This is a genomic window from Pandoraea captiosa (assembly GCF_902459775.1).
GTDB lineage: Bacteria > Pseudomonadota > Gammaproteobacteria > Burkholderiales > Burkholderiaceae > Pandoraea > Pandoraea captiosa.
Window position 1 is genome coordinate 57,672 of the sequence record NZ_CABPSQ010000013.1, and the last position, 57,671, is coordinate 115,342.

At 63.5% G+C, this 57,671-nt stretch carries 42 protein-coding genes, 1 tRNA gene, 1 pseudogene and 2 riboswitches (1 of these 46 only partly in view); of the genes and pseudogenes, 25 read left to right on the forward strand and 19 right to left on the reverse strand.

Translation table 11 applies throughout. The features are described 5' to 3' along the window. A protein-coding gene (locus tag PCA31118_RS22995; protein ID WP_150627298.1) for a nucleobase:cation symporter-2 family protein crosses the window boundary here: on the forward strand, positions 1–1,145 show its 3' portion. The gene continues 226 nt to the left of window position 1, outside the view; only the last 1,145 of its 1,371 coding nucleotides appear in the window; the start codon falls outside the window, past its left edge; its stop codon occupies positions 1,143–1,145. On the opposite strand, the gene PCA31118_RS23000 is transcribed toward PCA31118_RS22995, so the two are convergent. From PCA31118_RS23000 to PCA31118_RS27110, 4 genes are all read right to left on the reverse strand, one after another. Continuing rightward, entirely contained in the window at positions 1,142–2,326 is a 1,185-nt protein-coding gene (locus tag PCA31118_RS23000; RefSeq protein WP_150627299.1) for a hypothetical protein, read from the reverse strand. The two genes, PCA31118_RS22995 and PCA31118_RS23000, sit on opposite strands and share 4 nt — an antisense overlap. A gap of 343 nt (positions 2,327–2,669) precedes the next feature. Beyond that, positions 2,670–6,119, reverse strand: coding sequence for an error-prone DNA polymerase (locus PCA31118_RS23005; RefSeq protein ID WP_425495394.1), 3,450 nt, complete (start codon positions 6,117–6,119; stop codon positions 2,670–2,672). A 180-nt stretch (positions 6,120–6,299) separates the two neighbouring features. Next, positions 6,300–7,910, reverse strand: a complete 1,611-nt coding sequence (locus tag PCA31118_RS23010; protein WP_174990573.1) for a Y-family DNA polymerase — start codon at positions 7,908–7,910, stop codon at positions 6,300–6,302. Further along, positions 7,867–8,772 (reverse strand): damage-inducible protein, encoded by a 906-nt coding sequence (locus tag PCA31118_RS27110; RefSeq protein WP_174990574.1) that lies wholly within the window; start codon positions 8,770–8,772, stop codon positions 7,867–7,869. Before PCA31118_RS27110 ends, PCA31118_RS23010 begins: the two co-directional genes overlap by 44 nt. 156 nt (positions 8,773–8,928) lie before the next feature. Between PCA31118_RS27110 and PCA31118_RS23015 the strand changes: the two genes are divergently transcribed. Continuing rightward, positions 8,929–10,239, forward strand: coding sequence for an Nramp family divalent metal transporter (locus tag PCA31118_RS23015; protein ID WP_150627302.1), 1,311 nt, complete (start codon positions 8,929–8,931; stop codon positions 10,237–10,239). Between the two features lie 99 nt (positions 10,240–10,338). Here the strand turns inward: PCA31118_RS23015 and PCA31118_RS23020 are convergent, their stop codons facing one another. Next, entirely contained in the window at positions 10,339–10,815 is a 477-nt protein-coding gene (locus PCA31118_RS23020) for a nuclear transport factor 2 family protein (RefSeq protein ID WP_150627303.1), read from the reverse strand. A gap of 322 nt (positions 10,816–11,137) precedes the next feature. Between PCA31118_RS23020 and PCA31118_RS23025 the strand changes: the two genes are divergently transcribed. From PCA31118_RS23025 to PCA31118_RS23035, 3 genes are all read left to right on the forward strand, one after another. Beyond that, positions 11,138–11,821, forward strand: coding sequence for a CsgG/HfaB family protein (locus tag PCA31118_RS23025; protein WP_246190394.1), 684 nt, complete (start codon positions 11,138–11,140; stop codon positions 11,819–11,821). A gap of 180 nt (positions 11,822–12,001) precedes the next feature. Continuing rightward, a complete protein-coding gene (locus PCA31118_RS23030) occupies positions 12,002–12,379 on the forward strand; it encodes a DUF4810 domain-containing protein (RefSeq protein ID WP_150627305.1) in 378 nt (125 codons plus the stop codon). Further along, positions 12,376–13,041 carry a DUF799 domain-containing protein gene (locus PCA31118_RS23035; RefSeq protein WP_174990575.1) on the forward strand — a complete coding sequence of 222 codons (666 nt, stop codon included), beginning with the start codon at positions 12,376–12,378 and terminating at the stop codon, positions 13,039–13,041. The genes PCA31118_RS23030 and PCA31118_RS23035 overlap by 4 nt, the downstream gene beginning before the upstream one ends. Before the next feature lie 404 nt (positions 13,042–13,445). On the opposite strand, the gene PCA31118_RS23040 is transcribed toward PCA31118_RS23035, so the two are convergent. From PCA31118_RS23040 to PCA31118_RS23055, 4 genes and pseudogenes are all read right to left on the reverse strand, one after another. After that, the gene (locus PCA31118_RS23040) at positions 13,446–13,586 is read right to left on the reverse strand and encodes a DUF3563 family protein (RefSeq protein ID WP_072617503.1); all 141 of its coding nucleotides are present in this window, start codon (positions 13,584–13,586) and stop codon (positions 13,446–13,448) included. A gap of 489 nt (positions 13,587–14,075) precedes the next feature. Continuing rightward, a pseudogene (gene cueR / locus PCA31118_RS23045) lies at positions 14,076–14,468 on the reverse strand (Cu(I)-responsive transcriptional regulator); the annotation flags it as partial. A 7-nt stretch (positions 14,469–14,475) separates the two neighbouring features. Then, complete coding sequence (locus PCA31118_RS23050; RefSeq protein ID WP_150627307.1) at positions 14,476–15,282, reverse strand: endonuclease/exonuclease/phosphatase family protein; 807 nt, start codon at positions 15,280–15,282, stop codon at positions 14,476–14,478. 258 nt (positions 15,283–15,540) lie between these two features. After that, entirely contained in the window at positions 15,541–18,012 is a 2,472-nt protein-coding gene (locus PCA31118_RS23055) for a heavy metal translocating P-type ATPase (RefSeq protein WP_150627308.1), read from the reverse strand. Positions 18,013–18,313: 301 nt separating this feature from the next. Between PCA31118_RS23055 and PCA31118_RS23060 the strand changes: the two genes are divergently transcribed. The 3 genes from PCA31118_RS23060 (at position 18,314) to PCA31118_RS23070 (ending at position 20,503) form a co-directional block, all read left to right on the forward strand. Next, complete coding sequence (locus tag PCA31118_RS23060; protein WP_150627309.1) at positions 18,314–18,514, forward strand: heavy-metal-associated domain-containing protein; 201 nt, start codon at positions 18,314–18,316, stop codon at positions 18,512–18,514. Positions 18,515–18,719: 205 nt separating this feature from the next. Continuing rightward, a riboswitch (FMN riboswitch) is annotated at positions 18,720–18,896 on the forward strand. 97 nt (positions 18,897–18,993) lie between these two features. Then, positions 18,994–19,710: a 3,4-dihydroxy-2-butanone-4-phosphate synthase gene (ribB, locus tag PCA31118_RS23065; protein ID WP_246190395.1), complete on the forward strand. Its 717-nt coding sequence runs from the start codon at positions 18,994–18,996 to the stop codon at positions 19,708–19,710. Positions 19,711–19,924: 214 nt separating this feature from the next. After that, on the forward strand, positions 19,925–20,503 hold the full coding sequence (locus PCA31118_RS23070; protein ID WP_150627310.1) for a PaaI family thioesterase: 579 nt from the start codon (positions 19,925–19,927) through the stop codon (positions 20,501–20,503). Positions 20,504–20,699: 196 nt separating this feature from the next. On the opposite strand, the gene PCA31118_RS23075 is transcribed toward PCA31118_RS23070, so the two are convergent. Then, positions 20,700–22,487, reverse strand: coding sequence for a cation:proton antiporter (locus tag PCA31118_RS23075; protein WP_150627311.1), 1,788 nt, complete (start codon positions 22,485–22,487; stop codon positions 20,700–20,702). Between the two features lie 590 nt (positions 22,488–23,077). On the opposite strand from PCA31118_RS23075, the gene PCA31118_RS23080 reads away from it, so the two are divergent. The 4 genes from PCA31118_RS23080 (at position 23,078) to PCA31118_RS23095 (ending at position 26,575) form a co-directional block, all read left to right on the forward strand. Beyond that, positions 23,078–23,773 (forward strand): DUF2848 domain-containing protein, encoded by a 696-nt coding sequence (locus PCA31118_RS23080; protein ID WP_150627312.1) that lies wholly within the window; start codon positions 23,078–23,080, stop codon positions 23,771–23,773. A gap of 13 nt (positions 23,774–23,786) precedes the next feature. Continuing rightward, positions 23,787–24,497 carry a GntR family transcriptional regulator gene (locus PCA31118_RS23085; RefSeq protein WP_150627313.1) on the forward strand — a complete coding sequence of 237 codons (711 nt, stop codon included), beginning with the start codon at positions 23,787–23,789 and terminating at the stop codon, positions 24,495–24,497. A gap of 2 nt (positions 24,498–24,499) precedes the next feature. Then, on the forward strand, positions 24,500–25,888 hold the full coding sequence (locus PCA31118_RS23090) for an amidase (protein WP_150627314.1): 1,389 nt from the start codon (positions 24,500–24,502) through the stop codon (positions 25,886–25,888). Between the two features lie 174 nt (positions 25,889–26,062). Next, complete coding sequence (locus tag PCA31118_RS23095) at positions 26,063–26,575, forward strand: disulfide bond formation protein B (protein ID WP_150627315.1); 513 nt, start codon at positions 26,063–26,065, stop codon at positions 26,573–26,575. A gap of 36 nt (positions 26,576–26,611) precedes the next feature. Here PCA31118_RS23095 and PCA31118_RS23100 read toward each other — a convergent pair whose 3' ends face one another. Continuing rightward, positions 26,612–27,577, reverse strand: a complete 966-nt coding sequence (locus PCA31118_RS23100; RefSeq protein ID WP_150627316.1) for a LysR substrate-binding domain-containing protein — start codon at positions 27,575–27,577, stop codon at positions 26,612–26,614. A 279-nt stretch (positions 27,578–27,856) separates the two neighbouring features. On the opposite strand from PCA31118_RS23100, the gene xdhA reads away from it, so the two are divergent. The 7 genes from xdhA to PCA31118_RS23135 all read left to right on the forward strand — a co-directional run bounded on the left by xdhA (position 27,857) and on the right by PCA31118_RS23135 (position 38,213). Further along, positions 27,857–29,329 (forward strand): xanthine dehydrogenase small subunit, encoded by a 1,473-nt coding sequence (gene xdhA / locus PCA31118_RS23105; RefSeq protein ID WP_150627317.1) that lies wholly within the window; start codon positions 27,857–27,859, stop codon positions 29,327–29,329. A 12-nt stretch (positions 29,330–29,341) separates the two neighbouring features. After that, positions 29,342–31,681 carry a xanthine dehydrogenase molybdopterin binding subunit gene (xdhB, locus tag PCA31118_RS23110; protein WP_150627318.1) on the forward strand — a complete coding sequence of 780 codons (2,340 nt, stop codon included), beginning with the start codon at positions 29,342–29,344 and terminating at the stop codon, positions 31,679–31,681. Next, the gene (xdhC, locus tag PCA31118_RS23115) at positions 31,681–32,796 is read left to right on the forward strand and encodes a xanthine dehydrogenase accessory protein XdhC (RefSeq protein WP_217431293.1); all 1,116 of its coding nucleotides are present in this window, start codon (positions 31,681–31,683) and stop codon (positions 32,794–32,796) included. The genes xdhB and xdhC overlap by 1 nt, the downstream gene beginning before the upstream one ends. A 104-nt stretch (positions 32,797–32,900) precedes the next feature. Beyond that, on the forward strand, positions 32,901–33,941 hold the full coding sequence (locus tag PCA31118_RS23120) for an adenosine deaminase (protein WP_150627319.1): 1,041 nt from the start codon (positions 32,901–32,903) through the stop codon (positions 33,939–33,941). A 386-nt stretch (positions 33,942–34,327) separates the two neighbouring features. Then, entirely contained in the window at positions 34,328–35,776 is a 1,449-nt protein-coding gene (locus PCA31118_RS23125; protein ID WP_246190396.1) for an NCS2 family permease, read from the forward strand. A gap of 15 nt (positions 35,777–35,791) precedes the next feature. Next, positions 35,792–37,132, forward strand: coding sequence for a guanine deaminase (guaD, locus tag PCA31118_RS23130; protein WP_425495393.1), 1,341 nt, complete (start codon positions 35,792–35,794; stop codon positions 37,130–37,132). 326 nt (positions 37,133–37,458) lie between these two features. Then, a riboswitch (yybP-ykoY riboswitch) is annotated at positions 37,459–37,643 on the forward strand. Positions 37,644–37,655: 12 nt separating this feature from the next. Then, positions 37,656–38,213: a TMEM165/GDT1 family protein gene (locus tag PCA31118_RS23135; protein WP_246190397.1), complete on the forward strand. Its 558-nt coding sequence runs from the start codon at positions 37,656–37,658 to the stop codon at positions 38,211–38,213. Between the two features lie 109 nt (positions 38,214–38,322). Here PCA31118_RS23135 and PCA31118_RS23140 read toward each other — a convergent pair whose 3' ends face one another. Then, positions 38,323–38,913, reverse strand: coding sequence for a DUF4136 domain-containing protein (locus PCA31118_RS23140; RefSeq protein ID WP_174990576.1), 591 nt, complete (start codon positions 38,911–38,913; stop codon positions 38,323–38,325). Between the two features lie 277 nt (positions 38,914–39,190). On the opposite strand from PCA31118_RS23140, the gene pepN reads away from it, so the two are divergent. After that, positions 39,191–41,902 (forward strand): aminopeptidase N, encoded by a 2,712-nt coding sequence (pepN, locus tag PCA31118_RS23145; RefSeq protein WP_150627321.1) that lies wholly within the window; start codon positions 39,191–39,193, stop codon positions 41,900–41,902. A 67-nt stretch (positions 41,903–41,969) separates the two neighbouring features. Here the strand turns inward: pepN and PCA31118_RS23150 are convergent, their stop codons facing one another. Together PCA31118_RS23150 and metE are read right to left on the reverse strand one after the other, a co-directional pair. Continuing rightward, positions 41,970–42,578: a hypothetical protein gene (locus PCA31118_RS23150; protein WP_150627322.1), complete on the reverse strand. Its 609-nt coding sequence runs from the start codon at positions 42,576–42,578 to the stop codon at positions 41,970–41,972. A gap of 273 nt (positions 42,579–42,851) precedes the next feature. Beyond that, positions 42,852–45,161 (reverse strand): 5-methyltetrahydropteroyltriglutamate--homocysteine S-methyltransferase, encoded by a 2,310-nt coding sequence (metE, locus tag PCA31118_RS23155; RefSeq protein WP_150627323.1) that lies wholly within the window; start codon positions 45,159–45,161, stop codon positions 42,852–42,854. 135 nt (positions 45,162–45,296) lie between these two features. Here metE and PCA31118_RS23160 point away from each other — a divergent pair, with 135 nt between their 5' ends. Beyond that, the gene (locus tag PCA31118_RS23160; protein WP_150627324.1) at positions 45,297–46,220 is read left to right on the forward strand and encodes a LysR family transcriptional regulator; all 924 of its coding nucleotides are present in this window, start codon (positions 45,297–45,299) and stop codon (positions 46,218–46,220) included. 61 nt (positions 46,221–46,281) lie between these two features. On the opposite strand, the gene PCA31118_RS23165 is transcribed toward PCA31118_RS23160, so the two are convergent. The 4 genes from PCA31118_RS23165 to PCA31118_RS23180 form a co-directional block, all read right to left on the reverse strand. Beyond that, on the reverse strand, positions 46,282–46,875 hold the full coding sequence (locus tag PCA31118_RS23165; RefSeq protein ID WP_150627325.1) for a class I SAM-dependent methyltransferase: 594 nt from the start codon (positions 46,873–46,875) through the stop codon (positions 46,282–46,284). 45 nt (positions 46,876–46,920) lie between these two features. After that, entirely contained in the window at positions 46,921–48,360 is a 1,440-nt protein-coding gene (locus PCA31118_RS23170; protein ID WP_150627326.1) for an MFS transporter, read from the reverse strand. A gap of 306 nt (positions 48,361–48,666) precedes the next feature. Beyond that, positions 48,667–50,616: an aconitase family protein gene (locus PCA31118_RS23175; RefSeq protein ID WP_150627381.1), complete on the reverse strand. Its 1,950-nt coding sequence runs from the start codon at positions 50,614–50,616 to the stop codon at positions 48,667–48,669. Between the two features lie 170 nt (positions 50,617–50,786). Further along, the gene (locus tag PCA31118_RS23180; RefSeq protein ID WP_150627327.1) at positions 50,787–51,737 is read right to left on the reverse strand and encodes a LysR family transcriptional regulator; all 951 of its coding nucleotides are present in this window, start codon (positions 51,735–51,737) and stop codon (positions 50,787–50,789) included. A gap of 136 nt (positions 51,738–51,873) precedes the next feature. On the opposite strand from PCA31118_RS23180, the gene PCA31118_RS23185 reads away from it, so the two are divergent. The 4 genes from PCA31118_RS23185 (at position 51,874) to PCA31118_RS23200 (ending at position 56,040) form a co-directional block, all read left to right on the forward strand. Further along, complete coding sequence (locus tag PCA31118_RS23185; protein WP_039402605.1) at positions 51,874–53,157, forward strand: aspartate carbamoyltransferase; 1,284 nt, start codon at positions 51,874–51,876, stop codon at positions 53,155–53,157. A 193-nt stretch (positions 53,158–53,350) separates the two neighbouring features. Beyond that, a complete protein-coding gene (locus tag PCA31118_RS23190; protein WP_150627328.1) occupies positions 53,351–54,364 on the forward strand; it encodes a class 1 fructose-bisphosphatase in 1,014 nt (337 codons plus the stop codon). A 201-nt stretch (positions 54,365–54,565) separates the two neighbouring features. Next, positions 54,566–54,641 (forward strand) — tRNA-Thr (locus PCA31118_RS23195). 184 nt (positions 54,642–54,825) lie between these two features. Next, positions 54,826–56,040: a tyrosine-type recombinase/integrase gene (locus PCA31118_RS23200; RefSeq protein ID WP_150627329.1), complete on the forward strand. Its 1,215-nt coding sequence runs from the start codon at positions 54,826–54,828 to the stop codon at positions 56,038–56,040. Between the two features lie 194 nt (positions 56,041–56,234). Here PCA31118_RS23200 and PCA31118_RS23205 read toward each other — a convergent pair whose 3' ends face one another. Continuing rightward, on the reverse strand, positions 56,235–57,518 hold the full coding sequence (locus tag PCA31118_RS23205) for a hypothetical protein (protein ID WP_150627330.1): 1,284 nt from the start codon (positions 57,516–57,518) through the stop codon (positions 56,235–56,237). Positions 57,519–57,671: the final 153 nt, after the last annotated feature.

Sequence of the window (57,671 nt, forward strand, 5' to 3'; positions counted from 1 at the left end):
TCTGGATTTTCGGCTTGCGTCTGCCGATCATGATGGGCGTGACGTTTACCGCCGTCACCCCGATGATCGCCATCGGCACCAATCCGGATCTCGGCCTGCTCGACATTTATGGAGCGACGATTGCCGCCGGCATCATCGGCATTCTGATCGCCCCCTTCATCGGCAAGCTGCTGCGGCTATTCCCGCCGGTGGTCACGGGCACCGTCATCACGGTGATCGGCATCTCGCTGATGGGCGTTGGCATCAATTGGGCGGCGGGTGGGTTCGGCAATCCCGACTACGGCAACCCGCTGTATCTGGGTGTGTCGTTTGCGGTCCTGCTGTGCATTCTGTTCATCACCAAATACGTGCGGGGATTCTTCGCCAACATTGCGGTGCTGCTGGGTATTCTGTTCGGCACGATCGTCGCGATCGTGTTGGGCAAGGTGTCCTTTGCCGGGGTATCGGAGGCGCCGTGGTTCGGCTTCGTCATGCCGTTCCATTTCGGCGTGCCGCGCTTCGACCCGATTGCCATCGCCACGATGACGCTGGTCATGCTCGTGACGTTCATCGAGTCGACCGGCATGTTCCTCGCCGTGGGCGACATCGTGGGTCGGCCGGTCGATCAGAAGACGTTGGTGCGCGGCTTGCGCGTCGATGGCCTGGGCACGTTGATCGGCGGCATTTTCAACACGTTCCCGTACACCTCGTTTTCGCAAAACGTGGGGTTGGTCGGCGTGACCGGCGTGAAGAGCCGTTGGGTCTGTGCGATGGGCGGTGTCATTCTGATCGTGCTCGGGTTGTTTCCGAAGGTCGCGCACGTCGTGGCGTCGGTGCCGCAGTTCGTACTGGGCGGTGCGGGCATCGTGATGTTCGGCATGGTGACGGCTACCGGCATCAAGATTCTCTCGACGGTGGATCTTTCGAAGAACCGTTACAACCTGTACATCATCGCGATCAGCATTGGTGTGGGGATGATTCCGGTGGCATCGGACAAGTTCTTCATGAAGCTGCCGCATGCACTGGCGCCGTTCTTCCACAGCGGCATTCTGCTGGCGTCGATCAGCGCGGTATTGCTCAACGCGCACTTCAACGGTCTGCGCAGCGAAGCGGAAGCGAGCGCGCTGGCCCAGGAAGCAGGGAAACAGGCCGACGCGGCGCATTAGACGCGCTGAGCGACGATCCCGGCATGGCCGCCCAGCGTGTCGACGACAGGCGTCTGGGCCCCATGCACCGGGCGCTCGACATGGGAGCCGCCGAGCCATTCGCGCCAAAGGCGACGCAGTACGGTTTCCGAGGCGAAGTCCCGTGGCGCCGATGCCATCGCGCCACGACCGATGGTTTTGGCGGCCGCGCGCCCCATCGCCTGAAATATGTCGCCGTCATGGGCGACCAGATTGGCGTACGCGACCTGATCGGTGGCATCAGAGAAGTCGGGGACCATCAATCGCAAATAGAACGGCAACATCTCTTCTAGCGACGACGTCGAGGCAGGAAATGCCAAAAGCGACGCGGCCCGCGCCCGCGTCTCGAATTCGGCCAGTGATTTTTCCATGCTGCCGAACGCCCTCGCCTTGAACGAATCCTGCATGCCGGCGCAGTACAACACCGCGGATTTTCTATTCCGGTCGTCGGCTCCCATCACGGCGGTTGAGACGAGCACCATCCCGGGCACCGTCAGCCGTTCAATACGTTGGGTGCCGTCGAGGCGAACCCCGATCTCCACGGTGTACGTGAAAAGCTTGTTGCCTCTGTGATCGACACGATTCTGCGTGGTGGGATGCTCGCACACGGCGCGCATGAGGTTGGCGATCAGGCGCTTGGCGGGAAGCGTCGTGTCAATCTCCTTGTCGATGCGAGAGGCAAGGACGTCGGCATTCCAGGTCGCGACCGTTTGCAGCGTGTCCGGTTGTTCGAGCACCGCTTCGGCGAGCGACGCCGCGGTTTCGCGGCCATGATCCTCCGGCAACCCGACGCGTGCCCAGGCGAGCGCCGCGTCGATCAATGGCGTCGCCGACGTGAACGTCGCCGGGTCCTGATGAGGCGTGAGGCAAATCCACGGTCTGTCGTTGCTTCTGTCGCTGTTTCTGTCATTGTCGTTCGGCCACTGCGAATGTCCGGCGCCGATCAGGATGTCGGCGACGATTTGTCCGACCGAGCCGATCACGCGGTACTGTCGCTGCGGCGGGTCCGCTTCCCGGTCCGCGCTTCCTTCATCGAGAGAGACACCGACCAGAAGGTTTCTCGGCCGCATGTCGTCCGGGAGAGCCAGAGACGAGAAGATTTCCCGTGGCAGATCGTCGAGTCTGGCGTCGATGGTGTCGACGCGTGTGGCGATGGATGCCACGTCCTCGCGTAACGCGCTAGGCGGCGTCGCCGTGGCAGGCATCGACCGAAGTCGCGTCGTCGTCGACACGTCACACCGTGTCGTTCGCGCGCTTTCCTGCGTCAATGCGGATGGCGCCGGCGGAATCGGGCAATGATGGGAGGAGACGGAGGATGGCGAGGGCGAGTGGATTGGCATGATGCGCTCCGGGTTCGTAGAGGAAACCATCGTCGGCGGCAATCGAACAGGAGACACACCGGTCCTGTCATCGCCCCGACCGATGCCCTCATCGTTCTCGCGACGCCGGACAGTCACTTTCAATAATCGGCCCGGCACAGGCAAGTCATTTCCCCCGGGGAGCCGGTTAATGAAAGTTCCGGCTTGAAATCGTGAGTTCGCCGAGCATCGACGAGAGGTCGATCAGGCGATGCGCGACCAGATGGGTGACGCGTTCCTCGCGCTGCCACACGCCCTCCACGCCCAGCAGCGACGACGCCAGCAATTCCTTGCGCTGCGCTTCGACCAGATCGGGCCAGACGATCACGTTGATCACGCCCGTCTCGTCTTCCAGCGACACGAAGACCGTGCCGTTGGCCGTCCCCGGACGCTGGCGTCCCGTCACGATACCCACCGTGCGCACGCGTCGCCCGTGCACGCCGTCGGATTGCAATTCCTTCGCCGTGCGCACACGCATCTTTGTCAACTTCTCTCGCAGCAGCAGCAACGGATGACGTCTTAACGTCAGTCCCGTACTCGCATAGTCGGCCACGATGTCCTGCCCCTCGGGCATCGGCGGCAGCGCGACCTGCTCGTCGGCACTGCCCGGCGCGGCGTCGCGCAGGACCGTTGCCCCCAGCAACGGCGTAGGCGGCTGCCAGGCCGCCACGGTCCAACGCGCCTGACGTCGTCCGCCCAGCAATGCCGATAGCGCATCCGCCGCGGCCAGTGCATCGAGATCCCGGCGCGATAACATAGCGCGCGCCGTCAGATCGTCGATATCGGTGAAGGGGCGTTGCCTGCGCGCCGCCTCGATCGCTTTCGCGCCCGCGTCCGACAACCCTTTGACCAGCGACAACCCCAGTCGCACCGCCGGCCGACGTGCATTCCCATATCGGTCGACTCTCGCCTCGGGACGCGACTCCACATCGCTCACGCACACATCCACCGCGCGCACTTCGACGCGATGCCGCCGCGCATCCTGCACCAGTTGCGAGGCCGAATAGAACCCCATCGGCAAACTGTTGAGCAATCCGCACAGGAACATCTCGGGCGCATGGCACTTGAGCCACGCACTCGCATAGGCGAGCGACGCAAAGCTCGCCGCATGACTCTCGGGAAAGCCGTACTCGCCAAACCCCTCGATCTGTCGGCAGATCGCCTCGGCAAACTCCCGCGGATAGCCGTTCCTGAGCATCCCGTCGACGATGCGCGTCTGGAATTTTTCGAGACCGCCCTTGCGTTTCCATGCGGCCATCGAGCGACGCAATTCGTCGGCATCTCCTGCGGTGAAGTCGGCCGCGATCATCGCGATCTGCATGACCTGCTCCTGAAAGATCGGCACGCCCAGTGTGCGCTCCAGCGCCGGTTTGATCGCCTCGCAAGGGTAGTCGACCAACCTCGGATGCTTTCGCCGCTTCAGATACGGATGCACCATGCCCCCCTGAATCGGCCCGGGCCGCACAATCGCCACCTGCACCACAAGGTCATAAAACTTCGTGGGCTTCAAACGCGGCAGCATGCTCATCTGCGCACGCGATTCGATCTGGAAAACGCCCACCGTATCGGCGCGGCGAATCATGCCGTAAGTCGCCGGGTCGTCACGTGGAATGTCGGCCAGCTCGATCGGCGCCCCCCGCCATTCGCCCAACAGATCGAGCGTGCGCCGCAACGCACTCAGCATGCCAAGCGCAAGTACATCGACCTTGAGCAACTTGAGCGTCTCGATATCGTCCTTGTCCCACTGAATGACATAGCGATCTTCCATCGCCGCCGGCGCAATCGGCACGAGACGTGAGAGCTTGTCGCGCGAGATCACGAAGCCGCCGACGTGCTGCGACAGATGCCGGGGAAAGCCGATCAGTCGTGCGACCAGATCGGCCCACAGACGTGTGAGCGGCGCATCCGGCGAGAGTCCCTGCGCCGCCATGCGTGCGAGCAGATTCTCTTTACCGTCCCACCACTGTTGACTCTGCGCGACCTGCTCGACGATGGACAGATCGATGCCCAATGCACGCCCGGTGTCGCGCACCGCACTGCGCATGCGGTAACTGATGACCGTTGCGGCCAGCGCCGCCCGATCGTTGCCGTACTTCCTGTAGATGTACTGGATGACGATCTCGCGTTTCTGGTGCTCGAAGTCGACGTCGATATCCGGCGGTTCCTTGCGTTCCTTCGACAGAAAACGACCGAACAGCACTTGCGCTTCATCGGGGTTCACCGCCGTGATGCCCAGGCAATAGCACACGGCCGAGTTCGCGGCTGAGCCGCGCCCCTGGCACAGGATATTTTGACTGCGGGCGAAGCTCACAATGTCGTAGACGGTCAGGAAATACGGTTCGTATTCAAGCTCCCCAATGAGCTTCAGTTCCGTTTCCAGCAGCTTCACCACTTTCTCCGGCACACCGTTCGGATAACGGCGTCGCGCCCCCTTCCAGACTTCCTGATGCAGATACGATTCCGGTGTGAACCCGGCCGGCACCAGTTCCTCCGGATACTCGTAGCGCAGCGTGCGCAAGTCGAAATGGCATCGCGACGCAATCGCGATCGTCTCGGCCAGCGCCGCTTTCGGATAAAGCCACGAAAGCCGCAGGCGGGGGCGCAAATGCTGCTCGGCATTGGCGGTGAGCGCCAGTCCGCATGCCTGCACCGGCTTACCCAGGCCGATCGCCGTGAGCGTGTCCTGCAACGGTTTGCGCGAGCGCACATGCATGAGCACGTGACCTGTGGCGACGAGCGGTACACCGCATTCGTGAGAGATTGCGCGCAGCCGCGCCAGATGGGCATCGTCATCGGCACGATGGTGACGCTCCAGTGCCAGCCAGACGCGTCCCTCGCCAAAGGTGCGCGCCGCCCACCGAGTCTGGGCCAGCGTGCGCTCGTGGCTCGCGCCGGGATCGGGCACGAGAATCATCAGACACCCTCGCAAACCGCGCAGATGGGCCTGTGCCCCGGTCGGTGCGCAGAAGTCTCTCGCATGCAGACGATAACTGCGGTTCGGCCCCCGCATACGCCCGAGCGTAATCATCTCCGACAAATTACCGTAGCCTTCACGGTGCTGGGCAAGCGCGACCAGATGCACCGTGCCCAGTGCATCGAGCGCCTCGCGATCGGTCGGATCCATGAAATCGCCGCGATCGCCATGATCGCGCTGATCGCCCTGATCACGGTAGTGGCTGTGGTTGGATGCCGTAGCGTCGACGCCGGGCAGCGGGGTGCGAGACGGCTGCTGTGGTGGAAGTGACGGATGCAGCAGCGATGGCTGAGACCGGGAAGGATGAAACTGGGGAGAATGAGACTGGGAGGAATGAGACGAAGGCGGGTTCGATGATCGACCGTCCGGGGTCACCGGTAATGGCGACGAGGTCCCTTCAGGGGTCAGACGAAACTCGCTGCCCACGATCAAAGCCATGTGCTTGTGCTCGGGTTTGGCCACTTCCGCCAGCGCGCGGACGACGCCGGCCAGCGAACACTCGTCGGTGATCGCCAACGCCGTGTATCCCAGATGAACCGCCCGCGCGACCAATTCTTCCGGGTGCGACGCCCCCCGCTGAAACGAGAAATTCGACAGGCAATGCAACTCGGCATACGCGGGCAGACTGCCGTCATCCTCACCGCGCAGGCGAGACGGATCCGCACCGGGCGTATCGATGCCGTCGTCGTTGGCGACCAGCCCTTCGGCGGGTCCTTGCCATGAGAAGAAATCGTCGAAATTCATCGGACAGCCATTCCACCGGCTTCAATCTGCTTCAATCTGCTTCATCAGCTTCTGCTGGCCTCAACCGAACAGACCATGCAGATACCACGCGGCATCGGCCCCTTTCACGGGACGCTCCCGAAACACCCACAGCAATGCCCCCGACGTATCGGCAGCTATGAAGTAGTCGCGCGTGACCGTACCCGGCTCCCACCACCCCGCCTCGATACGCTCGGGACCGCTCACCAGTTGCAACGGCCCCTGTCGCCATGGGCGCTCCTGTTGCACGCGCAATCGCTGCGGTGCATCGAGCAACCATGCCGGGCGCGGTGGCAAAGTGTTTGCAGTCTCCGGGAGATGACGGTTCATCCCCGATGCCGCCCCTTGAGTCGCATGACCTGCGCCACGTCCGCCCGCATTTCCGCCAGCATTTCCGCCCGTACTTCTTCCCGTACTTCCGTCCGAATTTCGTCCCGTATTTACCCCATATGGCACGCTAACGAACGCCGCCTCGGGGCGATGATCGCCTCGCACTTGCAACCGTCGCACGTGCTCGTCTCCCAGGCGCGCCGCTATGCGCTCCATCAACTGCACGAAATCCTGCCGCTCACGCCCCGGCTCGGGCAGCAACGAACCGCTTTGCGGGACGTAAGGCGCCGTCTGCGTCACGTCGAGTCGCAGCGTCAGCACTGGCGCGACCAGCGGGGAACGGGCGAGCCGCTCCTTGCACAACGACAGCAAATGCGCCGGTGCCGCACTCGGCTCGGACAACCGGATGTCGAAGTGCGTCGGCGCCAGGGTTTCCCGGCCGAGCGGTTCGTGTTCGAGTATCAGCGTCAGGGCACGCGTTGCCAGTTGCCCGGCGGTGAGCCATCCCGTCAATTGCGCCAGCAGACGACGCAAGCCGAAAAGCAGCACGTCGACGTCATGAGTGAGCGACGGTAACGGCAGCACCGCCTCGAAATACGGCGGCGCGCGATACCACGTCGGCGCCTCCGGCGTCTCGCCATAGGCTCGGGCAAGCGAGGCAGGCAGTTCGCTGCCACACCGGCGTCTCACGCCTGCCGAGGGCAGCGCCCGCAATTCGCCCAACGTCGCACAACCGATCTGGGCAAGCCAGTCGAGCCACGGCCCGGCCTCGGGCAACAACGCGACGGACAGCGAATCGAGTTGCTCGGGCAATGCCGCCAACGGGGGCGGCAACAAGCGCTCGGGAGAGTCAGCCGATGCGCGGGCGAGCAATGCTGCGGCACTGGCTGTGGCCGCGATGCCAAGCGAAGCCCGGTGCCCCAGCGCCTCGGCACTCTCCAGCACCTGCACCGCCAGCGAGGCCAGACCGCCGAACAATCGCAAACTCGGCGCCACATCGATCACCACACAATGCGGCGCGACGATCGCCACATCGGGGCCGAAGCGCAGCAACGCCAGCGCGAGGGCTTCCAGCGCCTGCGTCTCGGCGGCTTCGTCACGGTCATGAAACCGCGCCTGCGGCAACAGTGCCAGCACACCACCGCGGCGCATACCCGACTGCACCCCGGCTGCCTGCGCCGTCTCGCTCGCTTGCCAGACACGCGACTGCGCCAGCACCACCGTCGTGTCCGGCGAGGCCTCGGCTTGCCCGTCCGTCCGCACAGGGGGAGATGCCAACTCAAGCGCCAGAGATGGCAGATGCAGGGCGATCCAGCAGGCCATGCGAGACTCCGGAAGCAGAAATGAAAGACACCGAGGACGGCACGGGCGAAGGAGCGGGATCCGGCCGGGTATGCAACGGTGTGGCGTCATCCCGGGTTCCCGCCGCCGGGTGTGATGCGCGCGTATAGGGCGCCGGCAACGTCAACCAGAGCGGATCGAGACGAGGGGGACCGCGACGCTTGTGAAACTGCACGCCGAGCCGGCTTCCCTCGCCGACCGTCAGCCCCAATCGCAGCGGCGCTGCCGAGGCGGTCGCCACTGCCGCCGCAGGGCGCATCACCCAGGTCAGCGTTTCACTCCCCCCAGCGGCCACCTGAAGACGCCGAAGTTGCTCGGGCGTAGCGGACGGCAACCATGACAGCACCGCACCGCAGCAAGCACTCTTGAGCGCCTGCTCGGCGCACCACAGCATGTCGCGGTCTTCGACCCTTATGCCGCGCTTGCTCCCCATGCGCCCCATCCCTCCCATCTCTTCACGTCTGAAGCCCCCGGCGCCGCGCGTACTCATGCCGCGCTGGCGTCTGGACGATGCCGCAGATACCGGCCGCATCACCACGCTGAGCCAGCGCAGATCGATACCCCAGCCCGCCAGCGCCGGGGCATACGGCAACATGGGCGGGCCGATCACCATCACCGGCTTGCCCGCCTGGGTCAGCGCCCGCAGTGCCGGTGCAAGCAAACGCCACTCTCCGATTCCCGGATGCTCGCTCAGCAACTCCGTCACCGCACCATGCGGCCACCCGGCGCCGGGCAGCTCGGCGTCGAGTTCCGCAAAACCGGTGGCATGGCCCGCGCGATGGCAATGTGCCAGTTCGCTGGCACGCCATAACCCGGCAGGCAGAGAGGAAAGCGGCAGAGCCATCTGGAGAATCAAGCGCTCGAATACTGTATGAATGTACAGTATAGCAGTTCATGGCGTATTGACGGCCTTTCAATGGCCTGACGATCATGTCGATCCCGCTTGCGGGCAAACGCCTGCCCGGCTAACGTGAGCGACATTGCACGAAAGCCTCCCCTCATGCCGCTCCCGACTACCGCCACCGCCCCCTTCTGCCCCTCGGAGGTCAAGGGCAGCATCGTCATCGACGCGCGCCAATCGCGCTGGGTCAAACTCAAACGCTTCGCCGGCCCCGGCCTGCTCGTCGCCATCGGCTACATGGACCCCGGCAACTGGGCGACGGACATTCAGGCCGGTTCGCAATTCGGCTATTCGTTGCTGTGGGTCGTGGCGCTATCGAGCCTCGCGGCCATCTTTCTTCAAATGCTCGCGGCCCGGCTGGGACTGGTCGCCGGGCGCGATCTCGCCCAGGCCAGCTACGAACGCTACGGCCGCACAGGGCGTCTGGTGCAATGGATCACCGCTGAAATTTCCATCATCGCGTGCGATATCGCCGAGGTCCTCGGTTGCGCATTGGCGTTCAAGTTGCTGCTGGGCGTGCCGATCACGTGGGGGATCGTCCTCACGGCGCTCGATACGATGATCGTGCTCGGCCTGCAAGGCAAAGGTTTTCGTCAGATCGAAGCGATCGTTTTCGGACTGATCGGAACGATGGCGTTCTGCTTCGTCGCGCAAGTGGCCATGGTGCCGCCCGACTGGCATGCCGTCGCCGCCGGTCTGGTACCCGGCGCCCCCGGTCATGATCGGCGCGACGCCATCGTGCTGGCGCTGGGCATCGTGGGTGCGACGATCATGCCGCACAACCTGTATCTGCATTCGTCCGTGGTACAAACCCGGCGCGTGGTCGGCGGCAAACGGGGCGACATACGCGACACGCTCGCATTGGTGCGTATCGATACCTGGGGATCGCTGCTGATCGCCATGTGTGTGAATGCGGCAATTCTGATTCTGGCCGGTTCGGTCTTTCACGCCAGCGGGCAGACCAACGTCACCGATATCGAACAGGCATATCAGTTGATTACGCCGATTGCGGGAGGCGCCGCGGCATTCATGTTCGGCCTCGCGCTGCTCGCCTCCGGGCAAAGCTCCACACTCACCGGCACCATTGCAGGACAGGTGATCATGGACGGCTTTCTGCACACCAGGATTCCGTGCTATCAGCGCCGGCTGATCACGCGCGGCCTGGCGCTCGTGCCTGCGCTGCTCGGTGTGCTGTGGCTCGGCGATGGTGCAGTAGGCAAGCTGCTCGTGTGGAGTCAGGTATTGCTGAGCCTGCAATTGCCGTTCGCAATGTGGCCGCTCATTCATTCGGTCAGCGACTCGCGCCTGATGAAAGGCAATGCGATCGCGCGCCCGACGCAGGTGATGGCGTGGTGCCTATTCGTCCTGATCACCGGCACCAATCTGTTGCTGATCTTCGGACTGAATTGACACAATTGACACGATGGCGGCACGGCATCGTCGTGCCCCCACCGCGTTTCTTACAGTCCCTGGGTTTTGCCCTGCAAACCAGAGAACGGGCGGCACCTGTCAAAGACCGAGATCGCTCAACCCCGGGTGATCGTCCGGACGGCGTCCCTGCGGCCATCGGAACAGACGATCACTCTCGGCAATGCGCGAATCGTTGATGCTGGCATGGCGTACGGCCATCAGTCCTTGCGCGTCGAACTCCCAGTTCTCGTTGCCATACGAGCGGAACCAGTTGCCCGAATCGTCTCGCCATTCGTACGCAAACCGGACCGCGATGCGGTTTTCGGTGAACGCCCACAACTCCTTGATCAGCCGGTAATCGAGTTCGCGTTGCCATTTGCGTGTCAGGAACTCGACGATCTGATCGCGTCCACGCGGAAACTCGGCACGATTGCGCCAGCGGCTGTCGACGGTATAGGCCAGTGCAACTCGCGCAGGATCACGCGAGTTCCATCCATCTTCAGCCATGCGAACCTTCTGAATTGCCGTTTCCTTTGTGAAAGGTGGAAAGGGCGGACGTGCTTCGATATCTGCCACGGCGAGACTCCTGTCGAAAGTGTGAGAGGCATGAGGGGAACGACTCGCCGAGTGTATCGCCAAGCCGCATTCGCTGCCTGATGCGAAGGGGCGGGATGTGCGGGATGTGCCAGATGGGCGTGAAGGACGTACCGTCACAACACTGCGAAAACGCGTGCTACCATCAGCACCCCTTATCAAGTCTTACAACAACAGTCATTCACAAACGATAGGGGCATCAGATGTCCGCGCGGGCCGGTACGAACGACGAGCGACGAATGTCCAATGTCGAATGTCGCGTGCGTATCGCCTGGCGGGCCACATCACACTCAGGGGTATCACCGTGCATAAAAAGAAGTTCAGCTTTGCGCTGCTCAGCGCCGTCACGCTCTCCGTGGCCGTGCTCGGCGGTTGCGCTACCGAAAGTTCGCGTTCCGTCGAAGTCGCCAAGGTCGAGAGTGCCAGCCGTCCGTACGTCGGTGTGCGCACACCGATCGCCGTGGGCAAGTTCGATAACCGTTCCACCTACATGCGCGGCGTTTTTTCCGATAACGTCGACCGCCTCGGCAGTCAGGCCAAGACGATCCTGATTACCCATCTGCAACAAACCAATCGCTTCAATGTGCTCGACCGTGACAACATGGCCGAGATCCGTCAGGAAGCCGACATCAAGAAAACGAAGCAAACGCTCAAAGGCGCCGATTACGTGATCACCGGAGACGTCGTCGAGTTCGGCCGCAAGGAAGTGGGCGACAAACAGCTCTTCGGCATTCTTGGCCGTGGCCGCGAGCAAATCGCGTATGCAAAGGTCAACCTGAACGTGGTCGACATCGCCACGTCGGAAGTCGTTTACTCGAGCGGCGGCGCCGGCGAGTTCGCACTGTCCAACCGCGAAGTCATCGGCTTCGGCGGCACGGCGGGCTACGACTCGACACTCAACGGCAAGGTCCTCGACCTTGCGATGCGTGAAGCCGTCAACAACCTCGTCGCCGGCATCGAAAGCGGCGCCTGGAAGCCCGGCAAGTAAACCGACCAACGCCTCTTTTGCAACATGCCGCGGCGCGTGACACCTCATGCGCCCGATCTTGTACGTCAATCTCTCGCATCAGTCTCGCGCGTCAATTTCGAACATCAATGCATCATGCGCGTTCGGACGCGATGTGATCGACGCGCGAGCAGCGGCATGTCCGCCAGGATCTCTATTGTCATGAATCGCACCATGTCATTCGGCCGCCTTGTCGCGGCGGCCATCGCCTGCGGCGCCATCGTCGCACTGTCGGGCTGCGCCACGCAGCCCAAACCCCTTTACGACTGGGAAAGCTACCAACCGCAGGTCTACGAGTACTTCAAGGGGGAATCGAAGGAAGCGCAGATCATTGCCCTGGAGCGTGATCTGGAAAAGATCAAGGCGTCCAATAACGCCGCGCCCCCCGGCTATCACGCTCACCTGGGCCTGCTCTATGCATCGGTCGGCAAGTCCGACAAGATGGTCGAGCAATTCCAGATCGAAAAACAATTGTTCCCCGAGTCAGCCAACTACATCGACTTCCTGCTCAAGAACAAGACCACGGAGGCCAAGCAATGATCGCCCGACTGTGCCGATGGATGACGCTTGCCGCATTGGCTGCCGTGATGACCGGCTGCGCCGTGCATCAAGCCAAACCCTACGATTACACCGCGTTCAAGGAAAGCAAGCCGAAGTCGATTCTGGTGTTGCCGCCCCTCAATGAATCGCCGGATATCGACGCGACCTACAGCGTGTTGTCGCAGGTCACGGTGCCGCTCGGCGAAGCAGGCTACTACGTGATGCCGGTCACACTGGTCGACGAGTCGTTCCGTCAGAATGGCCTGACCGTGGCTGGCGACATTCATCAGGTAAGCCCCGCCAAGCTGCGAGAAATCTTCGGAGCGGACGCCGCGCTCTACATCAAGATTTCGCAGTACGGCACGAAGTACATGGTGCTAGACAGCGCTACGGTCGTGACTGTCTCCGCTGAGCTCATCGATCTGCGCAATGGCGCGAAGCTCTGGAGCGGTGCGGCCAGCGCGTCGAACAACGAGGGCAACAACAACAGTGGGGGCGGCCTGATCGGCATGTTGATCACTGCGGCCGTCAAGCAGATCGTCAACAGCGTGTCGAACGCTGGCTATACGGTCGCAGGCACTGCCAATGCGCGTTTGCTGTCTGCCGGACGCCCTAACGGCATGCTTTACGGCCCACGCTCGCCAAAGTACGGCACCGACTAAGTCTCTGCTCTCGCACCGGTGCGAGGCCTTCGCACGTCAACAAACATGCTCCGGCGCTGGGGACAGCGCCGGGGCGCACCATGGCTTGCGCTGACCTGCACTGATTTGCACTGATTTGCGGAAGGACGCGCACCGGGGCGTGTGGGCGCCGGAAATGAGGTGGAAATGAAGTGGAAATGAGGCGGAAATGAAACGCAAGTGAAGCCGAAAAGAAGCGTAAACGACAAAGCCCGCCAAAACGGCGGGCTTATTCGTGCCAATCCCGGAACGGCAGGACGGCATCCGGACTCACGGCTGGGCGCCGTCGCACGTCATTACATAATGACGGGAATCGCCCGATGAGACGATCGACTTGCCTGGCTGCGCCAGCGACGACCGTTCGTCCGGAAGGACTTCAGACTTGCTTAGTAACCGGCGGTTTCGAGCGCGCGGATACGTTGTTCCAGCTCAATGATGTCCTTCGACTCAGCCAGGAACGCTTCACGACGACGACGCTCAGCAGTTTCGAACCAAGTGTTCACGACTTCAAACAGGGCGGCAAACATGACGTTTCTCCAATTCAATTAGTGTGCTGCATCGCAGCAGTGCTTCGCATTATATAGGGTTTTCCCGTTAAGGGTTAGCCCCTATATGGGAAAAACCAACAGAATCTGCTAAAGCGACACTTCGAATGGAGTTGATTCCAATAATTTTACTTAAAAATCAATTACTTAATAAATTTTCAGCGCATCTGCGCACGGCTCTGCGGCATGCTGTCGCAGAAGACGATCAAAATTCGGAAGACAAAAAAAGCGCCGCTGGTGCGGCGCGTCATGGACGATACTGCGCGGTCATCATGACACGCATGGCATGTCGCGGTGTCCTCCCCATCCTTACGGGACGTGCCGCGCCACCTGCGCATCGCCCTCGCCGACCGGCCCACCGTTTGCGGTACCGGTAGCGGCCGCATCGGGCGCGGAGGTCGAATGCGCTGCAGTGCCACAAGCGGCCATCGTATTCGAGCCGCTTTCGCCTTTCACCGCGAGGTTGCCGGGCAATTCCGCGGCTGCCAGCCCTTCCAGAATCGGGCAATCCGGCCGGTCGTCGCCATGACAATGCATGGCAAGATGCGAGAGCGTGTCGCGCATGGCGACCAGTTCGCCAATGCGCTGATTGAGTTCATCGACGTGCGTTTGCGCCAACGCCTTCACCTGCGCGCTGGAGCGCCCGCGATCCTGCCACAGCGCCAATAGCTGGCGAATCTGGTCGATGCCGAAACCCAGGCGGCGGGCCTGACGAATGAAACGCAGCAGGTGGAGATCCTGTTCGCCATAACGTCGGTAACCTGCCTCGGAGCGCGGGCTCGGGGGCATCAGGCCGATACTTTCGTAGTACCGGATCATCTTGGCCGTAACGCCGCTGGCCTGTGCCGCTTGTCCGATGTTCATGGCGACCTCACTGGGGGGAACGAGGGTTGAACGACGGGAGAGAGGAACCGTTCACGGCCTTTTCGGTGTCCGACAGCACGAGTCGTGCACTGATCGGCGCGTGATCGGAAATCCGCGACCAGGGGCGCCCGTGTAAAACCTGCGCCCCCTCGATATGAAAACCGCGCGCATAGATGCGGTCAAGTCGTAAAAGCGGCAATCCGCTCGGAAAACTGCGAGCCGGACGACCAACGCTATTCTGAAACACTTCCGTCAATGCCAGCTTTTCCGCCAGCAAACGGTCCGCCTGATTGCTCCAGTCGTTGAAATCGCCCGCGATGATCAGCGGGGCGTCCGTGGGAATGGCGTCGGCGACCCGCTCCGTGAGCATTTCGAACTGACGCCGACGGCCCTGCCCGGCCAGTGACAAGTGCACGCACAGGCAATGCAGCGGCTGAGACAGTCCCGGCACGGCGATTTCGCAATGAAGCATGCCGCGCTTTTCGAAACTATAGGTCGTGATGTCGTGATTGTCCGATTTAACGATCGGATAACGACTCAAAATCGCATTTCCGTGGTGGCCGTGTTCGTAGACGACATTGCGGCCATAGGCGTGATCGCGCCACATGGCCCCCGCCAGAAACTCGTGTTGCGGTTGCACCGGCCAGTTGTTATGACGCACCGCATGCCGCTGGTGCATGCCCTGGACTTCCTGAAGGAAGACGAGATCTGGGGCAAGTCCCTCCAACCCCGCGCGCAACTCATGGACGCGCAAGCGGTTGAACGCGGAAAAGCCCTTGTGAATGTTGTAACTCGCGATATGCAGACTATTCATATTCGGCAGCAACGACTCCGTGCCGGAAGACAGACGATATCAACTAGATGATGCCGCTTTCGGCGAATTTCAAGACAGGTAAAGATTAAGGCGACGCACTCTGCGGTATCCGCAAGTGCGTCACCCCTACAATTTCATTATGCGCCGTTCACCTTGTGCCGGGGCAAACCACCCTCAAACGCCGACGCGGCGGGCCTCTTGAGCGCGTGCCGGTTATCCGACACCGCGGCGCTATCACACCATCCCGCTATGGCCCTATCACGCGCCCCCGCCCTGATCCGCAGGACGCCACCGGCGCAGCAGCAGCGCATTACTGACAACACTCACGCTGCTAAGCGCCATCGCCGCCCCGGCAATCACAGGGCTCAATAATCCGAGCGCCGCCAGCGGAATGCCGACCACGTTGTAGGCGAACGCCCAGAACAGGTTTTGACGAATCTTCGACCACGTGCGACGCGACACGTCGATGGCATCCGCCACGCGCAGCGGATCGCCACGCATCAACGTGATACCCGCCGTCTGCATCGCAACGTCCGTGCCCGACCCCATGGCAATGCCGACATCGGCCGCCGCCAGCGCCGGGGCGTCGTTAATGCCGTCTCCGACCATGGCTACGACCGCGCCGTCGCGCTTGAGTTGCGTAATGACCTCGGCCTTGTGTTCCGGCAGAACGTCGGCGTACACCTCGTCGAGGCCCAGCGCCTGCGCCACCGCCCGGGCACTACCTGCGTTGTCGCCCGTGACCATGACGCAACGCACACCCAACGCATGCAGACGATCGATGGCGGACCGTGCGCTCGCCTTGAGCGTGTCGCCAAACGCCAGCAGGCCGAGCAGGCGTGCCCCGGCGGGCTCGCCCGTCTGTTCACCGCCCGTCTCCATCAGCCAGGACACCGTCCGCCCTTCGCCAGCCAGTCTGGCGGCCTCCTGGGCCAAGCTTCCCTGCGAGACACCGACTTCATCGAGCAAGCGCGCATTTCCGAGCTGGAGCACATGCTGACGCTGCACGCCGGTCTCCGACGCGATCCGAATCGTGGCCCGCATGCCACGGCCCGGCAACGCTGCGATGTCGGACGCCACCGGGACGGCCGACGTCTGGCCGGCCTCCTCGACCGCCGTCATGACCGCTTTGGCCAACGGGTGGGAACTGCCGGACTGCACTGCGGCGGCCCACTGCAACAGTCTTTCGGCCGTTGCCCCCTCGGCCGGCAGGTAAGCGACCAGACGCGGCTTGCCTTCCGTGAGCGTTCCCGTTTTGTCGAAGGCCACGACGTTGACGCGATGCGCCAGTTCGAGCGCTTCGGCGTCCTTGATCAGAATGCCCTGCCGCGCAGCCGCGCCCGTGCCGACCATGATGGCCGCAGGCGTTGCCAGACCCAGCGCGCACGGACACGCAATCACCAGCACCGCCACGGCATTGAGCAGCGCCGCCTCAAGCCCAATGCCCAGAAGCCACCCGCCAATGACAGTGGCAATGGCGATCAGGACCACCACCGGCACGAACACCGCCGCCACGCGGTCGACGGCACGCTGGATCGGCGCCTTGCCGGCCTGCGCATCTTCGACCATACGGATGATGCGCGCCAGCGCGGTGTCTGACCCGACGGCCGTCGTCTCCACGCGAAGGGTGCCGGCACCGTTGATCGAACCGCCCACGACCTTGTCGCCATCGGCCTTATCGATGGGCAATGGCTCTCCGGTCAGCAAGGACTCGTCCAACTGGCTCGCACCCTCCCGAATCACACCGTCGACCGGCACACGCTCACCGGCGCGCACCACTACCCAGTCCCCCACGCTGACCTGCGCAAGCGGGACAGAAACCTCACTGGCGGCGCCATGCGGATCGCGTAGCACCCGTGCCGTTTCCGGACGCAACGCCGCCAGCGCCCGGATAGCCTCCACAGTGCGGCGTTTGGCCCGCGCTTCGAGCCATTTGCCCAAAAGCACCAGCGTGATGACCACCGCCGCCGCTTCGAAATACAAATGCGGCATGCCGCCGGCGGGCGCACGCCACCATTCGTAAAGGCTCAGACCATAGGCGGCCGAGGTGCCCAGCGCCACGAGCAAATCCATGTTGCCGCTGCCGGCCCGCACCGCCTTATAGCCCGCGCGATAGAACCTCGCGCCCAGCCAGAATTGCACCGGCGTGGCAAGCAGCCACTGCACCCACGGCGGCGGCATGACGTGCACACCGAACGGCTCGACGAGCATCGGCAGCAACAAGGGCAGGGACAACACCGCCGCCACGGCCACCGGCCACCATGCCGGCCCCTGTTCGCTCGCGTGGACCTGTGCCGGATCGGACACAACGGACGCCTCATACCCCGCTTTCTCAACGGCCGTCGTCAACATGGCGACGTCCACGACCCCGCGCACGCCTCGCACCGCCGCACGTTCGGTTGCCAGATTGACGCTCGCCTCGATGACGCCCGGCACGTTACGCAGCGCCTTTTCCACACGCCCCGCGCAAGACGCGCAGGTCATGCCGCCGACGGCGAGTTCGAACGATTGCTCTGCAACCTGATATCCGGCGTCGCTCACTGCCGCTTCGACAGCGCCCAGCAAGGCCGCAGGCGTGACGTCGGCACTCGCCTCGACGGCTGCCGTTTCGGTAGCGAGATTCACATTGGCGCCTGTCACGCCGGGCGCGCGCCGCAACGCCTTTTCCACCCGCGTCACACACGACGCACAGGTCATGCCTTCGATGCCGACCGACCAGTTCTGAGTCATTTATGGGCCTCCGTGAGGACTGTCATCATGCGTCACAGCATAGACCTTGCCATGACAGGAAGGTCAAGCACTGTATGGCAGCTTGTTGTGTGTCACATTGCGGACCTTTTCCTGCGCAACTCGTGAAGCGCTCATCCACCACGATAGCGCCACCGGAACCGCCTATGTTTGGGGGACGTCTGACCCGTTACCCGATTCATCCGAAAAAAAAGCGCTTGAGCTTACCGTCGTAGGAAGGTCTATGATCTGCGTCACTGATCAGTGACATTCGTGCAACCGAAACGCTTTCAAGGAGAGCAACATGCAAGTGCAAGTCGAAGGAATGAGCTGCGGTCATTGCGTCAAGGCCGTCACGCGTGCCATCACCGAGCGCGATGCGCACGCCAAGGTCAACGTGGATCTCGGTGCTGGCCGTGTCGAGGTGCAAAGCGAACTGTCACCCGCCGAAGTCAGCGCCGCCATTACGGAAGCCGGTTACACGGTCAAAGGCACGCAGGCCTGAGCGCCGGATCGGCCTCGGATCGGCCCCGGATCGGACTCGGATGGGCGCCGGATCAATCTCCGGCGTCCATCCATTCCCACGTGAGCCGCGCGGCCTTCGCTGCAAAGCCGCGACAGCTTGTGCTACGCTCTCTCTCGCCGAATACGCAATGACGCCGCGCAATGCGTCACAACGACGCACCGTCAGGCGACATTCGTTCGGTAATACACGTCTTCAGGGCGGGGTGAAAGTCCCCACCGGCGGTATGTGACGCCGCGCAGTCCGCTGCGCCGTCATGAGCCCGCGAGCGCCTGCCAGCGTTGCTTGAGCGACATCGGCAGGGTCAGCAGATCTGGTGCAAAGCCAGAGCCGACGGTCATAGTCCGGATGAGAGAAGATGCGTCGACACCCGCGTGCTATGGGATGCCGTTCCATGGTCACGTCCGTTCGCATGCCCCGAAAACGTTTTTCGCCCGATTGACTTACGCGAGGAGCGTTTCATGTCCACCAGCACCAACCGCAATCCCCAAGCTGCATCGCAAGACATCGCATCGACCGACGATCTGCACGCCTACCCGGCATTCGCCGATCTGCCGCCGGTCGAGGTCCGCCTGAACGCGGCGCTCGACGCCATGCGCGAAGGCCGCCCCGTCATCCTGATGGACGATCTCGACCGGGAGAACGAGGCCGATCTGATCGTCGCCGCAGAGAAAATCACCCCCGCCACGATGGCCATGCTGATCCGCGAATGCAGCGGCATCGTTTGTCTTTGCCTGCCTGACGAGACGCTCCGACGCCTCGATCTGCCGCCCATGGTCGAGCAGAACCAGAGCCGTTACGGCACTGCGTTCACGGTGACGATCGAAGCGCGTCAGGGCGTGAGCACCGGGGTGTCGGCCGCCGACCGCGTAACGACCATTCGCGCAGCGATTGCCGACGACGCGCAACCGTCCGACCTGTCGCGCCCGGGTCATGTCTTCCCACTGCGCGCGCAACCGGGCGGCGTGCTCACGCGTCGCGGTCATACGGAAGGCTCCGTGGATCTGGCGATTCTCGCTGGCCTGAAGCCCGCCGCCGTGCTGTGCGAATTGATGAACCCGGACGGCACGATGACGCGCGGCGCCGACATCGAGCGCTTTGCCAAACAGCACGACCTGCCGATCCTCACCATCGACGAGCTGGCGAACTACCGCCTCAGCCACGCGCAGGCGGCCTGACGACCCTACGTAGTCCGCCAATGGCGCGGCGCGACCGGCTCGTTCGATCCGACCGGTCCAGCCCATACTGCCTCAATGTCCGGCGGCAAGCGCGTCCAGCGCCCTTGCCGTCGACGCTTCCCTCTAACCCGAAATGCGCCATCGAGCGCGGGCACTCCTATAATCGCCAGACAAGCCGAATGCCTAGCATCATAAAAGTTACGAGGAAGACATCATGAGCCACAAGCCGGACAACGCCACGGATGCCGCCGCCGTACTGGCGCAATGGGAAGCCGATGAAGCCGCCGTGCGCAGCCGCATCTCGAGAGAAGGCCCTGCGCGCTACGGCGTAGCGACCCCGTCCGACGTGATCGGCCTGTCCGGTCAGGAAATTTTCGATGCGATGTTCGCGGGCAAGCTCCCGATGCCGCCGATCAGTGAAACGCTCGGCTTCATTGCCGTCGAAGTCGCCAACGGTCGGGCTGTCTTTCAGGGACGCCCGGCGCTGCCTTACTACAACCCGCTCGGATCGATTCACGGTGGCTGGTTTGCCACGCTGCTGGACTCGGCCGTCGCCTGCGCGATTCACTCGACGCTGCCCGCCGGTCGCAGCTACACCACGCTCGAACTCAAGACCAACATGGTGCGCGCCCTCACGCGCGACATTCCGCTCGTGCGCGCCGAAGGCAAGGTCATCCAGGCGGGCCGCCAGGTCGGTATCGCCGAAGGCCGCATCGTCGGGCCGGACGGCACGCTGTACGCTCACGCCACGACGACCTGCCTGATCTTCGACTTCCCGCCGAAGAAGGCCTGAGCGAAGCGCTGACGTAAAGCGAAGCGCTGACGTAAAGCGAAGCGCGAACGGAAAATGAAGCGCGCCGGTGACCGGCACCGCCCCGCGTTTCCTGCATTGGCTTTCGTTCAACGACAAAAAAGCCCGCCGAAGGATGACCTTGGCGGGCTTTGTCGTTGTCAGATGTGCCGGCACATCGTCAAACCATCATGCAGCCTCAGTGCGACGACGGTCCGCCACCGCCGTGCTCGCCGTCGGGCTGGTGCTCGAGCGTTTCCTTCAGGGCGATCTGCAGCTTGGCGTGCATCCGCACGAACCAGCTGCGCATGATGATGGCCAGCACCACCGTGCCTGCCACGATCAGCACGATCATTTCGGTAGACGGCAGGATACTCGCCGAGAGCGCCGCCACCAGAAGAATGACACCGACCATGGCGGCAATCGGCAGGATCTCGGCCACCACACGCCGCACCTGAAACGTGTAGCGCCCCGTCAGACTCGGCGGCACCGACAGTTCCACCAGCAGCAGGGACAGCGACTTGAGCTTGCGATACACCGCAATCAGGAACGGCAACGACAGCACCAGCGCCCCGCCCCACACCACCGCGCTTTGCAGGCTCGGATCGGAGACCCACGGCTTCATCAGTTCGGCAAGACGGCGATAGAAGAAGGCGCCGCCCAGGAAAATCGTCACGACCAGCGCCAGATTGATCGCCACGCTCACAACGATGCGACGCACGATCGTCACGATCGTGGCGCTGTCTCCCGTCAACTGAATGCTCTGCAGCCACTGCGTGTATTGCCCGAGCACATATGACAGACGGCCCGGCATCGCCCGTCCCAGCCACCCTGTGAACGGATCGGCGCTCTTGATGAGATACGGCGTGAGCAGCGTGGTAATGACCGAGACGGCCACGGCAATCGGATAGAGGAAGTCGCTGGTGACCTTGAGCGAGAGCCCGAGCGACGCAATGATGAAAGAGAATTCGCCGATCTGCGAGAGCCCCATGCCGACACGCATGGACGTTCGCCCATCCTGTCCCGACAGATAGGAACCGAGCCCGCACGAGACGATCTTGCCCACCACCACGGCCACCGTGATCACGAGGATCGGCCACACGTACGTGACCAGCACGTGCGGATCCAGCAAGAGGCCGATCGTGACGAAGAAGACCGCGCTGAACATGTCTCTGAGCGGTGCAACCAGCCGTTCGATCGTGTGGAGTTCACGCGCTTCGGCCATGATCGCGCCGATCAGGAACGCGCCGAGCGCCACGCTGTACCCCATCTGGATCACGAGCAGACAGAAGCCGAAGCACAGGCCAAGCACGACGACCAGCAACATTTCGTCGCTCTTGAATTTCGCCACGTATGCCAGGATGCGGGGCACCAGCAAAATGCCCACGACCAGCGACACGACCATGAACAGCAGCAGCTTGCCCAGCGTGAAGGTGGCCTCGCCGGCATCGACCTGACCGCTGATGGCGATGCCCGAGAGCAGCGCGATCATGCCGATGGCGAGCACGTCCTCCACGATCAGCACGCCGAAGATCAGTTGCGCGAAACGTTCGCGCTTCATGCCCAGTTCGTCGAGCGCCTTGACGATGATGGTCGTCGACGAGACCGCCAGCATGGCGCCCAGGAAGATCGAATCCATCGCCTTCCAGCCGAAGAAGCGGCCGATCTCGTAGCCGATCCAGAGCATCAGTACGATCTCGGTGATGGCTGCGACGAACGCCGTCACGCCCACCCGCGCGAGCTTGCGCAAGCTGAACTCCAGACCCAGTGAGAACATCAGGAACACGACACCGAGTTCGGCAAGAATCCCGATGGTCTTCTCGTCATGGATGAGCGCAAACGGCGGCGTGTAAGGCCCGATGATCACGCCAGCCACGATATAGCCGAGCACGACCGGTTGCCGGAATCGGTTGAAGATGACCGTCACGATGCCCGCGAGCAGCATGATGACGGCCAGATCCTGAATGAAGTCGATGGCGTGATGCATCCGATACGTTCTCCCCGCAGCGCGTTGCGCCGATATTGATGTTCTTGAACCCACGCCCGGAACGCGCCGCATCTCGATGCGAGACGCCGCGAAGACACGAGACGTGATGCTTGATAAAGGTAGGAAGCCGGGCAGGTATTGCGCCCTGCCGGCTTGATAGACGTTGCGTTCGCTCGCCCGAGCTGACTCGTCCGCCCGGATCGCGATGTCTGATTCCGGCGCTCCGCTCCCCGCTTTCCGAATGCTCGGGCGGACGGACTGCCGAACCGTCTGTCTGCGTACCCCGCAGGGGTCTCCGGTTCGCACACCGGAACCGCAAATCAGACGAACATTCGGCCGGAAACCGGCGCCGAATCAATATACGCGATGGCTGGACACGCGCGCAACCCAAGATTGACGGGGCTTTTCATAAAAAATTCCCGTTTTTCACGTTGTTGTCTGAAATTTTTTTTCTTGCTTTTTGTCTCCCTCGCCTGTGAAATATCACATCAATATCAAACGAATTCCACCTGAACCGTCATATCGGCGTGCGCAGCTGGTCTTCCGGCGCCGCGCTGCGCCGGCGTGTCTTTCACAGGAGTCGTCGACGTATGAGTTCTCGCTTGACCTTTGCGGTGTCCGCCGCTTCACCCGGCGCCGCCCCCGTCCATGTCGACGTCGCGCTCGACACCCTGATCGTGGCCGGATGGGCCGGACGCGACGCGGCAGCCGTCGAGCATCACATCGCCGAGTTGGCTGCGCTGGGCGTGCGCCGCCCGTCGAGCACGCCTTGCTTCTACCGTCTGGCCCCCGCCCTGCTCTCTCAGGACGACGCCATCGACGTCGTCGGCCAGACGAGCAGCGGCGAAGCCGAATGTGTGCTCGTGCGCCAGGGCGACACGCTGCTCGTGAGCGTCGGCTCGGATCACACCGATCGCGAAGTGGAAGCCTATGGCGTGACCGTCTCCAAGCAGGTTTGCGCCAAGCCGGTCGCCCGCGACGCGTGGCGCTTCGCCGATGTCGCCGCCCACTGGGACCGACTGGAACTGCGCTCGTGGGTGACAAACCATGGAGAGCGGCGTCTTTATCAGGAAGGTACGGTCGCCGGTCTGCTCTCGCCTCAGGAACTGATGGCGAAGCTCGGCGCGTCGGGCTTGCCTTCGGGCGCGGCAATGTTCTGTGGCACACTCGCTGCCATTGGCGGCGTGGCGGGCGGCGAGCAGTTCGAGATCGAATTGCACGACCCGGTCCTCGGCCGCACGATCCGGCATCGCTACGCCACGCAGGCGCTGGCGATCGCCGACTGACTGCCTTCCTCCAATGCCCAACGACACAGCCTTCGAGTCACGTCCCGATGCCGATGCAGTAACGGCCACCGCCATTTCGCCAACGGCGCCCGATGGTCGCAGCCTGACCGAGCGCGCGTACGAAGCGATCAAGCACGACATCATCACGTTGCGTCTGCGCCCTGGCGAGACCCTCAACGAAGCGCAACTGATGCAGTCGACGGGACTCGGACGTACACCGGTGCATCAGGCGATGCACCGGCTGGCGCTCGAAGGGCTGCTGGTCATCCTGCCGCGCAAAGGCGCGATGGTCGCGCCCGTCTCGCTGAACGATGCCCTCGAGATCATCGACGTGCGCATGATCAACGAGACGTATTGCGTCGAACTCGCCGCGCGGGCCGCAACGCCGGGCGACCTCGCCGCCATGCGCGCCGTCCTGGCGGGTTCGCGCGAGGCCATTGCAACGAGAGATGTCGCGCAAATGATGCGTATCGACCGCGATTTCCATCTCGCGATCTCGCGAACCTCACGCAACCACACACTCGCAGAGTTGCTGCGCGGTCTGCACGAGCGGTCGCTGCGCTTCTGGTTTCTCGCACTGTCGACGCCCAGCCATCTGGAGGGCGTCTACGAAGAGCATCTCGAACTGTTCGAAGCGCTTGCCGCGCATGACGGCGAGCGCGCCCGGCGGGCCATCGCCCGTCACATCGAAGAATTCCGCACCCATATTCTGAAAGCGATCTGAACATGAGCACCGACGCCATCGATCTGCAACGCCCCCTGTCCGAACTCGCCGCTGCGCTCGACACCGGACGTACCACCAGCCGCGCCCTCACCGAGCAGGCGCTCGCGCGCATCGCCGACCCGGCCGGTCAGGGCAAGGTCGTGTTCACGCACGTCGACGCGCAGGCCGCGCGCGACGCCGCCGACGGCCTCGACGCGTTGCGCCGTGCAGGCACGCGTCTGTCGCCGTTGATGGGTATCCCCGTCTCGGTCAAGGATCTGTTCGACGTGGCGGGGCAGGTCACGCGCGCCGGTTCCACGGTACTCGCCGACGCAGCCCCCGCTACGCACGACGCGCTTGCCGTCGCGCGCCTGCGGCAGGCCGGGGCGGTCATCGTCGGCCGAACCAACATGACGGAGTTCGCCTTCTCGGGGCTCGGCCTGAATCCGCACTACGGCACGCCGCGCTCGCCGTGGCAACGCGAGGTCGGACATATCGCAGGCGGGTCGTCGTCGGGCGCTGCGGCGTCCGTGGCCGATGGCATGGCCGCCGTCGGTCTTGGCACCGATACCGGTGGCTCGATTCGCATTCCTTCGGCATTTTGCGGGCTGACGGGTTTCAAGCCCACCGCAGCGCGCACCCCGCGCGACGGCGCGCTCCCCCTGTCGACGTCGCTCGACTCCGTCGGGCCCATCGGCCGCTCGGTCGATTGCTGCGCCCGGGTCGACGCCATTCTCTCGGGCAACACGGTAGACGAATCGCCCGCCATGGCGCGCGACGTGCGCGGCCTGCGCTTCGGTGTGTTGACCAATGTCGTGCTCGACGGTGCTGAGCCGGCCGCCCTCGCCACCTACGAACGTGCCCTCGCCACGCTCGCCAACGCTGGCGCCACGTTAGTGGAGTTCACATTCGCACCGTTCGACAACCTGCCCGCCATCAACCGCTTCGGCTTCTCGCCCATCGAGGCCTATGCCTGGCATCGCAAACTGCTGGCCGAACGCGCGGACGGCTACGATCCGCGGGTGCTCGTGCGCATTCGCAAGGGGGAACCGGCAGGCGCGGCCGACTATATCGATCTGCTCAATGCACGGGCCGCCCTCATTGCCGCCGCGAGCCCTGTCTGGCAGAGCTTCAACGCGGTGCTGTGCCCGACCGTGCCGCTCACGCCTCCGGCCATTGCCGCGCTCGAAGCCAGTGACGAGACCTTCACAGCGACCAACGCGCTCGTCCTGCGCAATCCCACGGCCATCAACATGATCGACGGGTGCGCGTTCTCGCTGCCGTGCCACGCGCCGGGAGAGGCCCCAATCGGTCTGATGGCCAGCGGCGCGTCGGGCGACGACGCCCGTCTGTTCCCGGTCGCGCGCGCCATCGAGCACGCGCTGCGCGCAGCCGGGCTTGGCGCGCGTTGACCTTCGGAGAGCACCCAAGCGTCTGATTTCGCGGCGAAAAGTTCCGTAACTTTTTCACTCACACGCGACTCACACGCGGCTCGGGCTGGGGTTACAATCCCAGCCCAAGTGCCTGCCGCCCGGCGTCATGCGGGGATCTGCGGGATTTGTGACGGCCCACCGCCCCGAAGTGAAATGAACGCTCAAATCGACCCGGCCCTGCGCCGCGAACGTCTGCTGTATCTCCTGCTCACCGTGGTTTGTCTTGCCTTGCTCGGCGGCGCTCTGTACTTCCAGTACGTGCTTCACGAAGACCCGTGTCCGTTGTGCATTCTCGCGCGCTACGCGCTCGTGCTGATCGCGATCTTCGGGCTGGTGGGCGCGGTCTCGCGCGGATGGGCGGGCATTCAGGTCGCACGTGTGCTCGCCGCGCTCTCGGCCATTGGCGGCATGGCCGCGTCGGCCTATCTGATCTACGTGCAGGCCAATCCGATGGCGAGTTGCGGTTACGACGTCGTCGAAGCGTTCGTGGACAATCTGCCGACCTCGCGACTGCTGCCGCAGGTCTTCCAGGTGCAGGGCATGTGCCAGACGTTGTATCCGCCGATCCTCGGCCTGACGCTGCCGATGTGGTCGCTCGCCGCGTTCGTCGTGATTTTTCTGTCGCTGGCGTTGCATCGCCCCCGCCGCGCCATTTCGTTGCGCTAAGACGCTAGAACGCCAAGACACCAGGACGCCTTCCGCTCAGGGCCTCACCAGCGCCGGCGCGTCCGCTGCGGCCCCGGTCGCGGCGTCGAGCTCCGTGGCCACTTCGGCAATGCGTCGCCGCAACCACGTCACCTCCGGCGCGGCGTGGGTGCGCTCGTGCCACAGCTGATAGAAACGCATCGGCGGGAAGTCTATCGGCGACGGCACCACGCGAATCGGCAGATAGCGCGCGTAGTGCTGCGCGAACTGGCGACCCGTCGTGAAGACCAGATCGGTGCGCATGAGCACGTACGGCACCAGTCCGAAATACGGCATCGTCATCTGGATGTTGCGCCGCAGGCCCTGCTCGGCCAGATAGCCGTCGATGAAGCTCTGGCGCTCGGCCACGTAAGGCATCGGCGCCAGATGCGGCAATTCAAGGTAGTGTTTGAGCGAAATACCCTTGTTGGCGAGCGGATGCTGCGCACCGAGCATGCAGACCACTTCGTCGTCGAACAAACGCGACATATGCAATTGCGGCGGCGGCTCCAGCCAGTTGCCGATCACCACGTCGAGCGAACCGTTCTCCAGCGCCCCCGCGTAATCGAACCCGGCATTGATCGGCTGGACATGCAGTCGCGCCGACGGGGCGTCGCGGCGCAGCACTTCGGCGATATTGGGCAGGAAGACGGCGTCGAGATAGTCGGGTGCGCCCAGCCGGAACGCCCGCGTGGTGGTTTGAGGCGCGAATTCCGTGCTCGGATGCGTGATACGCTCGATGGCGGCCAGCGCATCGGTGGCGTAGCCCAGCAATTCCCGACCGCGCTCGGTGGCGACCATGCCGCTCTTGCCACGCACCAGAATGGCGTCGCCGGTGATCTCGCGCAGGCGGCGCAACGAGTTGCTGATGGCCGGTTGCGACTGGCCCAGCTTGAGCGCGGCGCGCGAGACGCTTTGTTCGGTCAGCAGCGTATGGAGCACCCGCAGCAGGTAGGCGTCGATCTGTTCGCGGGGTCTTTGCATGGGCGGGGCGCTCGGGTGGCGTGTTGAACACCGGAAAACGGCGGGTTGAGCGGTAGTTTATGACAATGGCGCGTCATCGGGGCGCCCGAATAGCCATCATCATGGCAGCGAAATATTTCCCCATGCCGCCGGTGCTATCTTCGGCTCATCCCCACGCCGGCCGTTCCGTTAGCGATACCGATAGCGATACCGATAGCGATACCCGATACGCCTCGATACGCCTCGATACGCTCGATACGCCCGGCCCCCCAGCCATCACACTGCACTACACTGAGAACCATGGAGACACAAGCCATCCGCTTCTTTTACCGCGGCAAGGTGCACGAGGTCACTGGCGAAGCCACGACCCGCACCGTGCTTCAGTACACGCGCGAAGACCTGCACTGCACCGGCACCAAGGAAGGGTGTGCCGAGGGCGACTGCGGCGCCTGCACGGTCGTGATCGGCGAGCTGGCCGACGATGGCGGTGTAGCCCTGCGTGCGGTCAACGCCTGTATCCAGTTCCTGCCCACCCTCGACGGCAAGGCCCTCTTCACGGTCGAAGACCTGCGCGCCGCCGACGGCACGCTGCACCCCGTGCAGCAGGCGCTGGTGGATTGCCATGCCTCGCAGTGCGGCTTCTGTACGCCGGGCTTTGTGATGTCGCTGTGGGCCATGTACGAGAATCGTCCGGCGCAAGCGGGATGTCCGAGCCGCCGCGAAATCGACGACGTGCTCTCCGGCAACCTGTGCCGCTGCACCGGCTATCGTCCGATCGTCGATGCCGCGCAAAAGATGTTCGACCTGCCGCGCCGCGAATTCGATCGCAATGCGCTGGCCGAACAGCTCCGGGCGTTGCAGCGCGGCGACACACTCACCTATGAGCATGACGCTCACGTCTTCCACGCCCCGCGCACGCTCGCCGAACTGGGCCGTCTGCGCGCCGCTTATCCGGACGCCCGCATTCTGGCCGGCAGCACGGACGTCGGCCTCTGGGTCACGAAGCAATTCCGCGACCTGAAGCATCTCATCTACATCGGTCAGGTGGCCGAACTGCGCGAGATTTCGGAAGGCGCGAACGATCTCTATATCGGTGCGGGCGCCCTGCTCAACGACGCATTCGACGCGCTCGTCGTGCACTATCCGGATCTGGCCGAATTGCGTCAGCGCTTCGCGTCGTTTCCGATCCGCAACGCGGGCACGCTCGGGGGCAACGTCGCGAACGGCTCGCCCATTGGCGACTCGATGCCCGCGCTGATCGTGCTCGGCACACGCATCGTGCTGCACCGTGAAGGCGCGGTGCGCGAGATGCCGCTCGAAGACTTCTACCTCGCCTATCAGAAGAACGCGCTGGAAGCGGGCGAATTCGTGCAGGGTATTCGCGTACCGCTGCCAGCCGCCGCACAACGCTTTCGGACCTACAAGCTCGCCAAGCGCTTCGATCAGGACATCTCCGCCGTGTGTGCCGCGTTCGCGCTCGAGCTCGACGGCGACACCGTGCGCGGCGCCCGCGTCGCCTTTGGCGGCATGGCGGCAACGCCCAAGCGCGGCGCCGCCATCGAAGCGGCGCTGACCGGTCAGCCGTGGACGGAGGCCACCGTGCGCGCTGCCATGGCCGCCGTGGCGAGCGACTATCAGCCGCTGTCCGACATGCGGGCGACGAGCGCTTATCGTCTGGCCGGTGCACAGAATCTGCTGTATCGTTTTTTCCTGGAAACGCGCACCGACGCGCCGCTTGCGGCGCACGAAGTCAACGCGTTCGCCAACGTCTAACCGGAGCCGCCCATGAACACCCAAGTTGAAGGCTTCATGACGCAGACCGCTCAGACTGCCGCACAGGTCGGCCGCTCTCGCACGCACGAGTCGGCCGAGCTTCACGTGGCCGGCGAAGCCACGTACACCGACGACATTCCCGAGCTGCAAGGCACGCTGCACTGCGCGCTCGGCCCGTCGCCAAAGGCCCACGCCCGCATCCTGTCGCTCGATCTCGACGCCGTGCGCCGTGCGCCGGGTGTGGTCGCCGTGCTGACCGCCGCCGACATCCCCGGTGTGAACGATTGCGGTCCCGTGGTGCACGACGATCCGATTCTCGCGGACGGCATCGTCCAGTACATCGGACAGCCGATGTTCGCCGTGGTGGCCGAATCGCACGACGCCGCCCGCCGTGCCGCGCGTCTGGCCAAGGGGGAATTCGAAGATCTGCCTGCCATCCTCACGCCGCAAGCCGCCAAAGCCGCTGGCGCAGGCGTGATCCCGCCGATGCAACTGCGTCGCGGCGACGCCGATGCCGCCCTGCAGGCCTCGCCGAACCGTCTGACCGGCACGTTCGAATGCAACGGGCAGGAGCAGTTCTATCTCGAAGGACAAATCTCGTACGCGATTCCCAAGGAAAACGACGGCCTGCATATCTATTGCTCGACGCAGCACCCGAGCGAGATGCAGGCGCTCGTGTCGCACGCGCTGGGCTGGCACAGCCATCAGGTGCAGGTCGAATGTCGTCGCATGGGCGGCGGTTTCGGCGGCAAGGAGTCGCAGTCCGGCCTGTTCGCCTGCGTGGCCGCACTGTGCGCCACGCGTCTGAAGCGCCCCGTGAAGCTGCGTCTGGATCGTGACGACGACTTCATGATGACGGGCAAGCGTCACGGCTTCTACTTCGAATACGACGTCGGCTTCGACGACGAAGGCCGCATCACCGGCGCCAAGGTCGACATGACGTTGCGCGCCGGTTTCTCGGCGGATCTGTCGGGTCCGGTCGCCACGCGCGCCATCTGCCACTTCGACAACGCCTACTATGTGCCGGATGCCGATCTGCGCGCCCTGTGCGGCAAGACGAACACCCAGTCGAACACCGCGTTTCGCGGCTTTGGCGGCCCGCAAGGCGCGCTCATCATGGAAGTGCTGCAAGACGCCATCGCCCGGCGTCTGGGCAAAGATGCGCTCGACGTTCGCCGGGTGAATTTCTACGGCAAGACGGAGCGCAACGTCACGCCGTACGGGCAGCTCGTGAAGGACAACATCATTCACGAGCTGGTCTCGGAACTGGAGCGCACCAGCGACTACCGCGCGCGACGCGACGCGGTTCGCGCCTTCAACCGCACGAGTCCGGTACTGCGCAAGGGGCTGGCGCTCACGCCGCTCAAGTTCGGTATCTCGTTCAACGTGCAGGCCTTCAACCAGGCCGGCGCCCTCGTGCACGTCTACCGCGACGGCTCGATGCTCGTGAACCACGGCGGCACCGAAATGGGTCAGGGCCTGAACACCAAGGTCGCGCAGGTCGTCGCCCATGAGCTGGGGGTGGACCTCTCGCATGTGCGTGTGACGGCCACCGACACGAGCAAGGTCGCGAACACGTCCGCGACGGCCGCCTCGACCGGCGCCGACCTGAACGGCAAGGCCGCGCAGAACGCCGCATGGCAAATCCGCCAGCGTCTGGCCGCGTTCGCCGCGCAAAAGTACGGCGGCTCGGCAGACGACGTGCGCTTCGCCAACAACGTCGTCAGTGCGAACGGCAACGACATCCCTTTCCCGGAACTCGTGGAAGCCGCCTACTGGGCACGCGTGCAACTGTGGTCCGACGGTTTCTATGCCACACCGGGCCTGTCATGGGACGCCAAGACGATGAACGGCAATCCGTTCTACTACTTTGCGTATGGCGCCGCGGTCTCGGAAGTGATTCTCGACACGCTCACCGGCGAATGGCGTCTGCTGCGCGCCGACGTGCTGCACGACGCCGGCAAGTCGATCAATCCGGCGCTCGACATCGGTCAGGTCGAAGGCGCGTTCATTCAGGGCATGGGCTGGCTGACGACGGAGGAGTTGTGGTGGAACAAGGACGGCAAGCTCATGACGCACGCGCCGTCCACATACAAGATCCCCGGCATCAGCGATTGCCCGACGGACTTCCGTGTCGCGCTGTATGAAAACGCCAACGTGATGGACTCGATCCATCGCTCGAAGGCGGTCGGCGAGCCGCCGCTGCTGCTGCCGTTCTCGGTGTTCAACGCGCTGCGCGATGCGGTGGCGAGCGTCAACGACTATCGCGACGAACCGGTCCTGAATGCACCGGCCACGTCCGAGGCGCTCCTCATGGCGATCACCGAACTGCGCACCCGGAGCGCCGCCTGATGCACCGTTGGGTCGACGCCGCTCACAAGCTGCTCGTTCGCGGTGAAGCGGCCGTATTGGTGACGATCGCGCGCGTGGAGGGCTCGGCACCCCGCGAAGCCGGCACCCATTTGCTGGTCACGCGCGAGCAGGTGTGGGAGACGATCGGCGGCGGTCACCTGGAATGGCGAGCCATGGATGTGGCTCGCCAGTTACTGCGTCAATATGGACATCAAGGCGCGCGGCACGTCGAGCGGTTCGCGCTCGGGCCCAGTCTCGGACAATGCTGCGGCGGTGCCGTCACCCTCGCCTTCGAAGTGCTCACACTGGCCGATCTGGCCTGGGTGAGCGCGCTGCACAAGCGTCTCGCCGCCGGAGAAGCGAGCCTGCGCAGTGTGGCGTTCGGCGCGCCCGGGGCGGATGCGGCGGCCAGTCAGCAGCAGGGCGGCCCGGTCTTGCTCAGCGAGCTCGATGCCGACGAGGCGCTGGCGCATCCGCACACCCTCACGCGCGACGCCGACGACGCCGCCTGCTCCTTCTGGCAGGGCAGCGACGGCTGGCTGTGGCTGAGCGAGCGACTCGCGCCGAGCGACTTTCACATCGTGCTGTTCGGCGCAGGGCACGTCGGACAGGCGATCGTGCAGGTACTGGCGACACTGCCATGCCGCGTGACGTGGGCCGACGAGCGCACCGAGACATTCCCCGAATCGGTGCCGCCGAACACCCTCGTCGAATCGACCGACACGCCTGAGGCGCTTGTCGCCGAAGCACCACCCGGCACATTTTTCCTGGTGATGACGCACAACCATGCGCTCGATCAACGCCTGTGCGAAGCCATCTTCCGGCGTGACGATTTTGCCTATTTCGGGCTGATCGGGTCGATGACCAAACGCCGGCAGTTCGAGCATCGCCTGCGTGATCGCGGTGTGCCGCCCGAGCGTTTCGCGCAGATGATCTGCCCCATCGGCGTGGCGGGCATCACCGGCAAAGCGCCGGCCACGATAGCGATTGCCGTCGTCGCGCAGTTGCTGCGCGTGCGCGAGCAGCAGATGCACCAGATGCAACAGTCCCAGCAGTCGCATCAGGTGCTGGAGAGCGCCCCGGCGCCGGGGCCAGACGACGGCGTTGCCGTCTGATCGCGCCCGCCGCCCACCTCCTCCACCGCAACCGGATGACCGGCAAGCGCCTGCGACGGTAAAATCGCGCCCATACCCCCCATCCCCCTCACCAAGACAATTCCATGCCACTCACGCCAGAACTCGCCAAGACCCTTTGCGCCATGCCCAAGGCGGAGCTGCATCTGCACATCGAGGGCACACTGGAGCCCGAGCTGATTTTCCGGCTCGCCGAGCGAAACCGGGTCAAGCTGCCGTACCCGAGCGTTCAGGCTCTGCGCGACGCCTACGCCTTCACCGATCTCCAGTCGTTCCTCGACATCTACTACGCGGGCGCGAGCGTGCTGCTCACCGAGGAAGACTTTTACGACATGACGCGCGCCTACATGGCGCGCGCGGCCGCCGACAACATCCGTCACACCGAGATCTTCTTCGACCCGCAAACGCACACATCGCGCGGCGTATCGATGGCGACGGTGATCCACGGCATCGAGCGCGCGCTGGCCGAAGCGGAAACGCAGAACGGCATCACGAGCCGCCTCATTCTGTGCTTCCTGCGCCATCTGCCCGAAGACGATGCGCTGCAAACGCTGGAGACGGCGCTGCCGTATTTCAACAGCCATGGGCACCGTCTCGTGGGCGTGGGACTCGACTCCTCCGAGCAAGGCCATCCGCCCAACAAGTTCGCCCGCGTGTTCGAGCGCTGCCGCGCGCTCGGCTTGCGAATCGTGGCCCATGCCGGTGAGGAGGGGCCGCCCGAGTACATTCACGAAGCGCTGGACATGCTGCGCGTCGAGCGCGTCGATCATGGCGTGCGCGCCATCGAAGACGAGGCGCTGCTGGACCGTCTGGCCCGCGAGAAGATCGCGCTGACGGTGTGCCCGCTGTCGAACGTGCGTCTCAAGGTGTTCGACCACATGGGGCAGCACACGCTGCACCAACTGCTCAAACGCGGTCTTGCGGTGACGATCAACTCGGACGACCCCGCCTATTTCGGCGGCTACCTGAACGAGAACTTCCTGGCCACCTTCGACGCCCTCGACATGACGCTCGACGACGCTTACACGATGGCAAGGAACAGCTTCGAAGCATCGTTCATCGACGACAGCGAGAAGCGTCGACTGGTGGGAGAACTGGAGCAGTTCCGCGCCGCGCAGACCGCATGAGTGCATGAACGCCGGAAGGCAGTGACATAAGGCGCCCGGAAGGACGCTCGCCGCACAGCTCGCGAACGCCCGAATCATTCGGGCGTTTTTTTATGTCTGCGCGGCCAGCATGGCGTAGCAGTTTGCGCCGGATGTCTCCGGATGGCGCGGGGGCGTCGATTGGCGCGGGGTGGCGCGGGGTGGCGCGGGGTGGCGTCGGCTTGCGCCGATGGCTTCCAATTCGCTCGCCACATTACCCCGCGATGATGTGGAACATTCCGCACGAGGAATATTTTCACCGGGACCCGATGCTATTTTTCGAGCGTGCCCCGATGGACGTCAAAGGTGCCCCCACACCCAACGACGTCAGGCGCACTCAACATAGAACATATCGGAGACAACACCCCATGGACTCATCGCTCAGCCCCCCGGCGAGTAATGGCCTGCCCCCGGCCCAGACCTCTGCCGCCCCCGACGCGGCCCCCGAGCACACGCGCGTGGTGGGCGCGCAACCGGCCTCCGTGCTCGACCGCTATTTCGGCATCACGGCGCTCGGCTCCACATTTCGGACCGAAGTGATCGCGGGTATCACGACTTTTCTCGCGGCGATGTACATCATCGTCGTGAATCCGGCGATTCTGTCCAAGACGGGCATGGCCTTTCCGGCGGCCCTCACCGCCACAGTGCTCATCAGCTTCTTCGGGAGCTGCGCGATGGGGCTCTACGCCCGCAATCCGGTGCTGGTCGCCCCTGGCATGGGCCTGAACGCGCTTTTCGCCTTCACGATGGTGCACGGCGTGGGCATGCCCTGGCAGACAGCGCTCGGCTGCGTCTTCTGGTCGGGCATTCTCTTCGCACTGCTGGCCGCGCTCAACGTGCGGCGCTTTGTCGTCGAGGCGATTCCCGCGAACCTGCGTTACGCGATTTCGTGCGGCATCGGCCTGTTCATTACCGTCATCGGGCTTGTCAACGCCAAGCTGGTGGTGAGCGATCCGGTGACGGTGGTGCGTCTGGCGCACCTGTCGCCGCCGACGGTCACCTTCCTCATCGGCCTGGCGCTCACGACCGTGCTCGTCGCCCGACGCGTGAACGGCGCCCTGATGATCGGCATTGTCGTCACCACCCTCATGGCCGTGCCCATCGGCCGGTTGTGGGGTGACGGCAGCGGGTACTTTCCCAAGGAAATCGCGACGGCCACGCTGGTGAACTTCCAGGGCTTCTTTGCGGCACCGGACTTCTCGGGCATCGGCCAGCTGGACCTGCTCGGCGCGCTGAAGGTGGCCTACCTGCCGTTCATCTTCGTGATGCTCTTCACGGCGTTCTTTGATACCCTCTCGACCTTCATGAGCATTGCCGAAGCGGGCAACATGAAGGATCGCGACGGCAACCCGCGCAACATGCGTCAGGCGATGATCGTCGACTCGTTCTCGGTGCTGATCTCCGGCCCGCTCGGCACGAGCCCGGCGAATGCCTACATCGAATCGGCGGCCGGTATCGCGCAGGGAGGCCGAACCGGGCTGACCGCCGTGGTTTGCGCGCTGCTGTTCCTGCCGTTCCTGTTTCTCTCGCCGATGCTCTCGCTGGTGCCCGCCATCGCCACCGCCCCGGCGCTGATTCTTGTCGGTGTGTTTATGATGGAATCCGTGGCGCGCATCGAATGGCACAGAATGGACGAAGCCATCCCGAGTTTCATCGCGCTCGTGATGATTCCGATCTCGTATTCGATTACCGACGGCATCGCCTACAGCTTCCTCGCGTTCGTCGTCCTCAAGCTGTTCACGGGACGCGTGAAAGAGATCAAGCCCGCGATGTGGGTCGTGGCAGCGCTCGCCGTGCTGCTGCTCACGCAAATGTAACGACAGAAGGCCCCGATGATGTCTACCGAAAACGAAGCCACGCAGGGCGTACGCGCTGTGCGTGCACAACTGGTCTACTTCACGCACGATCCCGCGCGCGCTTACCTCGACGGCACGCCGGGCACGGTGCACCATACCGACGGTATCGTCGCGTTCGAGAACGGGCGCATCACCGCCGTGGGCGATTACGCCAAAGTGGCGCCTACCCTGCCCGTCGGCACCCCCATCGACGACCTGCGCGACAAGGTGATCACGCCGGGCTTCATCGACACGCATATCCACTATCCGCAGACAGACATGATCGCCTCGCCTGCGCCGGGGTTGCTGCCGTGGCTCGAGAAGTACACGTTCCCGACCGAGCGCCGCTTCGAGAACCCGGAATACGCGGCGGACGTCGCCCGATTCTTCCTCGACGAACTGCTGCGCGGCGGTACCACGAGCGCACTGGTCTATTGCACGGTACATCCTGGCTCTGCCGATGCCTTCTTCAAGGAAAGCGATACGCGCAATCTGCGCATGGTGGCGGGCAAGGTGATGATGGACCGCAACTGTCCCGAGTTTCTTCGCGACACGGCCGAGAGCGGTGCGCGCGACAGCGAGGCGCTGATCCAGCGCTGGCACAACAAGGGGCGTCAGTTGTACGCGCTCACGCCGCGCTTTGCGCCGACATCGACCGAAGCGCAGCTCGGCGTCTGCGGCGAACTTGCGCAACAGTATCAGGACGTGTTCATTCAGAGTCACGTTGCGGAGAACACCGACGAGGTCGAATGGGTCCGCTCGCTGTTCCCGGGCCATCGCAGCTACCTTGACGTCTACGATCACTACAAGCTGCTGCGCAAGCGTGCCGTGTACGGCCATTGCATCTGGCTCGATGAGCACGACCGTCGCCGCATGTTCGAGACGGGGACCGTGGCAGCGCACTGCCCGACGTCGAACCAGTTCCTGGGCAGCGGCCTGTTCGACTTCGCCGCCGCAGAAGCCACGCGCATGCCGGTGACGCTCGCAACCGACGTGGGAGGCGGCTCGACTTTCTCGATGCTGCAGACGATGAACGAGGCGCACAAGGTGGCGCGTCTGTCCGGCTACCATCTGTCGGCCGAACGCATGTTCTATCTCGCGACCGAAGGCGCGGCGCATGCGCTGGATCTGCATGGCACCATCGGCACACTGGCCGTCGGCGCCGAAGCCGATTTCGTGGTGCTCGATCCGAAGGCGACGCCGCTGCTCGCACGTCGTACCGCACTGGCCGAGTCGCTGGAGGAATTGCTGTTCGCCTTTGCGATGCTGGGCGACGACCGCGCCATTGCTACGACCTACGCGGCTGGCAAGCCCGTGCATCGACGCACCGCGCACTGACGCTCAGTGGGTCGTCGGCGACTCAGTGCACCTAAGTGTGCCTTGGTGTGCCTGAGCGCCTTCGGCAAGGCTTTGATGGCTTACGCGTGGGCACGGATACAGGCGGATACAGGCGGATATGGGCGGATACGTCGGATAGTCGCCTCAGCTCGCATCCGTGTCCACGCGGTCGCCGACCGTGCGCAAGGGGCATACGGTCGGGGATCTCCTTGGGCAGCCGCTGGCTGCCCTTTTTTGCTTTGCCCCGGGCGTGACGGCGTCACCGGCCACTGAGGCCCATCGGATGCGAGGCTTGCCCGCGACCGCCTCGCCAGTGCTATAATCCGCTCCGATTCATTGGGGAGTAGCCGCCCTGTCATAGACATCTGTCTTCGGCAGGGGCGTACGTCAACAAACTTGGCCGGTTCCGGCTATGGCGTGCGCAGCCCTCGGGCCTGGCGAGACCGATGACGATGCTTCCGCCAACCGGGCCGGGATGCATTGTCATTGGCTCGCAATTACACGGCCCGGCGGAGAAAAAAAGGTGTCCCCCTTCCTCGTATCGACCGGTGTGGTCGCGCTTGCCGAAATCGGCGATAAAACCCAACTGCTGTCCCTCGTGCTTGCTGCGCGCTTCAAGAAGCCCGTGCCGATCATTCTCGGAATTTTCGTCGCAACGCTCGTCAACCACGGTTTTGCCGGCGCCGTCGGCGAATGGCTCTCGACCGCGATCAATCCCGTCATCATGAAATGGGCCGTCGTGGCCTCCTTCATCGGCATGGCGATCTGGATTCTCATCCCCGACAAACTCGACGACGACGAGGCCGACACACGCCGCAAATTCGGTGTGTTCGTGTCGACCATCATCACGTTCTTCATTGCAGAAATGGGAGACAAGACGCAGATCGCGACGGTCATGCTGGCCGCGCGCTATCAGGACTTCTTCGGGGTCGTCGCTGGGACCACGCTCGGCATGATGCTCGCGAACGTGCCTGCGGTGCTCGTCGGCCACAAGTTCTCGGGGCGTCTGCCCACGCGCGCCGTGCACGCGGTGGCCGCCGTGATCTTCCTCGTGCTCGGCATCGTCACGTTGATGCAGTAATGCCCCAATGGCGCGAGGGACCGGCCGGCGACTCGCGCCGTTGGCATGGCCGCCGTTGGTGCGACTCACGGCGGGAATGCAGACATGACAGGCAGACCGGCGACCGGACCTACTTACCGACCTTTTGCTGCACGGTGACCGTCTGCCCGCTCGGGAACGGCAACTGCCTGAGTGCCGCATCGATCAGGAAGGGCATGGCCGAAGCCATCGAGGTACCGGCGTCGCTCGTGTCGGCCTGCACGCGGTAGACCTCCTTGCCGCTGGCGCGGTCGGTGAACCGCAACTGCAAACCGGCGAGTGCGTACGGATAGTCGCGCTGCACGTACGCAGGCGGTCCCGCGTACGGATAGCCATACCACCCCCATGGGCGACCCCAAGGCCCCCACGGACCGGGCGCGAACATCGGATCGTAAGCCGGCTCCGTCACACGCATGACCTGCTGTTGAATGCCGTAGGCCATGCCGATCAGATAGTGCGCACTGGACGCGCTCTGCTCGCTGAAGCCGTCCCCCGCGAGACGGTTACGCAACCACTGCTCGTAAGTCGCATGCTCCTGATTGTTCTGTTGCTCGGGCGTTCGCGTCAGCGCGTAGGTGCGAGGGCCTTCGAATCCCGGCGCGCTGCCGAACGCCGTCACCTGACTGGTGACCGTGCTGGCACATCCGGCCAGCCATACGCTGGCGACGGCCAATGTTGCCATTCCCCATCGTTTCCACATGATTTGCAACTCCCGAGATCCAACGAACACAGCGGTAGCCGAGAGGGCCTTCGCCTGAAAACCGACTGCCGGACGCGGTCTATGCGCCCTTCCCACCTGAGAAACTGCGACGATTTAAGCATAGGACGGCGTCCTGCGCGCATACGAATCATTTGACGGGCACATGAGGCGAAAATTCAGCAAATTTGCGGCTCGGACACTAAGGTGACGCCACTCCGTTACAATTTGTGAATCCTTGGCCGTCCGCAAACTACCGTCCATGCTCAGAACCGACCTTGCAGGTGTCATTCAACGTTCCGACTATACGCCCCCGGCGTATCTCATCGACACGGTCCAACTCGACTTCGATCTCGCCCCCGATGTGACCACCGTGACCAGTCGATTGCGCGTTCACCGCAATCCCGCCGGGCTGGGTGGCGACCTCGAACTCGTGGGCCAGGGGCTGCAACTGGTCAGCCTAGAACTCGACGGCAAGCCGTGGTCCGACTACCGGACCGGCGACGAAACGCTGACGGTGCAAGCGCCGCCGCAAACGTTCGAACTCACGCTCGTGACCCGTTGTCGCCCGCAGGAGAACACCTCGCTCATGGGGTTGTACGTCTCCGGTGGCAACTTCTTCACGCAGTGCGAAGCCGAGGGCTTTCGCAAGATCACCTACTTCCTCGATCGTCCCGATGTGATGGCGACCTACACGGTCACGCTGCGCGCGGATCGCGAGGCATATCCGGTGCTGCTCGCCAACGGCAATCTGATCGACAAGGGCGACCTCCCCGATGGTCGTCACTTTGCCGTGTGGGACGACCCGTTCAAGAAGCCGAGCTACCTGTTCGCGCTGGTCGCGGGCCGTCTGGTCTGCCGCGAGGAGCGCATCGTTGCGGGCGACGGCCGCGAGAAACTGCTGCAGGTCTGGGTGCAACCGCAGGACCTGGACAAGACCGAGCACGCCATGCACTCGCTCATCAACTCGATCCGCTGGGACGAGGAGCGTTTCGGCCGCGTGCTCGATCTCGATCGCTTCATGATCGTTGCCGTGAGCGACTTCAACATGGGGGCGATGGAGAACAAGGGCCTGAACATCTTCAACACGAAGTACGTGCTGGCCGATGCGGCGACGGCGACCGACGACGACTTCGGCAACATCGAAGCCGTGGTGGGTCACGAGTACTTCCACAACTGGACCGGCAACCGCGTGACCTGCCGCGACTGGTTCCAGTTGAGCCTGAAGGAAGGCCTGACCGTGTTCCGCGATCAGGAATTCTCCGCCGACATGATGGGCTCCGAATCGGGCCGTGCGGTCAAGCGTATCGACGACGTGCGCGTGCTGCGTCAGGCGCAGTTCCCCGAAGACGCCGGTCCGATGGCGCACCCCGTACGCCCGGAAAGCTACGTCGAGATCAACAACTTCTACACCGTCACCGTCTACGAAAAAGGCGCGGAAGTCGTACGCATGTATCAGACGCTGCTCGGGCGCGAGGGCTTTCGTCGCGGCATGGATCTGTACTTCGAGCGCCATGACGGCCAGGCCGTGACGTGCGACGATTTCCGTGCGGCAATGGCTGATGCCAATGCGCGCGACCTGACGCAATTCGGCCGCTGGTACAGTCAGGCAGGCACGCCGCGCGTGACGGTCGATGCCGTCTATGACGAAGCCGCCCGCACCTACACGCTCACGCTCACGCAGCGCTGCCCGAAGGTCGGCGTCGAATTGCAGGACGAGACGCTCGTCAAGCAACCGTTTCACATTCCATTCGCTGTCGGCCTGCTCGATCGCGACGGTCGCGACATGACGTTGCGTCTGGCCGGCGAAGCCACCGATAGCCCGGCCGCCACCACGCGCGTGCTCGACTTCACGCAGGAGCGTCAGAGCTTCACGTTCGTGGACGTGGCGCACACGCCCATGCCCTCGCTGCTGCGTGGCTTCTCGGCGCCGGTGATCGTCGAACACGAGTACACCATCGACGAACTCGCATTCCTGATGGCGCATGACAGCGATCCGTTCAATCGCTGGGAAGCGGGTCAGCGACTGGCCACACGTCAGTTGCTCGCCCTCGTCGAGTCGATTCAGATGGGCCAGCTGCCGAGCGTGGACAGCTATGTGCTCGAAGCTTTCCGTCAGGTGCTGCGCGACGAAACGCTCGATCCGGCCTTCCGTGCACAGGCGCTCACGCTGCCGGCCGAGTCTTATCTCGGCGAGCAGATGTCGGAAATCGACCCGGCGGCAATTCACGCCGCGCGTCAATATCTGCGTCAGCGCCTCGCGGCGTCGCTGCACACCGAGTGGCTCGCGGCGTATCACAACCATCGTGTGCCGGGCCCGTATCAACCCGATGCCGCCTCGGCGGGCGAGCGCGCGTTGAAGAATCTGGCGCTGTCGTATCTCATGGAACTGTCGGATGCGGGCGTTGCGCAAATGGCGCGCACGCAATACGACTCGGCAGACAACATGACCGACCGTTTCGCCGCGCTCACGGCGCTCGTGCAACGCGGCGGCGCCGCGCGCGAAGGCGACGCCGCCCATGGGCCTAACCACGCTGCCGAAGCGCTGGTGGACTTCTATCAACGCTTCGAGAACGAGCCGCTCGCCATCGACAAGTGGTTCGCGCTGCAGGCGATGCAACGCGGCGACGGCAGCCATTGCGTGATCGACGCCGTTCGCGCCCTCATGCGCCACCCGGCGTTCACCCTGAAGAATCCGAACCGCGCGCGCTCGCTGATTTTCAGCTTCTGCAGCGGCAATCCGGCGCAGTTCCATGCGGCAGACGGATCGGGCTATCAGTTCTGGGCCGAACAAGTGCTGGCGCTCGACGCCCTCAACCCGCAAGTCGCCGCGCGTCTGGCCCGTGTGCTCGACCGCTGGCGCAAGTACACGCCGGCGCTGCGCGAGCGCATGCGTGAAGCCCTGCAGCAAGTCGCGCAACACAAGGCGTTGTCGAAGGACGTACGCGAGATCGTCGAAAAGGCGCTGGCCTGATCGACGAACCGGTCATGCGGTACGACGGCACGGCGCTTCAGGGCTGCATCCCCGCAGTCCCGCTCTGTTAAGGCCGCATGACCTCGAAGTACCCACATCTGACATAGAGCTTGTAGGGCCATCTCGGCCCTGCGCCTATCAACGGACGCAGCGCCGGCACCGGAATCACCACCTCGTCGAACGCGCCTGCCATCAGGTAGTTCACCGGATCGTTGCACAGTGTCACCTTGCCGCTCATCGCACTGACCGTGAGATGCACGTCCTGCCCGGGATAGTTCGGCGGGTCGCGAAACGTCAACTGATAGATCATCATCACGTTGGCGTCGGGCGGGCTCTCGACATCGTATGTGCCGTTGCACAGGTTCGAGCGAAACGTGAGTCGAAGCGCTTCGTCGAAGGCCGCATGCGAGGCGACCGGAGAGCGGACTTCACCGCGCACGCTCCACCAGTAGGGTGCGCCTTCCAGCGAATCGAGCTTCACGTCGACGGGCAAGAACCGCCGCTTCTCCTCGCCGTCGTAGCACCAGGCGCGCATGCACCCGTCGTAGTGCAACGACCCTCGCTCCGGCGCGCCCTGTTCGTCGATCGTGACACGGGGATAACGGGTGTCGACGCACGCATCGACGGAAACGGGCGGCACGAGATCACCGCGCGAAAGTAGAATGAACTCTTCCATGCGCCACCTCCGACTGCTGGTCTGCAAACCTGAGTCGTTGCCGCGAGCGCGCGATGTCCTGAATGTCGCAACCCGCATCAGCCACGCAACGCCTCTCGTCGTTCTATTTCGCGTGCGTGCTATTTGGAGCGCAGTCTAGTCAACCGAAGGCAATTGCGCACCTGTCAACCCTGACAGGTGCGAGGTCCCGATTCCTTTACCCATAATCGACAGTGCCGCTGGCCCATAACGTTTCCAGTGCGTCCTGCCCCGCGTTCAGCCCGGTTCTCGCCCTCAGGCAGCTCGGGCCTCCCTTTTGACGAGCCGCGCCCGCACCGCCTGCGCCGCCGACACCATATTGGTCAGCGCCGCGTCGACCTGCGTCCAGTCACGGGTTTTCAAGCCGCAATCCGGATTGATCCACAGACGCTCGGCCGGAATGCGTGCCAGCGCCGCTTCGATCAGGCGCTCCATCGCCTCCTGCGACGGCACACGCGGCGAGTGAATGTCGTACACGCCCGGGCCGATCTCGTTCGGGTACGCGAACGTCTCGAACGCCCCGAGCAACGCCATGTCGGAGCGCGCAGTCTCGATGGAAATCACGTCCGCGTCGAGCGCCGCAATGGACGGCAGAATGTCCTGGAACTCCGAATAGCACATATGCGTGTGGATCTGCGTGTCGTCCGCCACTCCCGACGAACACACGCGAAACGCGCGCACCGCCCAGTCCAGATACGACGGCCACTCGCGCTCGCGCAAAGGCAGCCCTTCGCGCAACGCGGGTTCGTCGATCTGAATCACGCGCACGCCCGCCTTTTCCAGCGCCGCCACCTCTTCTCGCAGCGCCAATGCGATTTGCAACGCGGTGCGCTCGCGCGGCTGGTCGTCACGAACGAACGACCATTGCAGCATGGTGACCGGCCCCGTGAGCATGCCCTTGACCGGTTTGTCAGTGAGTTGCTGTGCATAGGCGCTCCAGGTCACCGTCATCGGCTCGGGCAGATACACGTCGCCATAGATCACCGGCGGCTTCACGCAACGCGATCCATAGCTCTGCACCCAGCCATGCTCGGTCAGTGCGAAACCCCACAACAGGTCGCCGAAGTACTCGACCATATCGTTGCGCTCGGCTTCACCATGCACGAGCACGTCCAGACCATAGGCTTCCTGCTTCTCGATGGCCAGGCGAATCTGTGCGCGCATCGTCTCCAGATAATCGAGATGCGACATCGCGTGACGCCTGAAGTCGGCGCGTGCGGCGCGAATCTCCGCCGTCTGCGGAAAGGAGCCGATGGTTGTCGTGGGCAGCAGCGGCAACTTGAGCCACGCGCGTTGCGCCTTGGCACGCACGGCGTAGGGCGACGGGCGACGCGCATGCGCATCGCTGAGCGCAGCAAGACGCCTGTGCACGACGGTGTTGTGAATGCGCGGCGAAGTGCGGCGCGCGCGCTGCGCCGCGGCATCGGCCTCGAAGGCGGCCTGCACGTCGGGCTTCGCGAACTCGGTGACGTCCAGCGAACGACGCAGCAGCGCCACTTCGGCGAGCTTCTGGACAGCAAACGCCAGCCACGTGCGCAATTCCTTGTCCAGCCGCGCTTCCTTTGTCAGATCGACCGGGCAATGCATCAACGAGCAGCTGGACGCGACCCACAAGCGATCTCCAAGCGTTTGCGCCAGCCGAACGAGGGACTCGCGAACGCGTGTGAGATCGGTGCGCCACACATTGCGGCCGTCGACCACACCGGCGGAGAACACCTTGTCCGCCGGCCACTGCGCGGCGAGCGTGTCCAGTTGCGCGGGAGCACGCACGCCGTCGACGTGCACACCCGAGACCGGCAACGACCTCAGCAAGGCGGCATGTTCGCTGACGTCGCCAAAGTACGTGGCGAGCAGCAGCGACGGGGCGACGGCCGACAGGCGCGCGTAGGCCGGGGCGAACGCATCGCGCCACGCTTGCGGCAGGTCGAGGGCGAGCACCGGTTCGTCGATCTGCACCCACGCCACGCCCTGCGACCTGAGGCGGCGCAACACCCGCGCGTATTGCACAAGCAGATCGGGCAGCAGCGAGAGCCGATCGGCGAGGCCGTCCTTCTCCTTGCCGAGATACAACAGCGACACGGGGCCGAGCAGAACCGGCTTGACGTTGCCGCCCTCGGCACACGCTTCTTCCACTTCGCCGAAAAGCCATTCGGTGCCTTCACCGAAGCGCGTATGCGGCGTGTACTCGGGTACGAGGTAGTGATAGTTCGTGTCGAACCACTTCGTCATCTCCATCGCGCTGTGCCGGGCGTCGCCTCGCGCAGCCGTAAAGTAGTCGGCGAGTGTCAGTGCGTCGGCAGCAAAGCCGAACCGTTCCGGGAAGCCGCCCACGAGGGCGAGCGTGGAGAGCACCTGATCGTACCAATGGAAGTCGCCAACGGTGATCCAGTCCAGACCGGCGTCGCGCTGCGCACGCCGGTTGGCTGCGCGGATGTCGCGGCCGGTATCTTGCAATGCCGCTTCGTCGCGGCTCGTCATCGGACTGCGCCAGAACGCCTCGACGGCAAATTTGAGTTCACGCTGCGCGCCAATGCGCGGCAATCCGAGTACGTGGGCCTGAGCCATGAGGTGCGTCCTTACCGGTGCTGACGATGATGTCGATGAACTGCCTGCGGGCAATGCCCGCGCAGGCTGGCAGTATCCCGGTCGTGCATGTATTATTCAAACGAAAGTTTTTGCAAATCATTATTAATTTTATTCATGCAACGCACTCCCATCGAACTTCGTCACTTGCAGACGTTGCTGGCGCTGCGCGACACCGGCAGCGTTTCGCGTGCGGCGCTGTGGCTCCATCTCACGCAGTCCGCCCTCTCGCATCAGATCAAGGCCCTGGAAGATTTCTACGGACTGCCGCTGTTCGTGCGCAAGTCATCGCCACTGGTTTTCACGCCGGCTGGCAAGCGCCTGCTGGCACTGGCCGAGGAGGTCGTGCCGGCGGTCGACGAGGCGGGCCGTGACCTCGTGCGGCTCGCGCAGGGCACGCAGGGCACGCTGCGCATCGCGGTGGAATGCCACACGTGCTTCGATTGGCTGATGCCGGCGATGGACGCGTTTCGTCAACGGTGGCCGGAAGTGGAACTGGATATCGTGTCGGGCTTTCACGCGGATCCGATCGGGCTGCTGCATCAGGACCGGGCGGATCTGGCGATCGTGTCGGAGCATGACGAAGCCGAAGCCGTCGACTTCCATCCGCTGTTCCGTTTTCAGATGATGGCGCTCATGGCGAACGATCATCCGCTCGTCGGCAAGTCGCATCTCGATGCGGAGGACTTTCGCGACGAAACCCTCATTACCTATCCCGTGCCCGACGACATGCTCGATGTCGTGCGTCAGGTATTGCGCCCGGCCGGGATCGAGCCCACACGCCGCACCACCGAGTTGACGGTGGCGATGCTGCAACTGGTCGCGAGTCGCCGCGGTCTGGCCACGCTGCCGCTTTGGGCCGTCACGGGGTATCTGGAGCGCAAGTATGTGAGTGCCCGGCCGATCACGCCCCGAGGGCTGACGGCCGAGTTATGGGCCGCGACGCTGCCGGGCATTACCGCGCGCCCCTACATTGGCGAGTTCGTGTCCATCATGCGCGAAACGAGTCTGCTGACGTTGCCGGCCATCGAGTTGCTGTAACCGGCCCTCGCGACGCATGCGACCCACGCGACCCACGCGACGTACGCAACAGCGAACGTGATCAGGCAGGCCGCCGCACGATGAGCCGGCATACGCGCTTTCCCGAGCTGGCGCTCGTCACGTCCTCCTCGTGAAGCACGATGCCTTCGTGCAACGCGGCACGCACGACGGCGGGCTCGAAGGCGCTGTACAGGCGGCCATCGTCGTGACGCGCGTCGGCTCCTTGCGTCACGCGCCACGAGACGTAGAGCACGCCCCCCGGTCGCACGAGCGTCCAGAGGCGATCGGCGGCCTGCGCCACTTCGTCGTGCGGCAGATGCATCAGCACCGTCTCGCACAGCACGTTGTCGAACTCGGCCATCACGCTGTCGAGCGCCGGCAACCGGTCGACGTGAAACGGCACCCACGGAAACGACTCGCGAGCGATCGCCACCAACGCCGGTGACGCGTCGTAACCGGTCACGTCGAATCCTTCCTGCGCGAGCCATGCGGCGTCTCGGCCATTACCGCATCCCACGTCGACCGTACGGCCACCCGGCACGAAATGACGTACCAGCAGCGCGTACATGTCGTCGGGCGGCGGCTGATTCAGCCAGTCCTCGCTGTATCGTCGGGCGTTGGCCTCGTAGGCCGCTTCGGTTTGCAGGTCAGCCATGATGGGAAGCTCCGGGGTGGCGCGTGAACCTTCGGCATCGCCAGCTTATTGCGAAATCTTCTCCAGCGCGATATCTCGCGTGCGGGGCCCCATCAGACCGATGGAGAGCATGACGATCAGCATGGCGCACGAGATGAACGCGAACACGCCCGTCACCCCGAAATTGCGCAGCACCGACGCGATCAGAAACGCCGTGAAGATCGCCGAGAAGCGGCTCCACGAATAGACGAAACCGACGGCACGCGCGCGAATGCCGGTAGGAAACAGTTCCGTCTGATACGCGTGATAGCTGTACGACATGATGTTGTTGGCGAGCGTGAGGCCGATGCCCATGGCGATGAGCAGATAGGACGACGTCACCTGCGAGAACACGATGCCGCACACGATACCGATGCCGGCCGTCCACACGATCGCGTGCTTGCGCTCGACCTTGTCGGCCATCCACAGGCCAATGAGCGGTCCGACCGGGGCTGCCAGCGCAATCACGCTCGAATATGCGAGGCTCGTCGTCACCGTAATGCCCTGCTTGATGAGCAGCGTGGGCACCCAGTTGGCAAAGCCGTAGAAGCCGACGGTCTGGAAGATATTGAACAGAATCATCATGATCGCGCGCTTGCGGTACGGCGGCACCCACATGTCGCGAAACGCGCTCTTCGGCACTACGGGGTCCGGCTTGCCCGGCGGGGGCAACGGCTTGCCGTACTCGCGCTCGACCTGCGCTTCGAGCGCCGCGAGCACCCGCCCGGCTTCGTCCAGACGCCCCTTCTGGGCGAGCCATCGCGGGCTCTCCGGCAGCGCGCGACGAATCCACCACACGAACACCGCACCGTGCGCGCCGATGAGCACCACCCAGCGCCAGCCCTCCAGCCCCAGGAACTCGCGCGGCACCAGCCAGTAGGACAGGAACGCAACGACGGGGACCGCCGTGAAGCCGACGGCCTGTTCGCAGGCGAAGGCGCGCCCGCGAATCTGCTTGGGCACGAGTTCCGCGATGTAGGTGCCGATCGTGACCAGTTCGACGGCGATGCCGAGGCCGACGACGAAGCGCCAGAAGTTCACGCCGGTCGCCGTCTCCTGAAACGCCATGATGACGTTGGCCACGGTGTACCAGAGCAGCGAGCCGGTGAATACCGCGCGTCGTCCGAAGCGGTCGGCAAGAAAACCGCACGCGATGGTGCCGATGAAGAGCCCCGAGAACAGCGCGGCAATGAAGCTCGCCACGCCCGTCGTCCCGAACAGGCCGGGCGTCGTGGGTGTGAGAATGCCGCTCTTCACGAGCCCCGGCGCAATGTAGCCGGTGTAGAGCAGATCGTAGAGTTCGAAAAAGAAACCCAGACTGAGCAGCACTACCAGCTTCCAGACGGTGCGGGTCGGCGGCAGTCGGTCGAGTCGGGCGGAAATCTCGCCTGCGCTCAGGCGGGTTGCCGCAGGCGTGGCTTGTGCGGCGTGGGAAATGGAAGGCATCGATACGTCGGGGGATGGCATGAAAATCGTCTCCGGGCCCGTTCGGTCATGGCCGAACTGCTCACTTGACCGACATCGCTGACGGACGTCGGATACACCATGAATCGACAGGCACGAGGCCGAAATTGTGCCACGAATGACACCGCGCCAGTCACCTTTGCCACGTACTACGAAAATTTGCGATGTTCACGAACAACAGCACAGTGCAGCGCGAAAGGTTGCCGCGCGCAGCATGACGCGCCGAAAGACACGCCCGTCGCAGTATTCGACGCGCCTGTCGAAACGTGTCCCAAACGTGTCCTAAACGTGTCCATAAGCGGTGCCGGATTACGACGTCGCCACCGCCTTCAGTTCGTCGAAACTGGCGATGCGCCCGGCAAGCGCGCTCGCAGCCACCGTGTACGGGCTTGCCAGCCAGACGCTGCCGGGGCCCGAGCGCCCCGGGAAATTGCGGTTGATCGCACTGATCGTGACTTGCCCGGCGGATGTCGACTGGCCGGGGCCACAGTTCGCACATGCGCCGCATCCCGGCATGATGAGCGTCGCGCCCGCGTCCGCGAACGTCTTCAGATAGCCCTGCCGCTCGCAATACGCGCGCACGTCCATGGTGCCGAATTGCAGGAAGAGCGACTTGCCCGGCGCGACGCGCAGGCCTCTCGCCAGCCCCCACGAGAGCACATCGTGATACGCGTCGAAGTCATCGCGCTTGCCCGCGGTGCACGAGCCGCCATAGGCGATGTCGATCGGCACGGGCGTGTCCAGTTCGGCCAGCGCGACACCATTGCCCGGGTCGCCGGGGCGCGCGAGCATCGGCGTGAGCGATGCGGCATCGATACGGATCACGTCGTGATAGACGGCGTCGGCATCGCTCGTCATCCACGGTTCGAGCGCGAAATCGATACCGCGACGCGCCTTGAGGAACGCCACCGTTTTTTCGTCCGGTGCCACGATGCCGGTAAAACCGCCCAGCTCCGCGACCATATTGGTCAGCGTGGCGCGCTCGTCGACCGACATGGCGCGCACCGCGCTGCCCGCATATTCGAAGACGAGACCGATGGCGCCGCCGCTGCGAATCGTGTCCAGGCGCAGCAAATGGAGGACGACATCCTTGGCCGTCACGCCCGGCGCGAGTTCACCGTCGATCTCGATGCGAAGGGTCTGCGGCACCTTGCAGCGCACATACCCCGTCACCCAGCTGTTCGCGATGTCGGTAGCGCCTGCGCCGAAGGCGAGACAACCCAGCGCCCCCGCGTGTGGCGTATGAGAATCCGTGCCGATGACGATCTGGCCGGGGAGCGCGTAGCGTTCGGCCATGAGCGCGTGGCAAATGCCGTCGGCGCCCTCGGCCCCCGGTTCGCCGTCGTCGGCCAGTTGCCCGTGCGCGAGCACGGGATATCGGGCGACGAACTCGCGATGCCCGCCGGTCAGATTCGCCACACCGGGCAACAGGCCCTGCGAGACGTGGGGAAAGCTCTGCCCGGCGAGCACCAGGTGGTCCTGAAACGCGATGATGCGTGCGGGATCGTGCAGCGCCGCCGGTTCGCCGAAGGCGCGATGCATCAGGTGCGCGCACATACCGGTGAAGTAATCGTGCGAGAAACGCCAGTCCACTCGCACGAACACGCCGTCGCCATGGTCGGTGCCCGGCGTGCTCGGGTGCAGGCGTTGCGCCATGATCTTCTCGACGAGTGTGCGCGCTCGTGTGTCGGTGCGCGCGACCGGCGCCGGCCACTCGGCGAACTTGCTGTACGCGAGCAGACCGCCACTGCGGATGATCTGCTGCGTGAGGGCGTCCCGCCCTTTGAGAAATTCGGTAATCGGAATGGCCTCACCGGCCAGAATGCGCTCGAGCACGCCGAAGTCTGTCGTGGTCAGAATGCCGATGTTGTCGCAGTTCTGCTGATAGATGCGCTCGAAGCTCTCGGCCACAATCAGCCGTATGCCGGCCGACAGTTCGGCGAGCGGACTCGATTCGCGCGACGAGCCCTTGCCGTAACGCTTGCCCGCGACCGTCACCTGAAAGCCGCCGCGACGCACGTCGTGCTCGCCGATGGGCGTCTCGTTTCCCGCCTTGAAACCGACGTACGGATAGCGACCGAGCCGCTCGTCGTACGTGAGCATGACGGTCACCGGCGTGATTTCGTCCGTCGAAACGTTATCGCGCAACGCACCGGCTTGCACGCGGGTAATGGACTCGCCTGCGATCTGACGACGCACGATGGCGGGATCGTCGGACAGGAACAGCACGCGGCCGTCGAAACGAATGATGTCTTCCATGCGGTAATTGCCTCCGGAAGACAGCATAGCGGCCGCGTCATCGCCCTGCCGTGCCGTCTCGGCAAGCCGGGCGTGACCGTTTGCGAAGCGATGAGATCTTGAAGCCGCGTCGGTACGAGGAAAACGAGGGGCGCTTTCAGGGTGTCGGCGCGCAAGGCGTAGCGATCGCGCTAGGCACCGGTCGACGGTCCCTGCCCTTGCTGTCCGTGCTGCCCCTGCTGTCCCTGCGCCAGAAAATTCACCACGGCCGACGCCGTCGCACTCAACTGCTCGCGCGACGGGAAAACGAGCCACAACTGGCGATGCGCCCATTCGTCGGTCAGCGGCCGCACGACAATGTCGAGCTTGCCGACGTACAACTGGCCGACCTGCTCCGGCGCGATGGCGATGCCCAGCCCCGCGTGCGCCATGCGACACAAGGCATCGAGACTCGACACGCGAATCTTGATGCGCAACGATTCCCCGGCGGCACTCGCCTGCTGGCGCAACAACTGCGTGAGCGCGCTGTTGCCTTGCAGGCCAACGAGCGTCTCGCCCGCACAGGCCGAGAACGGAATCTCGCCGGTACGCGCGGCCAACGGGTGGCTCGCGGGCAGAATCACGGCCAGCCGGTCGCGCCGGTAAGGCACCATCGTGAAGGCTTCGATGCCTTCGACGGCGTTACAAATGCCCACATCCACCGCACGCTCGGCCACGCGTTGCAACACCTCGTTGCTGTGCTGCTCGTCGAGTTCGACGTCCACCGCGGAAAACACGCGTCCGAACGCGGCCAGGTCTTCCGGCAGGAACTGCACGATGGCCGACAGATTGGCCGCGATGCGCACGCTCCCGCGCGCGCCTTCATGAAATTGGGACAGCTCGGCACCCAGCGATTCGATCGTGCCTAAAATCCGTTCGGCGTAGCGGCGTACCGTCTCACCGACCGGCGTGACGGTGATCCCGCGCTGATGACGCTGGATGAGGGGAAGGCCGACGATGGCTTCGATGTCGGCAATGCGGCGGCTGATGGCCGAGGGCGCGATGAACTCCCGCTCGGCGGCGCGCGCCATGCTCCGCTCCTGGCAAACGGCCACGAAAAGACGCAAAGAAGTGAGATCAAGCTTGCGGAGAAGGTTTTCCATAACCCGTACGGCAATACACCGGAAATGCCGGAAACGCCCGGCTGGCGCGGCCCCGCGAGGAGCACGTCTTTTGCTGGACAAACAACGAATCGACGCCTATTATACGCATCGCGTACACATACCTGCCGACCCGACCATGAGTGCACAGCAGACTTTCCTGCGCGACGCGATGCGTCGCCTGAACATGACCCGCGACACCTTCGCCGAGCGTATCGGCGTTCGCCGGCGCGCCCTCGACACCTGGCTGCTGCCGGAAGACTCGAGCGAATATCGCACGATGCCGAGTATCGTGGAGAAATTCGTCGGTGAAATTCTCGGTCGCGAGGCACCGTCCGCAGAATCTACGCAAAGCGCACACAAGCCGCTGCGCGAACGCATGGGCCTCGACGGCAAGCCGCATCTGATCTCCGTCGACCAGTTCTCGCGCGACTCGCTCGAAGAACTGTTCCACGTCGCCGACATCATGCAGCCGATCGCACGCCGCCAGAAGATTTCGCGCGTGCTCGAGGGTGCTGTGCTCGGCAATCTGTTCTTCGAAGCCAGCACCCGCACCCGCGTGAGCTTCGGCTCCGCGTTCTGCCGCCTGGGCGGCTCGGTGTGCGACACGACCGGCTTCACGTTCTCGTCGATGGCCAAGGGCGAATCGATCTACGACACGAGCCGCGTGATGAGCGGCTATGTCGACGCACTGGTCGTGCGCCACCCGGAAAAGGGTTCGGTCGCCGAATTCGCGCGCGCCACGAACATCCCCGTCATCAACGGCGGCGACGGGCCGGGCGAACACCCCAGCCAGGCCATTCTCGACCTGTACACGATCGGTCGCGAGTTCTCACGTCTTGGCAAGCTGGTCGACGGCGCCCACGTGGCGATGGTCGGTGACCTGCGCTATGGCCGCACGGTGCACTCGCTCATCAAGCTGCTCGCGCTGTACCGTGGCCTGAAGTTCACGCTGATCTCGCCGCCGTCGCTGGAGATGCCGACGTACATTCTCGATCAGATCTCGCAGAACGGCCACGTTATCGTGCAAAGCAATTCGCTGGCCGATCTGGCCGGCGCCGATGTCGTCTACGCGACGCGCATCCAGAAAGAGCGCTTCGCCGACGAGGCCATCGAGGGCTACACCCCCGACTTCCAGATCAACGAAGCGCTCATCAACCAGTACTGCGACAGCCGCACGATCATCATGCACCCGCTGCCGCGCGACAGCCGCCCGGGCGCAAACGATCTGTCGACGGACCTCAATCACGATCCGCGTCTGGCGATCTTCCGCCAGACGGACAACGGGATTCCGGTGCGTATGGCGATCTTCGCCATTCTGCTCGGCGTGGACAAGCAGGTGCAGCACAGCATGCGCGACGCGGCATGGCGCTCGCCGTCGCACATCGGTCCGGACGACGCGCTGTTCGACGGCCTCGACTGATCGTCAGCCCTCAGGGCTTACCCCTGACGCGGCGGACCGGTGGACCGGCGGAACTCAAGCCGCCGCACCACGGATCGCCCGCATTCGACACCGCACTGCCCCCAACGGATTTTTCGCGGGGGCAGTGTCGCTTTACGAGTAAAATTGCGTCCATCACGAATAGGTACGCTTTTTTGCATTTCCGGAGGCCCCCATGCGGCGCAAGACCCTTACCCAATATCTCATCGAACAGCAACGGGAATACAACAACATTCCCGCCGAGCTGCGCCTGCTGATCGAAGTCGTTGCACGCGCGTGCAAGTCCATCAGCCATGCCGTGTCCAAGGGGGCGCTCGGTGGCGTGCTGGGCAGTGCCGGCAGCGAGAACGTGCAGGGTGAAGTGCAGAAGAAGCTCGACGTGATCTCCAACGAGATCATGCTCGAAGCGAACGAATGGGGCGGTCATCTTGCGGCCATGGCGTCGGAGGAAATGGAAGATGTCTTTCACATTCCGAACCGCTATCCGCAAGGCGAATATCTGCTGATGTTCGATCCGCTCGACGGTTCGTCGAACATCGACGTGAACGTGTCGATCGGCACGATCTTCTCGGTGCTGCGTTGCCCGGAAGGCGTGACGGATCCGACGGAGAAGGACTTCCTGCAACCCGGCACGCAACAGGTCGCAGCCGGTTACGCCGTATATGGTCCCCAGACGGTGCTGGTGCTCACCACGGGTCACGGCGTGAACTGTTTCACGCTGGATCGCGAGATGGGTTCGTGGGTGCTGACGCAGGAGGGCATGCGTATTCCGGAAGACACCAAGGAATTCGCTATCAACATGTCGAACGAGCGCCACTGGTATCCGCCGGTGCAGCGTTACATCGGCGAGTTGCTGCAAGGCAAGGAAGGCGTACGCGGCAAGGATTTCAACATGCGCTGGATCGCCTCGATGGTGGCGGACGTGCATCGTATTCTCACGCGCGGCGGCGTCTTCATGTACCCGGCCGACAAGCGCGATCCGGACAAGCCGGGCAAGCTGCGCATCATGTACGAGGCCAACCCGATGAGCTTCCTCGTGGAGCAGGCAGGCGGCGCCGCCACCAACGGCGTGCAGCGCATTCTGGACATTCAGCCGCAGAAACTGCATGAGCGTGTGGCCGTGTTCCTCGGCTCGAAAAACGAAGTCGAACGCGTGACCGGTTATCACCACGAGGCCGGCGCGAAGTAACGCGTAGCGCAAGGCAAACACCCGTTAGGACGGTCGTCGTCGCGCAAGCCGCAGACGTGGGAAAAATTTTCGCGACGACGAAAGCGCAGGATCGCTGGAATTTCAAGGATTTACGCGCAATGCCCGCAAGCATCACAAAAAATCTTTGAAAAAAGTAGTGACAAATCCGGAAAGTCTGCTAATATCTCACTTCTTCGCAGCGCCGGAGTAGCTCAGTCGGTAGAGCAGCTCATTCGTAATGAGAAGGTCGGGGGTTCGATTCCTCTCTCCGGCACCAAAACCTTGTTTTTTGGAATGCGATGAAGTACGAAAGCCGCCGTGGCATATAGCCTGGCGGCTTTTTTATTTGCGCATGTAGTACCATCTGATACCCCTGAATACTGACAAGCATGGGGGTATCTCTGGGGGTAGCAGCCAATACCCCCCGTTTTCGATACCCCCACCACCCCGGGAATCGACAGATGGCCCTTACCGACGTCGAGGTGCGCAAGGCCGCGCCGCGCGAGAAGCAATACCGCCTCACCGACACCGCTGGCATGTATGTGCAGGTGATGCCCAATGGATCGAAGCACTGGCGGCTGAAATACCGGTTCGGCGGGAAAGAAAAGCTGCTCGCCTTGGGAAGCTATCCAGAAATATCGCTGGCCGAGGCCCGTAAGCGCCGTGACGAGGCGCGCTTGCAACTGTCCAATGGATCAGATCCTGGCGCCGCCCGCAAGGCTGAGAAACGCGCTACGCGCTTGACCGCCGACGACAGCTTCGAAGCAGTCACGCGGGAGTGGTTCAGCAAGGTCAAATCAGGCTGGACGGAGAAGTATGGCGAGAAGGTGATCCGCCGGTTTGAGCTGTATGCATTCCCGTGGATCGGTGCCCGACGCATTGGAGATATCGAGCCGCCCGACCTGCTTGAGGTGCTGATGCGGGTAGAGCGCGAAGGCAAGCACGAGACGGCGCACCGCCTGCGGGATACGACCGGCCAGGTGATGCGCTACGCCATCGGGAGCAGTCGGGCTAAGCGAGATATCACGGCCGACCTGCGAGATGCGTTGAAGCCCGTCGAGGTCAGCCACTTCGCCGCCATCACAGACCCGGCACAAGTTGGTCAGCTACTGCGCTCGATCGACGGATACGCTGGCACGCACACCGTTCGGATTGCCCTCAAGCTTGCCCCAATGCTGTTTCAGCGCCCCGGCGAACTGCGCATGGCGGAATGGGATGAGGTGGATCTGGACGAGGCGTTGTGGGTGATCCAGCCAAAGCGGATGAAGCGGCGCAAGGACGGAAAGCTGTACGGCCGCCCGCACATCGTGCCGCTGCCGACGCAGGCCGTCGAGCTACTGCGCGAGCTGCACAGATTCACGGGCACGCACAAATACGTATTCCGCGGCGCGCGCGGCAGCGATCGTCCAATGAGCGACAGCACCATTAACGCGGCGTTGCGCAGCCTCGGCTACGACAGCACGATCATGACCGGCCATGGCTTCCGCGCGATGGCGAGAACGATTCTGGATGAAGTGCTGGAAGAAAACGTCGACCACATCGAGGCACAGCTCGCACATAAGGTGCGCGATTCTCTCGGCCGGGCGTACAACCGCACCAGTCACGTCCAACAGCGCCGCGCGATCATGCAGCGATGGGCTGACTATCTAGACCGCCTGAAGGATGCAGAGAAGTGAAAAACCCCGCTTTGGCGGGGCTTTATATTTCACAGGCCGAGTACAAACCCAAGCAAACCGACGAGAAGAATGATCGGTAAAACGTCCCACCCCGACACCTCCTCTGTAGGGAGGTCCCTGAACTCTTGATTATTCATTTTTTCCCCGGATGTCCAAGATGCGCACGCTCATGTGGCGATCGCGCTCCCGGGATTCTATGCTTTTTCCGGCGTTTGTGGCAGCAGCAAATTCGCCTGTTTCGCGCGCGTCTCAACAGCCACGCGGCGGTGTAAATAGCGATGCTCCCACGCATGTCCGAGGACAAGGCCGAGCACCAATCCGAACACGACCGACTCCATGATTTGGTGAAACGCTCCCAGCATCAGAAGGACGAGGTAGGACAGGAATAATGCGGTCTGAGCCATCGGCACTTTCCCGCGGAGCATCAGCCGGAACTTCGGCACGACGTAACGTCGATATTGCCTGTATGCATACAGGACGATCAATGCGAATATCGACATCCCCGCAATGCCGAGTTCACCGATATTGCCCGTGTACCCATGTGCCGAAATGTTCAGCTTGTAGTTGTCCATGTTGGCCTGCCACACGCCCGTGTAACCGGCGGCGAACCACGGAGACTCCTCGAACTTTTGCAGCGCGGTGTAAGTGGTAAGACGCCTGTCGAAGTCGATTCGCTGTTCAGGGGGCAATGCAAAATCGTTCAACACGTCACTGATGTCGAGATTCGTCTCTGACGTGAGACGCCCCAAGTCCAGGGGCGGCTCACCACCATTGAGAACGAGCGGAGATATGATCGCCGCAATGATTGCCACCGACACCGCCAGTGTGCCGCCGATGATGAACAGACGACGTCGGTATGCAAACAGCATGAACAGAACGATGGGTGCAACCAGCAAAAGGACAGATCGCGAATCGCGCATCGCGTACATTCCCCATGCAAACGCGAGTAGTGCAATCCATTTCGAACGGCCGGAAGTGGACAGCCATTTACCAATCAGGAAAGGCGTTGCGACGCAGAAAATGATCGCGAACACCGTGCGAATCGATCCGAACGCAGTAAGCATGGGATCGCCGGTGAGTTGCTGGTTGACGAGCGTCAACGCAAGAAAAGTGAGAACCAGCGTCTGGAATGCCGCCATGAATTTCTCGGCGCTGCTACGCATGCCCAGCAGTACGCCAAGCATCAGGGCTGGCATTACCGTCACAAGCGCGTATGTCGCGTATTCAAAGCCCAGCGCAGGATCAGGCGTGAATGTCGCTGACAGTTCCATGTACGCGTATAGCGGCAGGACGATCATGACCGCTTTACATATGGCCTTCAACTCGCGAATTGACGGCCTTCGCCAGATAAAGACGAAAGCGATCGCTGCCGCGAAGCAGAGCAGAAGGAGTTTGAACAGATTCCCGTATAAGGACAGGACGTAGCCGGCGCTCACCAAAAAGAACGAGACGCCAGCGGCATATTTGCTTTTCATCACGCCGAGTTCCCAAAATTTGGCGTAAGGATAGCAGATGCGGGATCTCTACTTTATGCGCGGCTTCCAGCCGCACACCTTCGCGCCGGCTCGGTTGTGGGCAAGGATATCTCCGGCGGTCTGATCGGTCAGGACGTCGGCCTTCGACACGTAAAT

Bases quoted from the DNA above. Each gene is read 5' to 3' on its own strand.
- PCA31118_RS23010 (WP_174990573.1), bottom strand. From the start codon at position 7,910: ATGGCCTGCTGGATCGCCCTGCATCTGCCATCTCTGGCGCTTGAGTTG.
- PCA31118_RS27110 (WP_174990574.1), bottom strand. From the start codon at position 8,772: ATGGCTCTGCCGCTTTCCTCTCTGCCTGCCGGGTTATGGCGTGCCAGC.
- PCA31118_RS23015 (WP_150627302.1), top strand. From the start codon at position 8,929: ATGCCGCTCCCGACTACCGCCACCGCCCCCTTCTGCCCCTCGGAGGTC.
- PCA31118_RS23030 (WP_150627305.1), top strand. From the start codon at position 12,002: ATGAATCGCACCATGTCATTCGGCCGCCTTGTCGCGGCGGCCATCGCC.
- PCA31118_RS23035 (WP_174990575.1), top strand. From the start codon at position 12,376: ATGATCGCCCGACTGTGCCGATGGATGACGCTTGCCGCATTGGCTGCC.
- PCA31118_RS23040 (WP_072617503.1), bottom strand. From the start codon at position 13,586: ATGTTTGCCGCCCTGTTTGAAGTCGTGAACACTTGGTTCGAAACTGCT.
- PCA31118_RS23050 (WP_150627307.1), bottom strand. From the start codon at position 15,282: ATGAATAGTCTGCATATCGCGAGTTACAACATTCACAAGGGCTTTTCC.
- PCA31118_RS23055 (WP_150627308.1), bottom strand. From the start codon at position 18,012: ATGACTCAGAACTGGTCGGTCGGCATCGAAGGCATGACCTGTGCGTCG.
- PCA31118_RS23060 (WP_150627309.1), top strand. From the start codon at position 18,314: ATGCAAGTGCAAGTCGAAGGAATGAGCTGCGGTCATTGCGTCAAGGCC.
- ribB (WP_246190395.1), top strand. From the start codon at position 18,994: ATGTCCACCAGCACCAACCGCAATCCCCAAGCTGCATCGCAAGACATC.
- PCA31118_RS23070 (WP_150627310.1), top strand. From the start codon at position 19,925: ATGAGCCACAAGCCGGACAACGCCACGGATGCCGCCGCCGTACTGGCG.
- PCA31118_RS23075 (WP_150627311.1), bottom strand. From the start codon at position 22,487: ATGCATCACGCCATCGACTTCATTCAGGATCTGGCCGTCATCATGCTG.
- PCA31118_RS23080 (WP_150627312.1), top strand. From the start codon at position 23,078: ATGAGTTCTCGCTTGACCTTTGCGGTGTCCGCCGCTTCACCCGGCGCC.
- PCA31118_RS23085 (WP_150627313.1), top strand. From the start codon at position 23,787: ATGCCCAACGACACAGCCTTCGAGTCACGTCCCGATGCCGATGCAGTA.
- PCA31118_RS23090 (WP_150627314.1), top strand. From the start codon at position 24,500: ATGAGCACCGACGCCATCGATCTGCAACGCCCCCTGTCCGAACTCGCC.
- PCA31118_RS23095 (WP_150627315.1), top strand. From the start codon at position 26,063: ATGAACGCTCAAATCGACCCGGCCCTGCGCCGCGAACGTCTGCTGTAT.
- PCA31118_RS23100 (WP_150627316.1), bottom strand. From the start codon at position 27,577: ATGCAAAGACCCCGCGAACAGATCGACGCCTACCTGCTGCGGGTGCTC.
- xdhA (WP_150627317.1), top strand. From the start codon at position 27,857: ATGGAGACACAAGCCATCCGCTTCTTTTACCGCGGCAAGGTGCACGAG.
- xdhB (WP_150627318.1), top strand. From the start codon at position 29,342: ATGAACACCCAAGTTGAAGGCTTCATGACGCAGACCGCTCAGACTGCC.
- xdhC (WP_217431293.1), top strand. From the start codon at position 31,681: ATGCACCGTTGGGTCGACGCCGCTCACAAGCTGCTCGTTCGCGGTGAA.
- PCA31118_RS23120 (WP_150627319.1), top strand. From the start codon at position 32,901: ATGCCACTCACGCCAGAACTCGCCAAGACCCTTTGCGCCATGCCCAAG.
- PCA31118_RS23125 (WP_246190396.1), top strand. From the start codon at position 34,328: ATGGACTCATCGCTCAGCCCCCCGGCGAGTAATGGCCTGCCCCCGGCC.
- guaD (WP_425495393.1), top strand. From the start codon at position 35,792: ATGATGTCTACCGAAAACGAAGCCACGCAGGGCGTACGCGCTGTGCGT.
- PCA31118_RS23140 (WP_174990576.1), bottom strand. From the start codon at position 38,913: ATGGCAACATTGGCCGTCGCCAGCGTATGGCTGGCCGGATGTGCCAGC.
- pepN (WP_150627321.1), top strand. From the start codon at position 39,191: ATGCTCAGAACCGACCTTGCAGGTGTCATTCAACGTTCCGACTATACG.
- PCA31118_RS23150 (WP_150627322.1), bottom strand. From the start codon at position 42,578: ATGGAAGAGTTCATTCTACTTTCGCGCGGTGATCTCGTGCCGCCCGTT.
- metE (WP_150627323.1), bottom strand. From the start codon at position 45,161: ATGGCTCAGGCCCACGTACTCGGATTGCCGCGCATTGGCGCGCAGCGT.
- PCA31118_RS23160 (WP_150627324.1), top strand. From the start codon at position 45,297: ATGCAACGCACTCCCATCGAACTTCGTCACTTGCAGACGTTGCTGGCG.
- PCA31118_RS23165 (WP_150627325.1), bottom strand. From the start codon at position 46,875: ATGGCTGACCTGCAAACCGAAGCGGCCTACGAGGCCAACGCCCGACGA.
- PCA31118_RS23170 (WP_150627326.1), bottom strand. From the start codon at position 48,360: ATGCCATCCCCCGACGTATCGATGCCTTCCATTTCCCACGCCGCACAA.
- PCA31118_RS23175 (WP_150627381.1), bottom strand. From the start codon at position 50,616: ATGGAAGACATCATTCGTTTCGACGGCCGCGTGCTGTTCCTGTCCGAC.
- PCA31118_RS23180 (WP_150627327.1), bottom strand. From the start codon at position 51,737: ATGGAAAACCTTCTCCGCAAGCTTGATCTCACTTCTTTGCGTCTTTTC.
- PCA31118_RS23185 (WP_039402605.1), top strand. From the start codon at position 51,874: ATGAGTGCACAGCAGACTTTCCTGCGCGACGCGATGCGTCGCCTGAAC.
- PCA31118_RS23190 (WP_150627328.1), top strand. From the start codon at position 53,351: ATGCGGCGCAAGACCCTTACCCAATATCTCATCGAACAGCAACGGGAA.
- PCA31118_RS23200 (WP_150627329.1), top strand. From the start codon at position 54,826: ATGGCCCTTACCGACGTCGAGGTGCGCAAGGCCGCGCCGCGCGAGAAG.